This window comes from Micromonospora sp. NPDC023888 (genome assembly GCF_040639415.1).
GTDB lineage: Bacteria > Actinomycetota > Actinomycetes > Mycobacteriales > Micromonosporaceae > Micromonospora.
The window spans coordinates 1-55,112 of record NZ_JBEZZW010000028.1; the positions used below are offsets into that span (position 1 = coordinate 1).

Consider the following 55,112-nt stretch of genomic DNA (forward strand, 5'->3'; position numbering starts at 1 on the left):
GCGCCCCCGCCCCAGGGCGCGGGGTGGCACAGGAGGCAGTCGCAGTGACGTCCGCTCCGCTCCCCCGGATCCTCCGCCGCCGGGGCGAGCCGGCACCCGGACGGTCACCGCCGATTCGCATGTCCAGGCGGCCTGCGGCACCTGGATCAGCTGCCTCTGACTAACCCACGGTCAGCCTGCGCGACGCCCAGCGAGCTACCGCGAAGAGCGGCGCGCTGTTCCCCGGACCGCTCAAGCACATCACCCCAGGTCAAAGCCATCGTCCCTCTGGCTAGGGATTCGGCATCAGGCCGGCCACCAGGTCGTGCAAGGTGCGGATGAGGCGGTTTCCGTCGCCACGCTCGAGTGCGTTGAGGATGGGTTCGCTGTGCACGGTGGCGAGGAGGACGTGGGCGAGCATGTCGGCGTCGAGGTCCTGCCGTTGCTGGTGAACCAGGTGGCTGATGTGGCCGTGCCAGGACCGGTAGACCGGATGCGCCTCGCGCGGTTCCTCTTCCGGCACGGCGGTGACGGGCGCCGCAGGGCCGAGGGCGGCGAGCAGGCCCTTGTTGCGGGCGACCATCTCGACCACGGCAGTGAGGAACGCCAGGAGTCGTGCGCGCGGCGGGGCGCCCTGTCCAAGCGGCGGCGGGCCGGTGGTGATCGCGATTTCCAGGTCTTGCGCGCGTTCCTGCATGAGCGCGCGCATGAGCCCGTGCCGGCTGCCGAAGCGGTGGAACACGGTGCCCTTGCCGACGCCGGCTGCAGCGGCCACCTTCTCCATCGAGATCTGCTGCGGGTGGTATCGGGTCAGCAGTTCCTCAGTGGCGCGCAGGATGGCCGTGCGGTTGCGCACCGCGTCGGCGCGGAGTCGTTCGGGTTCGGTCATGACACCACCTCGACAACTGGACCGTCGGTCCAGTAGCGTCCTGAACCGAAGTTGACTGTCGGTCCATTTTAGTTCAGGGGTGGCCATGCGACGCGTCCGGTACTACGAGTACGGCGGGCCGGAGGTGCTGACCGTCGAAGATGCGGACCAGCCGGCCCCGCAGGCGGGACAGGTGCTGCTGCGAACCGAGGCGATCGGCGTCAACTTCGTCGACACCAAGTTTCGCCGGGGATCCGGCAGCGGCAGCATCTTCCAGCGCCCGCTGCCTGGCCGACCGACCGGTGACGTCGTCGGCACGGTCACCCGGGTGGGCCCCGGCGTCGACCGGCGGCTTGTAGGCCGGCGGGTGGCCGCGCTCGCCGAGGACGCGTACGCGGACTACGTCGTCGCTGAAACGTCCTGGCTCGCCGCCGTCCCTGACCATCTCGATTCCGGTGACGCCAGCATGCTCGCCATGAGCGCCCCCGTCGCCCTGCGGATCCTTCGCGCCGCGCGGCTGAGCCCCGGCGACACCGTGCTGATCCACGCCGCCGCTGGAGGTATCGGACACCTCGCCGTGCAACTCGCCAAGGTCCTCGGCGCCGGCACCGTCATCGGCACTGCCCGATCCTCACGCAAACTCGACTTCGTGCGAAAGGTCGGCGCTGACGTCGCCATCGACTACGCGCTACCGGACTGGCCCGACCAGGTCCGCGCCGCCGCCCCGGGCGGTGTCGATGTCGTACTCGACGCGGTCGGTGGACCGGTCCTGCAATCCAGCCTCGACCTGCTTGCGCCCTTCGGCCGCATCGTGGTCTACGGCGCCGCGACCGGAGAACTGGAACAGGTCCCCGTCGTCAAGCTTTTCGCGCTGCGCTCCGTCACCGGCTTCAACCTCACCGCTTGGCGCCATGCGGACCCGGAACAAGCACGCCAGGAGATGGGGGAACTCGCCGACCTGTTCGCGCGGTCAACTGCGCACCACCGTGCATGCCAGCCTCTCACTCGCCGAGGCCGCGACCGCCCACGAGCTCATCGAGGCCCGCTCTCACACCGGCCGCATCCTGTTACTTCCAACGACGCCCCCAGCCGCATAGGCATCCGTACATCGGCAGATCCGCGCACCTGACTCTGTTCAGGTCGGGCTTCCAGGTCGGCCTACCTCCAGAGCTTCGGCGGGGCAGCCGCCTCGATGCCCTTGAGGCCGGCGTAGCGTCCTTGTCATGGCAGGTCGCTGGCATCCGGAACACGGCCCCGAAGGCTTCCTGGGAGTAACGGCGAACCAGGCACGGCTCGTGCTGGATGCCGATGAGGGCTCGCCCACCTACGACGCGGGTTTCGAGTTTCAGGGGCTGGCCCTGAGCGCCATGTCCGAGACCCCGAAAGGCGAATACCTGCCTGACACGCCGACCGCGCTCAACCTCATCTGGGGGGCACTGACAGATGAGATGGACGCTCCTGGAAGGGGATCGCCGGAACAGGACGCCGCTGCGGTCCGACACATGAAGCAGGCGGCAGCCGAATGGCTTGCGGTCGTTGATTCGCGAGTTGACAGGGCGGCCTACCTTGATCGTTGGCTACACGATGAGTGCGGCTACCCGCGGATGTCACCTGAATCGTCGTTGCCTCCGCAGCCCGGCGAGGATGTAGCCAGGTGAGGTGTTCCGCTGCACCAGCCACCTACGGCGGCACGTGAAGCTCGGTCGGCGGCATGACCGGATGGTCCCCTGCCGGGGTCTGGCGATCGCATGGTGGCGCACCGGCTATCGGCGGGAGGGGCCGGATCCTGCCAGTGCCGGGCTCGCACCCGCGATGACACGGTCAAGATCGGCATGCGCAGGCTGATCCGCTGGAGATGATGAAGTGGTAACCGCTACCGGTAGCCGCCGTGCACGAAAGGCTGCACAGCCCAGTAGTGGGCGGCGGCCGCCGGTACCGAGCCGATGGCGAGAACCCACTCGTCGCCGAGTGTGCCGATGACGAGGTCGCCGTTCTCGAACCGCAGCACGAGACCAGCGCACACCGAATCAACGTCGTGGCCGACGATCACGGCGCCGTCGGTGAGCCGGGCGCCGATGAACCGGGACAGCACGTCCGGACGCCGCGCCGGGCCAACCCTGGTCTCTCCGTACTCGTCCATGTCGTAGGAACGGTAGGGATTCTCCTTCGCGAGCAGGAGTTCGTCGCCGCGACCGTGCAGACCGACCGGTATCGCGTTTTCGAAGAACAGCCACGCGTGCAACAGGCTCTCAGCGTCCGGTGCACGCCGTTCCTCGCACCAGTGTCGGGCCTCCGTTACGGCGTCGAGCCGTCGACCCACCATGCTCGCCAGCCACGAGGCGACCACCTCGGGATCGCTGAAACCCACGTACGGCACCGGGTCTTCGACGCGCAAGGCCTGCCACACGGCGCGGGCAGCGGCCTCGTAGACGTCGCCCACACTGGTGTCGACCTCGGTGACGACCAGGCCGGTCACGATTACCCTCGCCGCCCGGGGGAGTCCACGCAAAGCCCACCGAGCGCCCAGCTCAGCTTCCCGCCGGTGCTCGTCGACCGCGACGGCAGTCACCTCGACGTCGGACCGGACCGCTGCGGCAACCTCGACGGTGACCTTGGCGAATCGCGACGAGCGATTCGTCTGCCGCAGGAGGCGGAAGGTCGTCACGGCTCTGATGGTTCCAGGCAGGTTCCAGCCCCGGCAGGTCGGGGCCGAGCACACCGACCGGGGTGGCGATCGGTGGGCGCAGGTCCCAGCGGACACCAGCCATCCCGGGCAGACGGCCGGGCGCGCCACGAAGAACAACGTTCAGACAGCGGAGCTGGGGTTGTTCCTGCAATTGACGTTTAGCGACTACCGTCAGCGCGTGCTCGATCCCACGATCATCTTCGACACCTCCGGTCCGCTGGAAAGCCCGCTCACCGACGAGGTCCTACGGGAGGTGGAAGCGCAACTCGGGCGCAAACTACCCGCCGCGTACGTCGACCTGGCCCGGCGACACAACGGCGGGGTATTGGCTCGTGACGCCCACCCCTCGCCCGGCCGGACCTCCTGGTCCGCAAACTACGTGGCGGTGTACACACTGGCGGCGATCGGCCGGACTGCTTCCTTCAGCCTGTGCGGTGAGCTCGGGAACGCGTTCTGGATAGCGGAGTGGGGCTACCCCGACATCGGCATCTACATCGCCGACTGCCCCTCGGCGGGCCACGACATGATCGCCCTCGACTACCGATCCCCCGGCGCTCCGGCGGTCGTACACGTCGACCAGGATTGGAACTACCAGATCACCGTCCTCGCCCCCGACTTCGAGACATTCCTGGGCGGCCTCATCGACGAGCCCGACTTTGATGGGGACGACTGATCGACGTCTGCTGCCTTGTCATCACCGCCAGGACGGCTGTCTGAACTGACTACGTTCGGTTACCGCAGGGCGGAGGTACGTGCGCGGATCGCGGCAGATGAGTTTGTTGAAGCGACCGAGATGTCCAGACGTTGTGGCGGATCAGGCGAACCGCCGTCGGCCGGGAGGCTCCATTTCAAGGATGCGGTGCCGGTAGCCTGTTGCGGGCGTTGACTCGCTCGGGGGAGGCGATGCCGTTCGTCCAGCCCCGAACTGTGCCGTCTGCGATCACGCCCGCGGCGTTGCACCACTATCCGGGGCGCAAATCAAGATCATCATTACGTCGTCAGTCCGACATCATCGCCCCCCCCTGACGGACATGGCGTATCTTCCTCCCATGCCGATGCCACGGATCAAGGTGGAGCTCAAGCTGCCGTTTCTGACGATCGGCGTTGATGATGTGCGGACCGTGTTCAAGGGTAGACGCAGGGAGGCCGGCCCCTTTGTCATCTTCGCCCGCGCTTGCGGCAAGGGCCTCGACACCGCATACGCCGCGGAGCCCAACCACGGCGTAATCGTTTGGGCGGCGCACGGACAGCCCCAGCAACTGTGGACCGTGCAGCCAAGCGGTGTCCAAGGTGAAGTGCTCATCGTTTCCGCGTCGAACGGGTTGGCCCTGGACGCCACCGATCAGCGAAGCGAGGATCCTCATCCTGAGATGCGTGAGCCCAATGGTTCGCCTTCACAGCGGTGGCGGTTGAGTGGGACACCGGACGGCGTGGGCTATCGGATTCAATCTGGGAGTAGTCATCTCTTTCTCGCCTTGAACGAGAGCGCCGAAAATGGCTGGCAACCATGGTTCGAGCCGCGCAGGGGAGATATGTCTCAACAATGGATATTTGCCCTTCCTTATGGTGTAAAAGAAGGTTGATCGTAAACTTCAAGAAGTGTCTCGGCGTGTCAACATTGACATGATTACGTACACTCAACTCGGCAGATGAGGAAGCCGAGCGCCGCGCCGTGTTGGGTGGTCGCTCGTTACGCAACGTCACTGACTGGGCCTGTCGGTCAGTCCCGCAGCCGTCGAGGCAGTCGACCATCGGCAAGCCGCCCGCTCCCGATGCAGCTTTGTCGTCAAGCCGTACCTGTCTCTGCACCGGAGCCGGTACGCCGACACCAAATGACGTTGGAGTACTAACCAGCGGCAGATCCGGATGCCCGGTCTCAGAGCGATCCGGTCCAGATTCACCGATAAGGGATCGTAAGGCTCGTCGCAAAGACATCCGACGGCACGGAAGCAACTTGGCACCGTCTGACGGTGGGGCCCGCGCCGAGGCGGGCAGTGACACCGAATGCGTTGCCCAGGTACTCCTTCGTCGCCTTCGCACTGACTCCGCACGAAATTGAACAGTTCGAGGAACTCTGGTTCCCAGAACAGGACGAATTCTACTGCTGGCCGAAGTGACGTTAGACTCGCCGGCCATGGGAGTCCTCACCTTCAGCCTCAACCTCACGCTGGACGGTTGCGTCGACCACGAGGAGGGGATCGCCGACGACGAGACGCACGCCTTCTTCACCCGTCTCATGGACGAATGCGGGGCAATGCTGTGGGGTCGCGTCACCTACGAGATGCTGGAGAGCTACTGGCCGGCCGTCGCCCGCGGCGACGTCGAGGCACCGCCGGCCATGCGCGAGTGGGCGGTCAAGCTGGAGGCCAAACCCAAGTACGTGGTGTCGTCGACGCGCAAGAACTTCCCGTGGACCAACAGCCACCACATCACCGGCGATCTGCGCGAGGGCGTGCAGAAGCTTAAGGACGCGACCCCGGCTGGGGTCCTCCTCGGAAGCGGCAAGCTCGCGACCGAGCTTGACCGGCTGGACCTGATCGACGAGTACAAGCTGCTCGTCCATCCCAGGATCGCCGGCCACGGCCCGACGCTCTACCAGGGCGGGCTGCCCGGCACGCGCCAGCTCGAGCTGCTCTCGGCGGAGCCGCTCCGCAACGGCGTGGTGGCCCTGCACTACCGCCGCACGCGCTGAATCACAGAAGTCCATCGCCGCCGTCAACCAACGGCTGCGCGCCTTCGAAGTCCTCCGTGGCCGCTGCGATGGCCGCGCAACGGTCCGTTTGGCTGGCCGCGGCCCGCCCCACCATTCAAACAGAAGGCGGGGAGTCGCTCGTTCCGGCGAGGAATCGCACACACCATCAGGCGTGTCCGATTGCCGCACATGGAACCTCCCGGTCGACCAGAACATCGCAAGCGTGCCCGACGACAACGAGCCCGACTCGGGCACCGGCTCGAGTCAAAGCACAACGTGGAACAGCTCTGCCGGATCGGTTCGGTGGCGACGGGCGCGGAGCTGAGCCTGGTCGTTGCCATCGTGGTCGGCGAGCCGGCCGTGGGACGGTGGGCTCGGCTGCGCGCGCTGGCCTGAAACCACAAAGGCAAGGAGGAGAACTCCTTGCCACTATTAACATATACCGCACCCCCGGGCTTGCGGCAAGACCCCGGTCGTGGCGCACAATCGTCGGCCGAGCAAAAGAATCGGTACCAGGGGGAATGCATGTTCGATGTGATCATCGCCGGCGGCGGGCCGACCGGCATGATGCTGGCGAGCGAATTGCGTCTGCAGGGCGTCAACGTGCTCGTGCTGGAGAAGGACGCCGAACTGCCGCCGTTCGTGCGGTCGCTCGGGCTGCACGTGCGCAGTATCGAGGTGATGGATCAGCGAGGGCTGTTGGAGCGGTTTCTCGAAAACGGCAAGCAGTACCCGATCCAACCCGGCGGCGTCCGGGGATTCTTCGCGGGCATCGAAAAGCCCGCTCCCACCGGGCTGGACACCGCCCACGGATACGTGCTCGGCATTCCGCAGACGTTCACCGACCGGCTGCTCGCCGAGCACGCGGCCGAGGTCGGAGCCGAGATCCGGCGCGGCTGTGCAGTGGTCGGGCTGGAGCAGGACGACCACGGCGTGACCATCCACCTTGGAAACGGAACTGCAGCGCCGTTGCGGGCGCGGTTTGTCGTCGGCTGTGACGGTGGGCGCAGCACGGTTCGGAAACTGCTCGGTGTCCGATTCCCCGGCGAGCCGTCGAGAATCGACACACTGCTGGGCGAGATGGAGGTGTCGGCGTCCCCGGACGACATCAGCGAAGTGATGACCGAGGTGCGCAAGACCGAGAAGCGGTTCGGAATCGGGCCGTCGGGCAAGCCGGGGGTGTTCCGGGCGGTCGTGCCGGCAGAGGGCGTGGTCGAAGACCGTTCGGTACCGCCGACGTTCGAGGAGTTCAAGCAACAGCTGCGCAAGTATGCCGGCACCGACTTCGGCGTGCACTCCCCCCGCTGGCTGTCGCGCTTCGGCGACGCGACCCGCCAGGCCGAGCGCTACCGGGTCGGACGCGTGTTTCTGGCCGGGGACGCCGCGCACGTCCACCCGCCGATGGGTGGGCAGGGGCTCAATCTCGGGATCCAGGACTCGTTCAACCTGGGTTGGAAGCTGGCGGCGGCAATCAACGGCTGGGCGCCGGACGACCTGCTGGACAGCTACGAGTCCGAGCGGCATCCGGTCGCCGCCGACGTGCTGGACAACACCCGTGCGCAGATGCAGCTGACGACCAACGAGCCCGGGCCGCAGGCGGTTCGGCGGTTGTTGGCGCAGCTGATGGACTTCAACGACGTCAACCGGTTCCTGATCGAGAAGATCACGGCGATCAGCATCCGGTACGACTTCGGTGAGGGCCATGCCCTGCTCGGGCGGCGGCTGCGCGACGTCCAGCTGAAGCATGGGCGCCTGTTCGAGCTGATGCGCACCGGCAGCGGGGTGCTGCTTGACCAGACGGGGCGGCTTTCGGTGGACGGCTGGGCCGACCGGGTGGACCACGTCGCCGACATCAGCGAAGAGCTGGACGTGCCGGCGGTACTGCTTCGGCCGGACGGGCACGTCGCGTGGGTCGGCCAGGATCAGCAGACGCTCGAGGTCGCGCTGGCCAAGTGGTTCGGCGCCGCAGGAGCTCCTACGGCCGGGTGAGGGACGCTTCGAGGACTGCGATGCCCTCCGGGTGCCAGTGGGAACATCGGAACGCAGCGCTACGGCTGGCTCGGCGCCAAGCAGCGGACACACCGTCAGGCATCGTCCTCATGGTCGTCCGACTCTACAATCCGACCACCGGCCGTTCCTCCAAGTCGACCCCGTCTACGGCGGCAGCGCCAACCCCTACGAATACTGCGGAGCCGATCCGGTCAATTGCGTCGACCTCGACCTCGACCTCGACGGAAAGCGGGCAGAACTGCGGCTGCAGGAGCGACAGCGGCTGGAAGGGGCCGGTGAAGAGTTGGCTCCAACGTGGAGTCGATGACGCCAAGCGTCTCAATAACAAATTCTCCAGCTGGCAGGTGCGTAAGGCCACTGGCGCCGCTGCTCGCGTGCTCGCGAAGGGCGCGCGGTTCAAGGCCCGATTCAAGTGCACCGGCTGGAAGAACAAGCGCCTCCAGTACAAAGGCAACAAGGCAGGCTGGCGAATCGGTTACGACCGTGAGTCATATCCGTTCGGGCGCGTGGGCAATCGAAGCACTTTCAAGTCGACTGGCGGCGGCCGGTGCAGAGGGAAGCCATCGAACCTATCGCATCCCAGTGTTCTGGTAGCCGAACGGCCCGCAGAGGCGGCAACAGGGAGGTGCAAAGCAGTGACGTTCAACATCAACGTGGCAGAGAAGATCGCCGAGCGAGCTCTGGCAGAGTTGCGTGAGCTGCCCTTCGCTCAACTAGAGCCGTTGCTCGACGAGAACAAGAAGACAGTCGTTGTCGGTAGCGACGGGGTGCGGTACAACGTGGTGACATATGCGTTGCCGGACCTAGGTGATGCGGTACGCGTGGTCGCCGCCGTCGACGACGGCGGCGGATCCGCCTTCAAGCCGTTGGTGCGCGACTTCATCGTCGCCCCGTGACAGGGACGGGGGGACGGGTGTGCTCGATCGGGCACGCCCGTCGCCCGTACGCTTACCACCGACGCCCAGAGCATGCACATCCGTCACGGGTAAACACCACAACCGACCATGAACCTGCCCGAGGGCCCGGCCATCTGCCCTATGCGGCGCGCTCCCCGCTATACAACGCCTGGTCAACCAAACCCAGCCCCGGCCACTGACCAGAGACCCAGCGGCTCTCCACCCAGTCCTCTGAGCATGTGATCCGTCACCAGTCGCAGACGCGACCGATGGTGGCTACCTCCTACAGCACCATCGGACGGAACAAACAAAGCACACCTACTCGACCCGGGAACGGTGAGTGCAGTTGAGCGCCGTTGGACGCAGTTCAAGGCCGTTCAGGGCACCCCCGCTGCTCCCAACCTGCTCCCCCCAAAACGGGCTCGCACCGGACCGCGGACTGATCGTGAACTGCCGGTCAGTACCTTGGTGGTGCCCGTACTGGCTCCCGCAGCCGCATCGGTCGATCGGGAAGCACCTGATCAGGCGGAGCCACGCTCGCTGACCGGCCGGCGGCGCAGGTTTGGGTTCAGCAGGGCCGGGGGCAGGTAGGCCTGGTCGAGCCGGGTGACATCGGTGCCGGGCGCGACCATCTCGTCGACCCGGTCGAGGATCTCGTCGGTGAGCGTGACGTCGACGCCCGCGAGCAGGTTGTCGAGGTGCTCCATCGTGCGCGGGCACTCTCGTCTCTGTCCGGCGTCGGTCGCACCAACATGCGGGCCATAGGATCCACTTCTATGGTCCGCACCACACCTCCGCGTCCCCTAGACATCACCAAGCTCTTCCCCGAACTGCGTGAACATTCCATCACCGCGACCCGCCTGCATCCCCGACCCGGCGCTCCGACCGTTACGGACAGTTCGGTAGGCGGACCGCTGCTATGGCCGGCCGACGAGGTATGGCCGGTCTGCGACGACGCCGGGGCGCACGAGCCATGGAACCTGACGACCCCGGCCGCCCTGCGCCGCCGTCGGGAGATCCTCGCGACCGCAGAATCCCGGGAGCCGCTGCCGGCCGGGGACTTCCTGACTACGGAGGAGCGGGCCGAGCTCGATGCGGCCGACGCTCTGGACCTGGACGACCTGATCGAGGATCCCATCCCGTTGGTCCCGGTCGCGCAGCTGTACCGACAAGATATCCCGGACTACGCCGGTCCGGATGGCACCGACCTGCTCCAGGTGCTGTGGTGCCCGGTGGACCACTCGGACCGGCACTACAGCCCTCGCGTCTTCCTCTACTGGCGCAACAGTTCCGCCGTCGGCCCGCTACTCGAAGCGCCTCCCGAACCGCCGGTGATCAGCGACATGTACCTGCCGGTCCCGTGCGTGGTGCACCCCGAGCAGGTCCGCGAGTACCAATACGCCGACCTGCTCCCCAATGACCTACGCGAACGGATCAACGAGTGGGATGACGACGAAGACGACGGCCGTCCCCACTATCAGACCGACTTGTCGCTTGCGCCGGGATGGAAGGTCGGCGGGTACGCGAACTGGTCACTGACAGATCCGTACCCGATGGACTGTGCTGCCTGCGGCACCACGATGACCTTGATTCTCACCGTCGACTCAGGCGACTGGAACGGCATGCATTGCAGCTGGCGCCCGTCCGAGGAAGACCCGACCGCGTCTCCAGACATCGTCGGCGTGCAGATCGGGCGCGGCTACTCGCTCTACACCTTCCGCTGCCCCACGTCATTCGATCATCCCCCGGCCACCGCTATGCAATGACCCGGCCTCCCTCCATGCCTGTCGGCCTCCGAAACGCACTCAACTCGACATGAGTGGACGCCGCCCGACTGACGACCGGGAGCACCATGGCTGACATCTTCGGGGGCACCAAAGAGGTCTCCAGCCTGAAGGGCCTGCTCAGGACATTGCCCGTGGGATCGGTGTCTCGGGTCCTGCTCACCCCGGCCAGGCCAGCGACGACCCGCCGGCCGTGGCCGGTTCGTCGCGTCGTTCTCGATCATCTGGCTTCCATGATCGGGCTGGATCCCTAGTTGCCGAACCGCGCGGTGAAGTTGTGGATGAATGTCTCGGTCATACCACCCGCGAACACCGGGCGAACCGTACCGAACTTCGCCAGCATGGCATGAGCCCCCGGCATGTCGCCCAATACCGCCAGGCAGACAGCCAGAGATCCGTACTCGACCTGCGATTTCGGCCGTTCGAGCAGGGTGTCGACCACCTTTGGCAACGTTTGATTGCCGACCAGGAACGGCTCACCATAGGCCGTCAGGTCGGCGACCACCTGGGTGACAGCGTCCACCTGTTCCGGCAATACGACCCACCAGCGAGACAGCCATACCTTGGATGTCTCCGCGTCGTTGACCAGATCCATCATGCTTGCACCCACCTGACACACGGTGCCCGCGCGACCAAAGAGTTGCCTCTGCACCTCGGCGGCGGCGACATGCTCGACGGCGACGCTAGGGCTGAGCAAGACACCGTCGCGTCCGGCGAGGTTGACGCCGAGGTGGAAGACGACCCCGTGGACGGGTTCGCGCACGAAGGCAACCTCATCGTCGGGCACGAAACGATGCCGCCGCCATCCACGGGGCCCCAACTGCTCGGTCAATCGATCGGCCACCCGCTCTGCGATCTGCGCGACTTGTCCCGGTCCTGACGTCACTGAGGAATCGTGACACGCGGGTGAAGGCTCGGCGCACCCGGCGCCGAAAGCCGGTTCGACCCCTCGACGTCGACAGGTCTGGCACCGTTGCTCGACCGGCACCAAGCGCAGATCACGGCTGCCGAGATCCGCAAGGGCGGTCGGTTGACTCTGACCTTCGCCGACGACGGAGTCCTCGTCGTCGAGCCGGACGATCAGTACGAGGCGTTCACAGTCACGAGTATGCCGCCACCGGGACTCCGGGGATTCCGCTTCGTCGCTGTCCCCGGCCGCGGTCTCGCCCACTGGTAGCCGAACACCGACAGTGATGCACACGCCTTCACGACCAGCGGCAGATCCGTGCGCCCGATCGTGACGGCGTTCCGTTGGTCCGACAACCCAACGCCGCAGTTGGACTGGACTACGCGCCGTTGGCGGGACGGGCTCCTCCGTAGCATGTTCCGCCATGCACCGCATCGTCATCAGGCCACGCATCCAGATTCCGGTCCTAGTCGTGATCTTCGCTGTATGGATCCTGCTGGGCGTCACGTACTTCACCTCCGGGGACGTACTGGCCGAGCGCGACTCGTTCGGCATCGTGCTGGGATTCCTACTCGTCACGAGCGGCATGGCCGGGATCTGGCGTGCTCTCCGACTCGGCGTGGTAATCGGCGGCGAGGGTGTCCGTGTCCGCGGCTTCGACAGCCGTGACCAGGTCACAGCGTGGAGCGCGATCCAGTCGGTCGACTGCGTGCAGGTCGACGTACGGGGAGGCTTGCCGCTCTACGCTCCCGTCCTCCGTCTCGGCGACGACGTCATGCCGCTGTCGGCGCTCGGCTCGTACTCACGGCTGGACGCCGAGCGCACGGTCGAACAGCTGCGGAGCCTCAAGGCCAGCGCCGCGCGTTCCTGACCGGGATGCAAAGGCGGGCGCCCCACCAGCGGTAGATCACCCCGGGGCACCGCGACCTGGTGGCCCGTGCTCGGGTGATGTTCGACCAGGTCATCGTTCTGGAGGCGGTGAACGCCGACAAGCGACCAACCGCCCAGGCCACGACCAGGGCCGTACGCGTGCGCGACGCCATGCCGGCAGCCTGGGGCAATGTCGAGGTAGATACCTGGACCGGCCTGACCATTGCCTACTGCCTGCGCCGAGGTGCCACGGTCATCGTCCGTGGGGTGCGCACGGCCGCGGACCTTCGCTACGAGTACCAGATCGCTGCAATGAACGAGCTGCTCGGCATTCAAACCGTCTGGTTGCCCGCCCGTCCGCAGATGGCCGCCACGTCGTCAACGGTCGCGCGGGCCTACCGATCGGCACAGTCGGCCCGTCCGTCGCACAACGCTGAGGAGTGACGCCCGGCCGGCGGCAGATGTGCGCATCTGATCGTGGGAGAAACCCGTGGCTACATGGCACGACCATGGTGCTCCGTCGAGCTTCTCGACCAGCTCGACACCGCGGGAAGTGTGCCCTGGATAAGGCCCGGGTGGTGCCGTGTGGGGCGGGAGGCTCAGGACAGGAAGTGGTGCAGGGCTGCGGTCAAGTCGTCGGGGTTCTCCTCGGCGACGTGGTGGCCGGACTCGATCGAGTGCCCGCGTAGATCGGGGGCCCACGTGCGCCAGATGGCTAGCGGGTCGCCGTACAGGTCTTCCATGTCGTCCCGGGTCGACCACAGCACGAGAGTTGGGCAGCGGACGGTGCGGCCGTCACGCCGGTCGGCTTCCTCGTGCGCTCGGTCAACGCCGAGGCCGGCCCGGTAGTCCTCCAGCATGGCCCGGACGGTGGCCGCGTCGTGGATGGCCTGCCGAAACTCCTGGTAGTTCTCCGCCCCCATGCTCTCGGACTGGGCCTTACTGGCGTACCAGGCATCGGGGTCGGCGGCGATGGCTCGCTCTGGCTTGTCGGGTTGGGCGAAGAAGAACCAGTGGTACCAGTCATGGGCGAACTTCGCATCGCACCGGGCAAGGGCCTCACTGATGGGTACACCGTCGATGACCACCAACTGACTGACCGTGTCGGGGTGGTCCAGCGCCAGGCGCAACGCCACGTACGACCCACGGTCATGTCCGACCGTCGCGAACGTCGGGTGGCCCAGTTTCTCCATCAGCTGGACCAGGTCTGCGGCAACCACCCGCTTGGACTGCTGGGAGTGATCCGCGAGGATCTGCGCCTTGCCGGACTGCCCGTAGCCGCGCATGTCGGGACAGACGACGGTGAACCCGCGATCAACCAGCTGCGGCGCGACGCGATGCCACGTCGACCCCGTACGCGGATGTCCGTGGATGAGGAGGACCGGAGGCCCGTGCCCCGCATAGCGGACCCGGAGCTCCACCTCCCCGACATCGACCCGCTCGTCCTCGAAACCGTCAAACATGCGCGGAAAGTATCCAGGCCCCCGCCAGGAAAAACATCTGCTCATCGGCATGTGCGGGCGTCGCACTACTGCCTCCGCCGGGGCGCCAACGCTGACGCCTTCGGATTCGCCGAAGAGGTCTCCCAGCAAGAAGCCCTGGACAGAGGGTTGCTGGTGGGATTTGAGTCTCAGCTTCCAGGATCCGAACAGGCAGCCCTCGGGCGACCCAGAGGGGTACGTCGATGCGGCGCTCCTTTCGATGGAACCCAGAGGGGGCTCGGCGGGCGGGTGAGCCGGCTGCCGCCCGCCGAGCGGTTGCTTAGCGGTGGCTCTCCGTCGTGGACCTGAGCGCATCGAAGGTGGATTGGTGCGGCTGGTCGAGGACGGCCTTCGACTCGTCGACGAGGCCGGTCAGGCGGGCCACCTCGGCGTCGGTCAGGTTCTTGGCGACTTCGGTTGCGGCGATGTTGGCGCGCAGGTGGCCGGGGTTGCTCGTACCGGGAATGACGACGATGGCGGGGGAACGGCGCAGTAGCCAGGCCAGCGCGACCTGGGCTGGCGTGGCGCCGAGGCGCTCCGCTGGGCTGGTCAGCTCGCCGTAGCCGATGAGTCGTCCGGATGCGAGGGGGTAGTAGGGCACGAACATGATGCCCTGCGCCTCGCAGTCGGCGAGGATCTGGACGCCGCTGCGGTCGAGCAGGTTGAAGCGGTTCTGTACGGCTGCGATCGGTGTCATCTTCTGCGCGCGGGCCAGCATCTCTGGCCACGCGCCGGACAGCCCGATGCGGCGGATAAGCCCCTGGTCACGTAGCTCGACGAGCACAGCGAGTGAGTCCTCCAGCGGCACCTCGCTCCGCGATGCCGCATAGTCGCCGGCGAGCCGCAGGTACGTCAGCTCGCTCGTCTCCGCGCCCAGGTCTTCCAGGGCCTCGTGGACCTGCTGGCGGATTGTGTCCGGGTGGTCGGTGATGATCCATGACCCGGCCAATCCCGGCAGGAAGGCACGGGGGCAGTCGTCACACAGCGCCGGGAGAATCCGCACCGGCGGCTGTCGGCGCTGCTGCCGCCGACCCGCGGGATTGACGTGCCCCGCCAACCGGTCGGGTTGGGTAAGGTCCGTCGAATGATCTTCAGGATCGCCCGCGGGCTGGCAGGGCTTGCCGTGAGGATGGCATCGCGGTGGACCCTGCTGGCGCCGACGGTCGCGGTTGGCCTTGTGGTACTCGGCTTGGCGCTCATCGGAGCAACGGCCATCTACGACCTCACCTCCGCGGACGTGGCCGACTACGTGACCCCTGCCGAGGCAGCCAACAGAAATGGTCTCGCGGACCTCGGCCGCGACGTGGTTGACCAATTGACCACGGCGGTGACCGGCCTGGCCGCAGCAGGTCTGCTCCTCTCGATGACGGGGCTCATGCGCGGCAAGACGTGGGCACATGCAACGACGTGCATCGTGACCGCACCTTTTGCTTTATGCGGCGGCCTGGCGTTCATCAACAGCCAAGGACCTCCCGCCGGAAACCCCGGCGAACTGGGCAACCTCACGCTCGGACATACCTCCGCGCCGACCTGGGTCCTCGTCGGCGACACACTGGGACCGGCTCTCCTAGTCGGTGGGGCGGTCATCGCCTTGATCCTGCTACAGCTCCCCGCCGTCTACCGACGCTTCCACCCCTCCCGTTAGCTGCGCGACTTGCACGGGCTCGCGTCATGACCGGCGTCGAGGTCTAGCGGACTACCAGCGACGGCCGTTCGGGCCAGACGCGCGAGGCCGGATGAGGCCCCTCAGGCAGCGGGTTGCCGGCACTTTCCATCAGCCGCCTGTCGGTACCGCCCAACCGACGTTTCCGGCGAACCGGCCGGGCCTTGAACGGCATCAGCGGTACGTCAACATCGAGGAAGATCAAGGGCAGTTGACGACGCCGAGCGTCACCCTCGAACCGAGGCGTAAGGCTGTTGATCCCTGAGCACCTCACGCACCTGCATGAGCGCGAATCCGAGCAGGTTGAGGCCTCGCCAAGAGCCGGGGTCGGTAGCAGCGGGATCGTCGCGGTTCAGGCCGATACCCCAGATCCGGTCGACTGGGCTGGCCTCCACGAGAACCCGCTGCCCCGTGTCCAGCAGGAATGCCCGTAGCGCGGGATGCTGGTCGAACTTGGCAAGGTTCCCGGCCACCACGATCGCGCAGCGGTGTTCGCTCCAGGTCTGCTGATCAAAACCTGCGACACGTCCTCCCAGCGTCTTGGCGGCGTGAGGATGCGGCGCGGCAAGAATCTCTTCGGCCATCGCACGGTCGCCGAACAACATGGCCTTGCGCCACATCATGTAGTGCTCCGCAGTGGCGAACCGTAGGCCGTCGGCGGTGAACGCCGCCGGCCACCACTGGCTCAAACAGCCCGCGCCGACACCCCCGTCCCGCTCGGGCTGGTGCCCCCAGAAGAACAGGAACTTGACCCGATGACCCTGCGCCTGCGCAGCGGCCAGATCGGCGACGCTACGAACCGATGCCAGCATGGTCATGAGTGTGCGTTACTGGCGCTCTGCGCACCCCCGCATTTCGGCTGCCGCGACGCTCCCAAGAGCGGACGGTGAGTCACACACTCCACCCGAGCAACCCAGCACGATCATCATGACCTGCACCCATTGTGAAGACCGCTTGATGGTTAGGGGAAATCCTCTCGTCGCAGCTGAGGACGCCCGCCGGGACAACGAGAGCGGGCCAGGGTGCTGACGCCTTCGGGCTCGCCGAAAGCGTCACCACAGAGGATGCGCTGGCCATGGTGCCGCTAGTGGGATCGACGTCTCAGCTAACGGGACCAGCTACTGGTCTGGCACGACTGGACTGTTCGTTCGGACATCGATAAATAGCAGACCTGTCAGGGTGACGATCAGCCACCCGCGATCGGGCGACGCGAGCAATACGGGAGCACCGGGCCCTGACCACTTTGGTATCCACTGGGCGATCACGGCGCACCAATCGACCGCATCACCACACGTCAAAGCCCTCGTCTCTGTCCGGCGTCGGTGAGCACTTCGGCACGGAGACCCCTTCGCCAACCTGCACCCAATCTGCTCCCAGTTGCAAGGCCGGGCCAACCAACGGCTCCTTACCGCCTTGACCTGCGCACACTCCCCCACCAGGCGACATAGAGCGCCGTCGACTGCTGCGCAAAACCGCAGAGCACTCCGGAGTGAAACAGGACGCTGCACCCACTCTGACCTGCAGAAACGAGAAGCCGCGGGTGGGGGCAGGTGCAGTTGAGTGGCGCCTCAGCGGGCAAGTGCGCGACGTCAGGTGGCCCCAAGCAGGTCCCACCGGTTGCCGGCGATGTCGAGGAAGACCGCGACCCGGCCGTAGGGCTCGGTTCGTGGCGCTCGGACAAAGGTGACATCGGCCTCGACCATCCGCCGGTATGCGGCGTCGAAGTCGTCGACGCGCAGGAAGAACCCGACTCGGCCGGCTAGCTGGTTACCGCTTGCGGCGCGTTGGCGTTCTCCGTAGGCGCGAGCGAGCAGGATCCCGGTCTGGGCACCCGGCGGCCGGACGACGACCCACCGCTTGGGTCGACCGTCATTGGTCAGCGATGGAGAGTCCTCGACGAGATCGAAGCCGAGTACGTCGGTGAAGAACGCGATCGCGGGGTCGTACTCGTCGACAATTAGGGCAACCAAGTCGATCTGCACCACGGCAGCGTACGCGGGACAGTGTCCTTCTGGTCGCCCCGTGCGCCGACAATGGGCACAAGAGGACTCTGATCCTGCGGTGTCCACACGACCTGACGGCGCTGCCCCAATGAGCTCCCTGGCAGTCCCGAAACTTTCGCATGGCTGTAGTGGCGCACGAGACACCGAGTCGATGCGAAAGATCGAGCGACGGCACAGCGCCAGGCTCCAACATGCCTCCCAGGAGGGTGTGGCCGCCTACCTTGCGAACGAGGACGCCGAGGTCTACAACGTCACCGACGCCGCAGTCAAGAAGGATGCGCTGGCGGCAGCGTTGAACCTCACGGCCCTCGCGGCAGACGCGGTCACCGCCCTGGCTGCCGAGGTCAGTTGGCCGCCGTCGCTACCCTCGCGATGTGACCAATAGGAGGCAGGCTTCTCCGTCTCGTCGAGCGAAGCGCGAAAAGTCGGTACAGGGCCAGGGTCCCAAGAAACGAGATCGTCTGCCCATGCCGACGGAGGACACAGGGCCACCCGCAGCTCCGCCGACGGACCCGCCAGCCGACCGGTCGTCCGGCTTTCCCGACATCCCCGGTCGACCGGTACTGATCGGACTGGCGGTGCTCGTCGTCCTCGGCGGCAACCTCGGCGCCCATTATCTGTCCGATCCCGCATCGATTCCCCGGCCCTGGCGGGGCGTGGCGGGATGGACCGCGGGCTTCGTCGTCTTCTTCGCCGCGTCCACGCTGACCCAGATCGTGGCTGTCTTCGCGACCCCGGTGCGGCTGCCCTCGACCAGGCGTTTCCTGGAGTTCGTGGGTACATACTCCGCGATCGGCGCAATCGCGGGTGCCGCCCTGGGCGTCCGGGGGGCCATGCACCTGTTCGTGGGCGAGGGTCGTGATTCTGGCCGGTACGGGCTTCCGGACTTCCTGTCCACGATGAGCGACGACATCACCCTCGTCACCCTCATCATGCTAGCGCTGTGCTGGCCGTTCGCCATCAAGCTGTTCCGCGAGATGGCCAGCGCGATACGGGAGAGGAGCACGCACCAAGGAGTACGGATACCGGGCGCGACCTCCCACCTGGTCTCCTTCGTCATTCTGGCCTACGGCAACTGGACCGGGCTTAACGCCGCCTTCTTCGCATACGAGCTGTTGAACCGATACCCATAGGGTCCCGCAACGGCCTCCGCAGAGTGGGTGTGGACTCCGCAACGTTCGCGTGGACGAGACACCAACCATCGCGTATTCGCATCTGATCGAACAGGCGGCGGTCAGAGCGAGATATACCAAATCCGCAGAGATCGAGGCCGCGAATCACTCAGGACGCCGCAGCGCGGCCAGCCCGGCGACCATGTCTGCTACTGACTGTGAGTCGTCCGGTGAGGGCGGGCAGGCGCCCGGATCGCGGCAGATGCGGATGCTGGGCGCGGGCGCGGGCGCGACATACTTGCCCCATGGATAGAGCATGGAGGCTTCGTCCGGCGCTGTCTGCGGATGCGGAATGGCTTGCTGACCTCAAGGCGCGCGCCATGCGCCCAGACCTGGAACGCCTGGGACTGTGGGATAAGGAGTGGGCTCGCCGCCGGTTCCTGGACACCTACGTTCCTGCCAACACCGACATCATTGAGGTCGACGAGAAGCCGGTGGGTGTCATCGCCGTGCGGCCCGAGGTCGATGCGCAGTGGATAGAGCACTTCTATCTTGATCCTGCGATTCAGGGTCAGGGCATAGGCAGTCAGGTACTCCGGCACGTCATGGACGCCCACCGTGATGCGAGGCCTTTCCGGCTTGCCATCGACCGGGGTAGCACGGCGCGCTGGCTCTACGAGCGAGTTGGCTTCGTTCACCTCTACGACGACAGCAACGGCGTGGATCAGATTTTCGGCGCTCCGGGAACCGCTGCCGCGCGAACTTGACGGTCAGATCCACCCCCTGTCACGTCGGAGGGTCGCCTTCCTCCCCAAGCAGTAGGCGGCACAGCATCGGGCCATCGAGGACAAGCCAGCACTGGATGACCCCGGCTTGCTAAGCCGACGCGAGCGCACTGACATCGGCAGATCCGGACGCCGCCGAGCGGCCGATAGACGGTCCCGCCCGCCGGTGCTGTCTCACTGAGGCTGCCCGCGTCGTCGCCGACCAGGCCCGCCGCCTCGCGGGCAACGCCACCGCCGGCACTCCTCAAGGCTCAAACTACCGGCAGCCGACCGTTGCCCCTTGGCCGCGTACAGGTCTCGGTCGACATCCCGAAGCGGCTCGCCGGTCCGGGTCTGCACATCCAGACAGGCACGCAGATAGGGAAGCCAGGTCCGCCGATCCTGGGAGTCTGGCGGCACCTCGGCGTAGCCAATGGCGTTGATCGACTTCACTGCACGCTCGTCAAGGACGGTCCATCGCTGTGGATCCATCGTCATAAGCAGGGCGCTACCGAGGGCAGGGCCGACTCCCTGCCGTACGCGTATCGCGCGCATCGCAGCACCGTCATCCTGACAGCCGCCGGCTGCAGCGGTGATATCCCGGACGATGTGATCGGATTCTCGGGCCAAACCCCTCCCGGCGTTTAGCCCGACGGTGAGCCATGGCATTGAACTTCCAGCCGACAACCGTTAGCACAGCGGAGCGATCGAGGGCCTTAGCTCCAAGCAGCGGAGCCAGGACCTGGTCGTGCTCGACGGGGTAGCGCCGCGCCCACGTCTGCACCCGACGAGCTAACTCACTGTCGTCAATCACGGCGGGAAGCCCAACTACCGGCGCCTGCAGCACGACGAGGTGGTTGATCGCGTCGTGAGCACCAACGCCGCATGAGCGCCCGTCGGCTCAGCCGGCTGAGGAGCCTCATCGTTCGGTCAGGGCGACAATGCGAATTAAATGCCAAACGGCGGCCCGCTGAACCAGTCGGGCCGCCGCTCACAGAATGTGGATCAAAGCGGGCGGATGTTCTCCGCCTGCGGGCCCTTCTGGCCCTGGGTGACGTCGAACTCCACCTTCTGATTCTCGTCGAGGCTGCGGAAGCCGCTCGCCGAGATCGCGGAGAAGTGGGCGAAGACGTCGGCGCCGCCGTCGTCCGGGCTGATGAAGCCGAAGCCCTTGTCGGCGTTGAACCACTTCACGGTACCTGTAGTCATGTCTGCTCCTCGCAGGCTGTCAGAGACCGCATTGTGCGGACCCTTACGCCGCTGCGTTGATCACCCGCGTCGAAACGACACGAAAAACGAAAAACGCCTCGATGGGTTTCAGATACCCCATGAGGCGCCGGATAACGTCTACGGAAATCAAAACTGCAACTCGGTTACCGTAGCACATGATCCTTCGCCGATGCCATGGCAGTGCGTGGGCCGGGCCACTCATCTGCTTGCCCACCCCGGTCGGACGGCACGTTGACCGGGTTCACGATCGGCTGGCCGAAGGTCGCCTCACCTCACCCCGACCAATTCGTGCACCACCTGTACGAAGTCCTTGAGCCCGTGGCCCACCAGATCCGCCGAACGGGCTGCCGCGGCGACCGCGTGACGCAGCACGGTCACCCGCGGCTGGGTACACGACCTCGCATTGTGGACAGGCGAATGGGCCAACCATCGGGCCACGGCCACCAGTCAACCCATGAGCCATAACCCGGGGGCACCCTCTCGCCACGCGGCACCGGCAGCCGTCGGCCCTACTCCTCAACCAGCCAGCAGGCCCGCTCGGCACCGCACATCAGCTCACTCAGCCGGGCCGCCCGAATCGAGGACCAGCGCCGCTGCTCCCAATGTAAGCCGCACATACAGCAAAGCCCGTTACCGATGACTCCGGCAACGGGCTTCTGACCTGCACAAACTGAGAGTGGGCGATGCTGGTATCGAACCAGCGACCTCTTCGGTGTGAACGAAGCGCTCTCCCACTGAGCTAATCGCCCTCAGCGCCACTGACTCTACCCGATCGTGGATCCCGACCGGAAATCCGGGGTCAGTGCGTCGCGAGGTACTGCATCGCCTTGGCGACCAGGTCGATGCCGAGGCTGAACTTGAGCGACAGCCAGACCACGGTGGCCACGAAGACCAGGCCGACGGATCCGAGGACGATTCGCACCGGCAGCGACTGTCGCGTCACCCACTGCGTCCAGCCGTAGACGTGTCGGCGGGTGAAGCCGAGCAGCCGGCGCGCCCAGTGGTATTCGACAGCCCAGATGCCCAACCCGGCGATCACCAGCAGCCAGCCGGGACCGGGCAGCGGGATGAGAGCGATGCCGACGGTCACCACGATCGCGCCGGCGATCGCGATGAAGATCTTGAGGGCGATCCGGCCGGTGGGGTTGGCCCGGATGAGGTCGAGGGTCAGCGAGATGCGCTCCCGCCAGCCGGGGCGGCGCGGCGGGTCCCCGACGACGAGGACGCCGCTGGGACGATCGGCGTCGGGAGTTGGCCGATCGGCGCGTTCGGGCTGCTCCATCGGTTTTCCGTACCCCCGCTTTTCGGCTGCTCGGACCGCGACCTTCGGTGGGCCGGACGCCGCGGGCCGATCCACTGAGGATTTCTTCGCCACCATTTCACCCCCCAGTGTCGCTCAGGCCCGTCACTGCAACGGCCGACTGGACGTTACCGGAGTAAGTCGACGACTGAACCACCCGATGCCGGGCGGGATCACGCACTGGGCAGAACCGGAAATCCTACATGAATGTTCACATTCACGCGGCCTTTCCGTCCCCCTTCCCACCACTGGGTGAAGTCAGCGTATGGCGGAGCGTAGCCAGGAGTAGCACCTGAGTATGGGAAAAGCGGGACACGCGCGTTCCGCAGCGGTGCCGGGGGGAGAACGTCCATGAGTGTCATCCGACCGACGACCGTAGAGGTCGAGACGTCGCTAAGGCTCGTCGCACCTGACGCCACCGCCTTGCCGGTGCGTGCCAGTCTGCGTTACGACCCTGCTGACCCGTATGCGGTCCATGTCCTGTTCCATGCCGAATCTGCCGGCGGCGAGGCGGTGAGCTGGTCCTTCGCCCGCGAACTGCTGGTCACCGGCCTGGACGAGCCAGCCGGCATCGGTGATGTGCGGGTCTGGCCCTGGGCCACACCGCGCGGCGACTTCGTCGCGCTGGCCCTCTCGTCACCGGACGGCAACGCCCTCTTCGAGGTGCCGCGCAGCGTTCTGGTGCGTTTCCTTCGACGGACGTACGTCGTCGTCCCGCGCGGCCGTGAAGCCGAGCACCTGGACGTCGACACGGCGGTGAACCGGCTGCTCGCCGGTCGCTGAGCACCGCCCGAACGGGCAACACCGGCCATACCGGGGCCGCGCGGATCTGCCGAGTCCGCGCGGCCCCGGCACACCCGGGGGTACGCGGGCAGCCCGACCCGGGATGGTCGGTGCTCAGCCGTGCGTGGTGATGCCGCCGTCGACGGGGATGACCGCCCCGGTGAGGTAGGCACCCGCCCGCGAGGAGAGGTAGATGGCGGTGCCGGCCATGTCCTCCGGGCGCCCGATGCGCCCCAGCGGCACCTGCTGCTCGATGGCGGCCCGACTGTCCGGGTCGTCCAGTGCGAAGGCCATCATCTTGCTCTCGAACGGGCCGGGCGCGATCGCGTTGACGGTGATCTGTTCGGCGGCGAGTTGGTGGGCCAGGCTGCGGGTGAGCATGTGCACGGCCGCCTTGGTGGCCGAGTACGCGTACACCTCCATCCACGGCACCCGGATGCCGTCGATCGACCCGATGTTGATCACGCGAGCCGGGTCGTCCGCGCTGGCGGCGGCGCGCAGCGCCGGCAGCAGCGCGGTGGTGAGCCGGAAGACGGCCTTGACGTTGACGGCCCAGAGCTTGTCGAACGCGGCATCCGGGTAGGTTTCCAGCGGTGCGCCCCAGGTCGCGCCGGCGTTGTTGACAAGCACGTCGAGGCGGTCGACGCGCTCGCGTACGGCGGCGGCCAGCGCCTCGGCGCCGGCATCGTCGCCCAGGTCGGCGGGGATGGCCTCGCACCGGCCCTCGGCGGAGAGTTCCTTGGCGACCGCCTCGCAGACGTCGGCCTTCCGAGACGAGATGAGCACGTGTGCGCCGGCCCGCACGAAGCCCTGGGCGATCATCAGACCGATCCCCCGGGAACCACCGGTGACCAGGACCGTCTTACCTTCGACCGAGAACAGCTCCGTCATGCCCATCCCATCGCGAGTCGGCGGGGGCCGCCGACCGGTCGGACGGACGGCGAGGCGCCGGGCGGACCACGGACCGGACGGCGCTACCGCCGGGTAACGTAGCCCGACCGCCGGGATCGCGACAAGCCCCGGAGGCGGCGCCGGTTCCGCGACAGACGTCGATTGGGATGCGATGACCTGCGGTTCGGGCTACCGTCGCAGGCGATGGTCTCCACCGGTCCCTCCCCCGCGCCACCGATCAACTCGGCTTCACCGGCACCCGACGAGATCGCCACGTTCGCGCTTGCCGATCTTGCCGGCGACCCCGGCTGGCGTCGGCCGGTGATCGTCGAGCAGGAGCTGCTGATCCTCACCACCCGTGGGCACGGCGACGCGGAACTCGACTTCCACCTGCTGCCGTGCCGGCCCGGCACGCTGCTGCGGGTCCGCGCCGGTCAGGCGCTGCGCTGCGCCGGCCCGCAGTTCGACGCCACGGTCGTGTCCTGGGACCCTGAGGCGCTGCGCGGTTTCGACGTCGACCTGGCCGCGCCCGTCACCTGGCGGCAACTGGCCGGCGAGGACGAGGACGCGGTGATCACCGAGGTGAGCCAGTTGGCGGTGGACTGCCAGCGGCACCCCGACGGCCGCACCGCCCGCGCGCTGCTCCGCCACCAACTGGCCGTGTTGCTGCTGCGGCTCACCCTGGACGGCGACGACCGCTCGGCCTCCCGGCCCGAGGACGAGACGTTCCACCGGTTCTGCCAGGAGGTGGAGCACGGCTACCGGCGCACCCGACGGGTGGAGGATTATGCCGCCGCGCTGCGTTGCTCGGTGCGTACCCTGACCCGGGCGTGCCTGGCCGTCACCGGCCGCAGCGCCAAGCAGGTCATCGACGAGCGGGTCGCGTTGCAGGCCGGCCGGCAGCTCGCCGCGACCGACCAGCCGATCGCCCAGATCGGCCGGCAGCTCGGCTTCTCCGAGCCAACGAACTTCGGCCGCTTCTTCACCCGCGAGGTAGGGGTCAGCCCCGGCGCGTTCCGGGCCGCCCGCGACCAGCCGGTGACCGGCCGGGTGGTCCGGCCTCGACCGCCAGTCGATTCGACGGGTGCCGACGGTGGCAGGTTGCGCCCCGGCGCGTTCGGCGAACGGGCCAACGGCGGCCACGTCGGGCGGTCCGGGTTGCCCACCGGACCGGCCCGCGGCACCGGCCGGGCATGATGACAGGGTGCAGATCTCCGCGCGCGGCGACTACGCGGTACGGGCGGCACTGAGCCTCGCCACCGCGTACCCCTCGCTGCTGTCCACCCAGGCCATCGCCGGGGAGCAGGACATGCCCCGCAAGTTCCTGGAGGCGGTCCTGGCGGATCTGCGCCGGGCCGGCATCGTCCGCGCCCAGCGCGGCGCCGAGGGTGGTTACACCCTGGCCCGTCCGCCGCGCGAGGTGACCGTCGGCGCGGTGCTGCGGGCGGTGGACGGCCCACTGGCCGGGGTGCGCGGCCTGCGCCCCGAGGAGACCCGGTACGAGGGCGCCGCGGAGAACCTGCCCGGCCTGTGGGTGGCGGTGCGGGCGGCGGTGCGGCGCGTGGTCGACGAGGTGAGCCTCGCCGAGATCGTCAGCGGTCGGCTGCCCGCCCACGTCCGCAAGCTCACCGCGCTGCCCGACGCGTGGGAGCCGCGCTGATCCACCTCGCGCGTCAGAGTGTCCGGACCACGTCCTCGGTGCTCAACCGGGGCAGCCGCTCCGCCCAGGAACCCGGGCCGGGACGGCCCACGTTCATGACCAGCAGCGCCTCGTGCCGCCCGTCGGGAAAGAACTCCCGGGTCACGCCCGCCGCGTCGAACCCGGCCATCGGGCCGGCGGCGAGCCCCGCCGCGCGGACGCCCACCAGCAGGTAGCCGATCTGCAGGGTCGCACTGAACCGGGCCTGTTCGACTCGCGTCGCCCGATCGGTGAGCCAGTCGCGGGCCTGCGGGCGGTGCGGGTACAGCTCGGGCAGCCGCTCGTGGAAGTCCACGTCGGCGGCGAGCACCGCCACCAGCGGCGCGCTTGCGGTCTTCGCCCGGTTGTTCGACGAGAGGTACGGCAGCAGTCGTGCCCGGGACGCCGCGCTGCGCAACAGCAGCACCCGTAGCGGCTGGCCGTTGTACGCGGTGGGCCCGTACCGGATCAGGTCGTGGATCGCCGCGACCTCGGCGTCGGTGACCGGCTCGTCGGTGAACGTGTTGGCCGTGCGGGCCGCCCGGAACAGCAGGTCCTGGGCGGCCCGGTCCAACGCGAGCAGGTCCGGTGTGGTCGCTGCCGTCACCGGGGCACCGGTGCGCCAGCTGTGGTGTAGCCGCCCCGGTGGTGCACCAGCGGCGCGCCGTCGCCGCCGTCGCCGAGCGCCAGGGGCTCGGCGATGACAAGCGTGTGGTCGCCGGCGGGCACCCGGTGCACCACCCGGCAGAACAGCCGGGCCAGCACGCCGGTCAGCAGCGGCACCCCGAACGGCCCGGGCGTCCAGTCCGGGTACGCGGCGAACCTGTCGATGCCGCTGGTGGCGAAGATCGTGGCGGCGTCCCGCTGCCCCGCGGTCAGCAGGTGCACCGCTACGTGCTCGGCACGAGCCAGCACCGGCCAGCTCGACGACGCCGTCCCGAGGCAGAACGAGACGAGCGGTGGGTCCAGCGACACCGACGTGAACGAGGTGGCGGTGAAACCCGCCCGGATCGGCGCGCCGATCCCACCCAGGCAGGCGGGGTCGGTGGCGCGGGCGACCGCGGTGACCACTGTGACGCTTGTGGCCTGTCGGCGCAGCAGGGCACGGAACAGGTCCGAACTCACCGGCCGCAGTTCGGCCGCGTCCGCCGCGGGACGCTCCACGGTGGTCACCGTGACACCAGGGCCGGCGACTGGTGAATCGGTCGGAGCGGGCCGGAGCAGCGGGCCACGGCGGTGATCGGGGCGGTGGCGAAACGGGGTGGGGACATGCGGAGTCTCCTGATCTGTCCACGGTGGGAGCGGGGACGCTCGGAGGGGCGGGAGGCACGCTGCTCCGCGTTGAGCGGGCCGGCGGTGTGAGCGCGGCGCTGGAACCGAGCCGGACGGACCGGCCAGCTCAACAGAGCGCGCTCGCGTGCCGGACCAGGTCGACGTGCACACGAGCGGTGAGGTGAAGCTCAACCCGCTGCGACATGACCTCATGTTGCCGGGGCGGGATCGACCGGTCAACGGTCTTCCAGAAGGTGAGAATTGCACAACTGCCGATGCGACAAAGCGCTCCTAGCAGTGTCTATCGTGGCGCAACACCTATCTGTTGAGTAGAGATTCGGGATGCGTGGCCGGCACTGTCCAGGGCGGACGGCGAGAGGGTTTCAAAAGTTGCCGGTTCGGGCATGTTCGATCTCGACACGGCAGGGAACGGTGACGAGGGGAGTCCTCCGATGGGCCTCATGTTTCGCAAGCGCAAGAAGTACGGTCCGATCATCCTGAACTTCACCGAGAACGGTTTCTCCTCCTGGAGCATCAAGATCGGGCGCTGGTCCTGGAACTCCAAGGCTCGGGCGCACCGGGTCGACCTGCCGGGTCCGCTGTCCTGGAAGCAGGACAAGTCCCGGTCGTAGCCTCCCGGGAGTCGAGCGGGGTGCCGGTGATTCACCGGCACCCCGCTCGGCGTCTGCGGGCTCTCAGCGCGGCGCTCGGCGCTCGGCGCTCGGAATGATCAGCGCGTCGGCGTGATGACCTCGTCGCCGGCCAGCTTGCCGGCCTCGCGGTCGCGTCGCACGTCGCCCGCGTCGAGCAGGTCGGCGAGCGCCCGGTTGGCGTCGGCGGCACGGTAGACGGTCGCGGTGAGGGTGTGCCGACGCAGCTCGGTGACCGGCCGGGGCCCTCCCCGACGCAGTTCCGCAAGCAGCTCGCGGGCCAGCGGTTCGAGGTCGGGATCGCCGGCCACGTCGACCGTCGCGCCGGTCGCGTCGCGGTAGCGCACGCCGAGGTCCGCGCCGACCGACCAGAGCGCGTCGCGGACCGCCTCCAGACTCCGGTCCGAACGACTGCCGAACGCGATCACGCCGGCAGCCTCGTCGTCCGCCAGCACCGGTGCCAGCTCGGCGACCAGGGGAAAGCCGACCGCGACGAGCGCGTCCCGGGCACTGCTGCCCGCGTGCAGCAGCACCTCCCCGGTGCGGCCGTTGGCGGCCGCGGTGAGCAGCTCCCGGCTCACCGCGCCGGGCACGTCCACGAAGGAGAACAGCGGCGAGCCGGCCGCGCCGGCCGCCTTGGCGGCGACCGGCAGTCGGTCCGGCGCGCCGGGCAGCAGGTGCACGGTGACCTCGGCGGGCAGGTGCGCCTCGACCGGGCCGAGGCGGGCCGGGAGGTCGGGCGCGCCGTCGGCCAGCACCAGCACTGTGACCTGCCGGCCGCGCATCTGGTCGGCGTGCGCGGCGACGAGTTGCAGCGCGGCCACCGCGCCGCCCGCGTCGGTGCCGGCGAGCGCCACGGTGGCCCGCCGCGAACGGTGCAGGGCGGTGGGCAGCCAGGTGGTCAGCTGGCGGACCAGCAGCGCGCGGAGGAACTCGGTGGTCCGGTCGGTCGGCATCGGTCCGTTCTACCGTACGACCTGCTCAGGCCGGCACGGAGATCCCCACTCCGCCCCGCGTCTGCCCGCCGTAGCGCCGCCGCTCGGCGTCCAGGTCGAGCCGACCGATCTGCTTGCGGGCGGTAAGCGCGGCGTCGTCGAGCAGGTCGGCGGGGACCAGCCAGACGATCTCGAACTCCAGACCGTCCGGGTCCTGCCCGTAGAGGCTCTTGGTGGTGCCGTGGTCGGAGGTGCCGACCAGAGCCCCGGCGGCGGCGAGCCGCTCGGCGGTGACGGCCAGTTCGTCGAGGGTGTCCACCTCCCAGGCGAGGTGGTAGAGGCCGACGGTGGTCCGGCCGGCGGTCGACCGCCCAGCGCCGGCGCCGATCTCGAACAGGCCGAGGTCGTGGTCGTTCGTGGAGTCGGGGGCCTGGAGGAAGGTGGCGCCCCGGAAGCCGTCCGGGGTCATCGCCACCGCGCGGAAGCCCAGCACGTCCCGGTAGAACGCGACGCTGCGGGCGAGGTCAGTGACGTAGAGGACCGCGTGGTTGAGCCGGTGGATACCCATGACCCGAGGCTAGCGCAGTTTCGTTGAACGTTCAACTAAATGGGTTATGATGGCGGTCATGACCCGCTGGTTGGACTCCGACGAACAACGCACGTGGCGCGCGTACCTCACCGCCTCCCGGGCGCTGATGGACACGCTCGACCGCGAGCTGCAACGCGATGCGGGCATGCCGCACGCGTACTACGAGATCCTGGTCCGGCTCTCCGAGTCCCCCGGTCGCCGCCTGCGGATGAGCGACCTGGCCGAGGCCGCGGGGTCGTCACGCAGCCGGCTCTCGCACGCGGTCGCCCGGCTGGAGGCGGCCGGATGGGTGCGCCGCGAGGACTGCCCCACCGACCGGCGCGGACAGGTCGCGCTGCTCACCGACGAGGGTTTCGCCACCCTCGCGGCCGCCGCGCCCGGCCACGTCGAGGGGGTACGCCGGCACCTGTTCGACGCGTTGAGCCCCGCCCAGGTCGACCAGTTGCGCCGAATCAGCGAAACCCTGACCGACCACCTGAGGAGATCCTGACCAATCGACACCGGCGCGGGTCTTGTACTTACCGTCGTCAAATGAGCACGATGGGGCGTGTCTTCCGGCTTCGGTGAACTGACTGACCAGGCGCACCACCTCGTGTCGGCCGGCGACCTGGCCGGCGCGCAGCAACTGCTCGCCGACGCGCTCACCGACGCCGACCCCCGCCCGGCCAACGCCACCGCAGAACTGGCCGAGGCGGCCAGCCTCCAGGCGCGGGTGCTGGTCGCCCTCGGTGAGCCGCACTCGGCCCGCGGATGGGCCGCCTTCGCGTACGCGGCCACCACCCGACTGCACGGCCGTTCCGACCCGCGCACGGTGGCCGCCGCGGCGACCCTGGCCGCGGTGCTGCACCGGGTCGGCAGCCACTCCCGGGCCGCTCGGCTCTACCAGGAAGTCATCATCGAGCTGACCGCGCAGGACGGCCCGGAGTCGCTGCGGGTGCTCGCCGCCCACGCCGACCTGGCCACCGTCGAGTACGCCCGCGGCCAGTGCACCGTCGCCCGGGACCGGCTCCAGGACGCCTGGGAGCTGCACCGTGAGATCTACGGCGACGGGCACCCCAGCGGCATCAAGATGCTGGCGCGGCTCGGGGCGATGCAGCGTGACTGCGGGCAGTTCACCGAGGCACACGACAACCTGGCGCTGGCCCGCGAGCTGTGCCGGCAGCACCTGCCCGCCGACGATCCGCTGGCCGCGCAGGTGGCGGCCCTGGCCCGGGCGGCGGCCAACCCCGACCACGCCTGCGCCGACGACCCGCCCACGGCCCGGGACACGCCTGTGGTGCCGGCCGCCCGCGTCCCACCGCACGACGACGAGCCGACCGAGGCCGGCCACCAGTCGCCCACCCCTGCCGCACACCACGCCGGGCCGGCGGCCGGCGGCCCGGTTCCGAATCCCCGGACCCCGGCCGACGAACCGGTCGGGTCGACGGGCACCAGGTGGCCACCCGAGACGGAAGAGGAGCCTCCGTCCCACCACACCGACACGCCGGTGCCGCCGTCGGTGATCGGGTTGGCGGGCGGCGCCGAGGAGCAACCCGGGGTGTACCGGCTGCGCCGCCCCGCCACGCCGCCCGACCCGTACCCGCCGTCCGACCCGTACTCGCCGTCCGAGCCGTACCCGGCGTCCGACCCGTACTCGGCGTCCGACCCGTACCGGCCGCCCGACCCGTACGCGCCGGTTGAGCCCTACACGCCGTCCCGCCTGCTGCCGGTCCCCGTGCACCGGGCACCGGCGGCTCGGCGCAACCGGCTGGTGCCGGTGCTGCTGGCCGGCGTGGTCGTGGTGCTGCTCGGCGCGGCCGCGGTGATCGCCGGGGTGGCCCGGGTCGACGGCGACGACGAGCCGACCCCGCCGCCAGCCAGCGGCTCCCCCACCGCCAGCCCGCCGGCCGCCACCGCGCCCAGCCCGGGCAGTACCGCGCCCACGCCGGCTGGCACCGGGGCGCCGCCCGGCGGCCCACCCGGCGCGGTGACCCTGCGCGACACCCGGGACAGCATCGCGCTGAACTGGACCTACCCGGCCGGCAGTGAGGGCCCCGTGGTGATCGCGGGTGGTCGTACCGGTCAGGACCGCAACGTCTTCGCGACCCTGCCGGCCGGCACCACCAGCTACGTCATCTACGCGCTCAACCGCACGAACGACTACTGCTTCACCGTTGCCGTCGTCTGGTCCACCGACACGGTCGCCAGCTCCGAGCAGGTCTGCACCCGCCGCCGCTGAGCCGACAGACGGCTACCGGCCGAGGACGGCACCTCGCACGCCGCCAGCCTGACCTAATCCCCGGCCGGCGCGGCCGGCAGCAGCAGGCACACCCGGAGCCCGTGCCGCTCCGGCGCGTCGGTCAGGGTGATGCTGCCGCCGGCGCGCCGCACCAGTTCCCGGACGATGGCCAGCCCCAGGCCGGCGCCGCCGTCGTCGCGGGCCCGGCCGTCGTCCAGCCGGGTGAACCTGCCGAACACCCGCTCCCGGTCGGCCGCCGGGATCCCCGGGCCGTCGTCGGTCACCGTCACCAGGTGGTACGTCCCGACGCCAGGCCCGACCGTCCGCCGCGGCGCCGACGTCGCCTCTGCGGCGAGCACCACACTGCCGAACGCGTGCCGTACCGCGTTGTCGACCAGGTTGGACAGCACGCGTCGCAGCTCGTCGGCGTTGCCAGTCGTCCAGAGCGGGCCGGGCGGCATCGCCACCCGCACCGGCGGTGCCGGGTAGCGCGCGGCAACCTCGGTCAGCAGCGCGCCCAGCTCCACGGGGCCGGTCCCCCGGGCCGGTGGAGCCTCGTCCAGGCGAGCCAGCAGCAGGAGGTCGTCGACCAGTCGGCTCAGCCGGTCGGTGTCGGCCAGCAGGTTGGCGGTCACCGCCGTCCAGTCCGTCCGGTCCGCGAGGCGTTGGGCCACCTCCAGCTCGGTCCGGATGTTGGTCAAGGGGCTGCGCAGCTCGTGTGCGGCGTCGGAGACGAACGCCCGTTGGCGTACCCGGCCGGATTCCAGCCGGTCCAGCATGCCGTTGAGGGTGACCGCCAACCGGTGGATCTCGTCGGCCGAGGCGGGCACCGGCAGCCGGCCGGTGCCGGCCGGCTGCCGGGTGATCTCCTCGGCGCCCCGACGTAACGCCTCGACCGGCCGCAGCGTCGCGCCCACCACCCGCCACGCCACCCCGGCCAGCACGGTCACCAGCAGGGGGAAGGCCACCAGCAGGATGACCCGGACCACGTGGGTGCTCTGCCGCACGTCGGCCATCGACCGGGCCACCAGCACGGTGAGCGGGTCGTTCGCCGTGCCGGCGGGCACGGTGACGACCTGGACCGGGCCGGCGAGTCCGACCCGCTCCGCCGGCACGTCCAGCCGCTGCCGACGATCGTGCCGCAGCCGCTCCGGGCGGACCATCGGGACGAGCCGGTCGGCGTCGATCGAGGCAGCCCGGATCCGCCCCTGCCCGTCGACGACCTGGACGCGGACCTGCCCGCCGGCCACCGGCAACGGGTCCGGCAGCACGTCCTCGGCGGCGAGGAGGGCGACCGCGTCGGCGGTCCGGAAGGCCTCGGTGTCGACGTTTCGCTGGAGCACGAAGCGGAGCGCGCCGAGCAGCACCACCCCACCCAGGGCCAGCCCGATGGTGAGGCCGAACACTCCGAGCGCCATGAGCCGCCCCCGCAGCCCCAGCACCGGCAGCCAGCCGTTTAACGCGCGACCGGCCGGCACCGGGCCGCCGGTGGTCACGTCGCCAGCCGGTAACCGGCGCCCCGGACCGTCTCCAGCCGGTCCCGGCCGAGCTTGCGGCGCAGGTATCCGACGTACACCTCGACGATGTTCGGCGCGGTCTCCACGCTCGCGTTCCAGACGTGGTCCAACAGCTCGATCTTGGAGATCACCTGGCCGGGCCGGCGCATCAGATAGCTCAGCAGCGCGAACTCCCGTGCGGTGAGCGTCACCTCGGCGTCGGCCCGGGTCACCCGCCGGCGGGCCGGGTCCAGTCGCAGGTCACCGACCGCCAGCACCGCCGGGCGTTCCGGCGCGCCCCGGCGCAGCAGCGCCCGCAGCCGGGCCAGCAACACCACGTACGAGAAGGGTTTGGTCAGGTAGTCGTCCGCGCCACAGTCGAGGCCGTCAGCCTGGTCGTACTCGCCGTCCTTGGCGGAGAGCATCAGCACCGGCAACCAGTGCTGCTCCGCTCGCAGTGTGCGGACCAGCTCGTAGCCGGAGAGGCCGGGCAGCATCACGTCGAGGATCATCGCGTCGTACCCGCCGTGCCGGGCCGCGTCCAGGCCGGCCGGACCGGTCCGGGCCACGTCGACCACGAATCCCTCGGCCTGCAGGCCGCGTTGTAGGGCAGCCGCCAACCGGGCCTCGTCCTCCACCACCAACAACCGCACAGCTCAAGGGTGCCACCCGGGTCAACCGGTGACGGCTCGGCGTCCTCAGCACGTTCTCAGGGCCGAGGGGGGAGGATGGCGGTAGGAGGTGCCACCATGTCCGTCCTGAGAAGCCGTCCCGTCCTTCGTTGGCTGGTCCCGGCGACCGCCGCCGTCGCCGTCATCGGCGGCGGCGCGGCCATCGGTACGTTCGCCGCCGAGGCCGAACCGAGCCTGCCGCCGCGTACCGCCGCCCAGCTCCTGGTCGACCTGCAGACCTCCCGACTGGAGGGGGTCTCCGGGACCGTCGTGCAGCGTGCCGACCTCGGCCTGCCGCCGCTCGTCGGGCTGGTCCCCGGCAACGACCTGACCACCATGTTGACCGGCACGCACACCCTGCGGGTCTGGTATTCCGGCCCGGAACGGCAGCGGGTCGCGCTGCTGGACACCCTCGGCGAGCAGGACGTGATCCGCGACGGCCGGGACGTGTGGACCTGGGACAGTCGGACCAACACCGCCCGCCACCGCACTCTGGGCGACACCGAGACCGGACGGCCGGCGCCCGAGGCGCGGCCGAGCCTGCCGGCCACTCCGCAGCAGGCCGCCGACCTGGCGTTGGCCGCGATCGACCCGAGCACCGAGGTGAGCGTCGGCCGCTCGGCGACCGTCGCCGGCCAGGACGCGTACGAACTGGTGCTCCAGCCGCGCGACCAGGGCTCCCTGGTGCACCAGCTACGGATCGCCATCGACGCCAAGCAGCACGTGCCGCTGCGCTTCGAGGTGCTCGCGAAGGGCAGTGACCAGCCGGCGTTCGAGATGGCCTTCACCCAGATCGACTACCGCCGGCCGGAAGCGGACCAGTTCACCTTCAACCCACCGCCCGGCGTGACAGTCACCGAGGAGAAGGCCGAGCGACCGGCCGCGGGCAAGCCCGGTCACGTCGAGCCGACCGGTGATCCGCAGGTGCGCGCCGTGGGCACCGGCTGGACGACAGTGCTCGTCGCCCGCCTCGACGGGGCCGTCGGCGGTAAGCCGGCCGACGCGAAGCCGGCCGTGCCGCCGGCCGGCGCCGCACCCGACATGGACCTGTCGAAACTGCTCGGCGGGCTCGCGGCGGTCAAGGGCGACTGGGGTAGCGGTCGTCTGCTCACTGGCAAGCTGTTCAGTGTGCTGCTCACCGACGACGGCCGAGTGCTCGCCGGCGCTGTCACTCCCGAGCGGCTCTACCAGGTCGCTCGCGGCTGATCCTGCGGTGTCCGCGCCGGGTCGACCTCGCGGTTGGCCCGGCGCGTCATCGTGTCCGACCCTGTCGTACGCGGGCGGCAGCCACCGGTGTCGTCGCGGGCCGAGTCAGCGGCCGGTCGCGCCGGGGGTGCTGGGTCAGCGGGCGCCGAGGGCGGTGAGGTACGCGTCGGCGAGGACCGCGTGACCGGGCAGGTACGGGTGCACGCGGTCGTCGGCCCAGCGGCTCGACGGGCTGACCGCGAGCACCCGGTCGAACGCCGCCTGGTTGGGCACGTGCACCGCGTCGAACTCGGCGGCCAGCCCCGCCACCACCGCCGCGTACCGGTCGGTGTCGGCGCGTTGCGGGACGCTGCGGTCCGCCTCGATGAGGAACGGGTCGCCGAGGATCAGCCGGCAGCCCGTGCTGGCGACCGCCCGGCGCAGCAGGTCGCGAAGGGTGCGCTCGTACTCCTCGATGCCGACGGCCTCCTCCGGCCGGTCGCCGTAGTGCCGCCAGATGTCGTTGATGCCGATCAGCACCGCCAGCCAGTCGGGGCGCTCGGCGATGGCGTCGCCGTCCCACCGCGCGGCCAGGTCCCGCACCGTGTCGCCGCCCACACCCCGGTTGACCCAGGTCAGCTCCAACTCGGGGTGCCGCGCCTCGACGAGCGCGCGGACGAGGCTGACGTAACCGGAGCCGTAGGGCGCTGCGACGTCGCGTCGACCACAATCGGTGATGCTGTCGCCGATGAAGACCACCCGTTGCCCGGCCCGCAGGATCATCCGACGCCACCTCGCGATCACCGGCACCGACCCGCCGGGCTTGGTGAGAACCGGCGGAAGGCGCTATCTTCAACAGTTCGAGGACACAAAAAAGAACGGCTAAAAGCCGTTCCTGCAAGCGATTCTAATCTTTAGGGAGACGGCTTGTCAAGGCACTCCGGCGGTTCCGGCGAATTGCCGCTCGACGACGAGATCGGTCGCGAGCAGGAGTACGTCTCGATGCTCTACGACCGGCTGGACGCGCTGCGTGACCAGGCCGCCCACCGGCTCACCGCCGAGCTGCGCAACACCGGCGGCACCCTCCAGGACCGTTCGCAGCGTGACAGCTCGGTAGCGATGTACGCCGATCAGGTCGAGCAGTTCTCCGCCGTGGAGAACGGGCTCTGCTTTGGCCGTCTCGACGGTGACGACGACTCCCGCCGCTACATCGGCAGGATCGGCATCTTCGACACCACAGGTGACTACGACCCGCTGCTGATGGACTGGCGGGCCCCCGCCGCCCGCGCCTTCTATCTCGCCACCGCCGCCAACCCGCAGGGCGTACGCCGCCGCCGGCACCTGCGTACCCGCCAGCGCAAGGTGACCGGGCTCAACGACGAGGTGCTCGACATCGACGCCGCCGCCCCCGGCGGCCACGAGGAGCTGACCGGTGAGGCGTCACTGCTCGCGGCGCTCAACGCGGGCCGGACCGGCCGGATGCGCGACATCGTCGAGACCATCCAGGCCGAACAGGACGAGGTCATCCGCGCCGAACTGCCGGGCGTCATGGTGGTCCAGGGCGGCCCCGGCACCGGCAAGACCGCCGTCGCGCTGCACCGGGCGGCGTACCTGCTCTACACGCACCGCCGCGAACTCTCCAGCCGGGGCGTGCTGCTGGTCGGCCCGAACGCGACCTTCCTGCGCTACATCTCCCAGGTGCTGCCGACGCTTGCCGAGACCGGCGTGCTGCTGCGTACCCAGGGTGATCTTTTTCCCGGGGTGAGCGCCCAACGGAGCGAACCGGCCGAGACGGCGGCGCTCAAGGGCCGGGCGGTGCTGGCCGAGGTCCTGGCGCTGGCCGTGCGGGACCGGCAGTGGGTGCCGGACGAGCCGCTGGAGATCGAGGTCGAACGGGAGGCGCTGAGCCTCGACCCGGAGACCGTGCGCACCGCCCGGGACCGGGTCCGCCGCGTCGACCGGCCGCACAACCTGGCCCGCACGCTGTTCGCGACGGAGATCGTGCACGCGCTCGCCGACCAGGTGGCCGAACGGATCGGCGCCGACCCGCTGGGCGGGGACAACCTGCTCGACGAGGCCGACCGGGCCGAGATCCGCCGCGAGCTGCGCGAGGAACCGGAGGTCCAGGCCGCCCTCGACCGGCTGTGGCCGGTGCTCACCCCGCAACGCCTGCTCGCCGACCTGTACGCCGACCCGGACCGGATCGCCGCCGCCGCGCCGATGCTCACCGACGACGAGCGGGCGCTGCTGCACCGCGAGCCGGGTGGCTGGACGCCTGCCGACGTGCCGCTGCTGGACGAGGCCGCCGAGCTGCTCGGCGAGGACGAGCGGGCCGCCGCCGCCCGCCGGGACCGCATCCGGATGATGGAACGGGAGTACGCCGAGGGCGTGCTGGAGATCGCCAGGGGTTCCCGCTCGATCGACGTCGAGGACGAGGCCGAGGGCGGTGAGATCCTCGGCGTGACCGACCTGATCGACGCGGACCGGCTGCTGGAACGGCAGGAGGAAGCCGACCGGCTGACCACCGCGCAGCGGGCCGCCGCCGACCGCACCTGGGCGTTCGGCCACGTGATCGTGGACGAGGCGCAGGAACTCTCGCCGATGGCGTGGCGGCTGCTGATGCGCCGCTGCCCGAGCCGGTCGATGACCATCGTCGGGGACGTCGCGCAGACCGGCGCGCTCAGCGGCACGCCCTCCTGGGCCGACGCCCTCGCCCCGTACGTGGCGCGGCGGTGGCGGCTTACCGAGTTGACTGTCAGCTACCGCACCCCGGCCGAGATCATGGCGGTCGCCGCCGACGTCCTCGCGGAGATCGACCCGGCGCTGCGTCCACCGCGCTCGGTGCGGGAGAGCGGCGTACCCCCGTGGGACCGGACGGTGCCCGACGAGCGGTTGGCGGCGGAACTCGTCGCGGAGGCCACCCGGGAGGCGACCGCGTTGACCGAGGGTCGGCTCGGCGTGCTCGTGCCGGCCGGCCGGGTGGGCGAGTTGGGCTCCGCGGTGACGGCCGCGCTGCCGGAGGCCGCCGTGGGCGAGCATCCGGAGCTGGAGAGCCGGGTGGTGGTGTTGACAGTCGCGCAGGCCAAGGGGTTGGAGTTCGACTCGGTGCTTGTCGTCGACCCGGACCGGATGGTGGCCGAGTCCCCCCGCGGACGCAGCGACCTGTACGTAGCCCTGACCCGCGCCACCCAACGCCTGGGCATCCTCCGCCCCACCCCCACCCCCACCCCCACCCCCTGAGTCGATCATGAGGTTGGCGTGGACTGTGATCTCCGACAGCCCACGCCAACCTCATGATCACGCCACCAAGGGGGGCAGCGGGTGGGTGGGTTAGTCGTTGGATTTGTCCCTGATGGACTTGGCCGGTCCGGTCGCGGACGTGGACTGGTCGCTGGTGCCACCACTCATCGGCGTGCTCAGGCCGCCGGTGGTGGCGTCGCCGGTCGTGGTCGGGGCGACCTTGCCCGGGTGCCGCTCCGGCTGCCGGGCCACCCGGCGCACGCTCGCCGGACCGGCGGTGCCACCGGTGGTGGTCACCGCGCCCTGCCCACCGACCGGGCCGCCGTCGCGCAGCACCTGGGGATCGATCCGTTCGTGCGCCGGATCGAGCGGGTCGTCGCGCTGGATCTGACTCAGCACATCGGTGCGGGGCACCGTCACCTCTTCGACGGCACCCTTGCCGTACACGCCTCCGGCGATCCGATCCTCGGCCTGGCGGGCGGCGTCCTGCCGCATGTCGTCCTCACGCACGATCATCACCTCGCAGAAGCTGTGGAACTGACTGCGTGCCCGGCCACCCGCCACCCAAACCCAGGGTGGCCGGGAGGTCGTCCACGGTGGTTAACCGTCGCGCCGCCCACTGGCCGCCTGCCCGCCGCCCGAGATGTCCATGCTGTCCGGCGACCGGTGGGAGATGCCCACCGGCAGAGGGGATGACAGCGTGCGCACAGTACGCCGTACCGCCGTCGCGGCCCTGGTGGCCGCGACGGTGACGACCGGACTCGCGGTGCCCGCCCAGGCGAAACCGCGACCGGACCGGACATTCGACGTGCAGGCCCACCGCGGCGGCCTCGGGTTGCGGGTGGAGAACACCCTCGCGTCCTTCGGCAACGCCCTCCAGCTCGGGGTGACCACCCTCGAACTGGACGTGCAGATCACCGAGGACGGTCAGGCCGTCGTCACCCACGACCGGAAGATCAGTGGCGCCAAGTGCGTCGACACCGCCCCGGTGACGCCCGGCGACCCGGAGTTCCCGTACGTCGGGAAGTACGTGAACACGCTCACCGTGGCCCAGGTGCGCTCGCTCGACTGCGGCTCGAAGACGCTGCCGGACAAGCCCGGTCAGCTCGCCGTCCCGGGCGCCCGGATGCCGCTGCTGCGTGAGGTCTTCGCCCTGGTCAACCGTTACCGGGCCAAGGACGTGACGCTGAACGTCGAGACCAAGGTGGAGGCCGGCGCGCCGACCGAGACCGCGCCCCGCGACCAGTTCGTCCAGGTGACCGCGGCCGAGATCCGCGCCGCCGGGCTGCTCAAGCAGGTCACCATCCAGAGTTTCGACTGGGGCGCGCTGATGCGCATGCGCCAGGTCGAGCCGAAGCTGCCGCTTGTCGCCCTGACCAACTACGACTTCCTGCAGACCGGCCAGCCGGGCGCCTCGCCGTGGCTGGGCGGGTTGGACATCGACGACTTCGGCGGCGACCCGATCAAGGCGATCCGCAGCTTCGGCGCCAGCGCCTTCTCGCCGGTGCACGGCATGCCGCAGAACGGCACGGTCACCGACCCCGGCTACCAGCCGTACGTGACCAAGGACATGGTCGCCCGGGCGCACCGGTACGGGATCAAGGTGATCCCGTGGACGGTCGACGACGTGCCGACCATGTCCAAGCTGATCGACGACGGCGTGGACGGCATGATCACGGACTACCCGGACCGGCTGCGCGGCCTGCTGGCGCAGCGCGGCTACCGGCTGCCGAAGGCGTACGCGGCGCCGTTCGACATCCAGGCGCACCGCGGCGGTCGGGCCACCCGGCCGGAGAACACCCTGCCGGCCTTCTCCAACGCGTTGTCCAACCGGGCCATCTCGACCCTGGAACTGGACACCAACGTGACAGCGGACGGCAAGCTCGTGGTGCTGCACGACCGCACCGTCAACGGGTCGCACTGCGTCGACACCGCCCCGGTGCGCCCCGGCGACCCGAAGTTCCCGTACGTGGGCAAGCCGGTGCACGAGCTGACCCTGGCACAGCTCAAGACCGTCGACTGCGGCACGAAGACGCTGCCCGAACTGCCCGCGCAGGTGCCCGCGCCGGGTGCCCGGATCCCGACCCTGGACGAGGTCTTCGCCCTGGTGAAGGCGAGTGGCCGCAGCGACATCGGGATGAACATCGAGACGAAGATCAGCCCGATGGTGAACGACACCGAGCCGTACCGCAGCTTCACCCGCAAGCTCGTCGACGCCATCCAGCGCGCCGGCTTCACCAACCGGGCCACCATCCAGTCGTTCGACTGGCGGACCATCACGTACGCGCGGCAGCTCGACCGCCGCATCGGCACCGTCGCGCTGGTCTGGCAGTACGGCCCGACCGAGTGCGCGACCCTCGCCGACGAGTGCTCGCTGGAAGCGGTCTACGGCAACCCTGCGGTGCAGAGCCCGTGGACCGGCGGACTGGACTGGTGGAAGTACCAGGATCTCGGCAAGCTGACCCGGGCCGCCGGCGCGGGCACGGTGTCGGCCAACTGGCAGGTGCACGACCCGAAGCAGGGCACTGTCGCCTCGGCGGACTGGTACCTGCGGGAGAACCCGGCATACTTCCACGGGCCGGACGTACGGACTCTCCAGACGCGGGACGGACTGAAGGTGATCCCCTACACCGTCGATGACGCGACGGTGATGCAGCGGGTGATCGACCTCGGTGTCGACGGCCTCATCACCGACGACCCGGACCTGTTGGTGAGCGTGGCCATCCGCAACGGCCTGCGCTGACCGCCGACCCAACCGATCGCCGGCCGGATTTTTCCGGCCGGTGATCGGTGTTACCTGCTCCGGGGCCTCGGGTAGTCGGGGGGTGTCCCCGCCACGAAAGCGAACCGTGCCGTGGCCGAAACGCGGTAGCGGGGCGAGGGAATGCAGGTACGACTCATCGCATCCTGAGGAGGACCAGATGAGCACGCAGGCTGCTTCCACCCGGCCGATGAACCGGCCCATGAACGACCCGCAGAATCCCGCGTCGACGCGGGACATGCACACCCAGCAGATGCCGGTCATGCATGACGGGCGTCGCAACGACATGCAGGCACCCGGTACGGAGACCAAGCAGGCGTTCAAGACCACCGAGTTCTGGATCTACCTGATCGCGGTGGCCGCCGTACTGGGCGCGTCGCAGGTCGTTGGTCGGAACACCGCTGGGGTGGACATCTTCCGGGCTGACAACGCCTGGTTCCTGATCACCCTGCTGACGCTTGGCTACCTCGGTAGCCGCGGCCTGGCCAAGGCTGGCAGCAACTGGCGCAGCAGCGAGGAGCGCAAGGCCCGGCACTGACCGGTTCACAGTGCACGGTGGCCTCCGGGAGATCCTCCCGGAGGCCACCGTCGTCGTGTGTGGACTTGCTACTCGTCGCCGCCGAAGTCACCGAAGTCGCCGCCGAAGTCACCCTCGAACGCGTCCTCGATCATCTCACCGGCGATCATGCCGCCGGCGACGCCGAGCGCCGCCCCCGCCACCATGCCGCCCATCCCGTGCCCGCGGCCATGACCGTGACCGTGGCTCGGGCCGTACTGCGAACGCAGGCTGCCGTAGCGCGACGTGGTCTCCCGCAACCAGCCGTCGACGACCTGCGCCCAGTCCACCCGGTCGAGGTCGGTGTGCGACACCTGGTAGCGACCGAACGCGTCGTGCCCGGCGCTGAGGAAGCCGCCGCGCTTGTCGCACTCCAGGATCACCTCGACGCCGCGCTGGCTGGTCACGAAGGTCAGCTCGACCTCCCGGATCGTGCTCGCGTACTGCGGCGCGGCGAAGAACTCGATCTCCTGGTAGAACGGCAGCGTCTGCTGGACACCCCGGATGTGACCGCGCTCCAGGTCGGCGTGCTTGAACCGGAAGCCGAGCCGCTGGAACGCCTCCAGGATCCGCTCGTGCACCGGCAGCGGGTGCACGGCCACGTGGTCCAGGTCGCTCTTGTCGACCGCGCGGGCGATCGCCAACTCGGTGCGCAGGCCCATCGTCATGCCGTGCAGGCGCTGGCCGTACACGTCGGTGATCGGCGTCTCCCACGGCACCGGGAGCTGGAACGGGATCGAGAGCTGCTGCTTCGGGGCGAGCTGCAACGGGCCGCTGACCGCCATCCGGTGAAACTCAAGGGTGCCGGAGTATTCGGCGTCGTGGCCCTCGACCTCCACCCGGGTCACCAGACCGATCACCACCTGCTCGATGGCCGCCTCAGCGTCGCCGCCGACGAGGTTGACCTGCCCGTCGAGGGTCAGGCCGGGCCGGGTGTTGGGGTTGGTCAGCACAGTGTCCACACTGGGACCGCCCACACCGAACGCGCTCAACATCTTCTTGAAGACCATCGGAACTCCTGTGCGACGCCGACCGCTCCAGGCTGGAGTCGGACGTTGACTCGACCGGCACCCTATCCAGCACCCCTGTGAGGTGGCTGTGAAGCGCGGGGCTTGATCGACTCGGCTTCCCGGAAATCGGGGTCACCCCGTCGCGGTGACACCCCGATTTCCAGGAACTCGAGTCGGTGCCGGTGGAAGGTCGGCCCCGAGCTAGCCGATCACCTCGGCGCGTAGCCGCTCGGCGACCTCGTCGGGCGACGGCATCGCGACGATCTCGGCGCTGAGCCGGCGAGCCGCCTCGGTGAACGTCGGCTCGTCGAGCAGCCGGCGCAGAGCCGCCGCGATGGCGGCCGGGTCGGCCTGCCCGGGCATCAGCGCGAGACCCGCTCCGGACGCGGCGACCCGGTCCGCCTGGATGAACTGGTCGGCGCCCTGGGGTACGACCACCATCGGGATGCCACGGGCCAGCGTGCCGAGGGTGGTGCCGGCGCCGCCGTGGGTGATGACCGCGCTGACGTTCTCCAGCAACTGGGCCAGCGGCACGAAGGGGCTGAACTCCACCCGCTCCGAGTCGAGCTGGTAGTCCTCCGGCTTGCCGTCGAGGCCGAGCGTCGCCAGCACGTCGACGTCGACGTCGGTGAGGGCGCCCAGCAGCGGACCGACCACGGCGGGGTCGGCGAAAACCGTGCCGAAGCTGACCAGCACCCGGGGACGACCGCCGGTCGGCGGCGTGTGCGTGCCCGTCGAGGCGTCGGGCGCCTGGTGCGGTTCCGGCCGCAGCGCGATCCGCTCCACCCCCTGCGGTACGGCGAAGGTCTCGAACTGCAACCCCGGTGGGCAGGTGTCCAGCAGCCAGCGGCCGGCCTGGATGCGCTGCGGCGCGGGCAGCCCGCGCTCCTCGTAGCGGGAGCGGACCACCGCGATCAGCGGGTCGGTGAACTCGGCCGGTACCGCCGGGCCGAAGGCGAGGGTGGCCAGCGGTACGTCCAGGCCGGCGGCGACCAGGGGCCCCACGAAGTCGAGCATCTCGTTGACGATCAGATCCGGCTGCCAGCTCTTCGCCTGCGCGAACGCCTCGCCTGCGGTGAGGTCGACCCGGACCCCGGCGAAGAACTCGGCAACCGCCTCCGGGATCGGCTCCGTTGCGGGGTTGATGCCCAGCTTGCGCCCCACCTCGGCGAAGAGGACATCCGGCATGGGGCCGGCAGGCAGCAGCTCGATCCCCTCGGGCGCGGTGAGCGGGGTCATGCCGGCGGCGGTCACCACGGCAACGTCGTGGCCTTGACGCCGGAATGCGCGGATCAGGGGCAGGAGCGGGAGAAAGTGCCCAAAGGAGGGCACATTTGAGAAGAGGACTCGCATACTCATCAGAATACCCTTCTGACGGTTACGGGCCGGTAGAGTGCCCTGGTGGCTGCCCAACCCCGCGCCAGCCGGCGCCAGGAGAGCGCCGAACAGACCCGGCAGTTGATCTTGGATGCGGCCCTGGACCTCTTCATCGCGCAGGGGTACGCCACCACGACTGTCAACGACATCGCCGCCCGCGCCCGGGTGGCCGTGGCGACCGTCTACACCAGCGTCGGCGGCAAGCCGACGCTGCTGCGGGCGCTCATCGAAGCGGGCGTGAACGACCCCGAGACCGCGCAGAGCGTCGCGGCCATCGCGGTTGCCACCGACCCGGGCGAGGTCGTGCGTCTGATCGGCGCCGGGACACGGTACGGCCACCAGAGCCGCCCCCACACCATCCAGCTGATCAGGGCGGCGCCGAGCATGACGGCGAGCGCGGCGGCAGCGGCGCGTGACGGCGCGGCGGCCTACCGGCAGGCGTTACGGGTCGGCGCGGTACGCCTGGACGAGCTCTCCGCGCTACGTCCGGGCCTCACCGTCGCACAGGCCACCCAGGTGCTCTGGTTCTACTTCGGGCTGCACTCCTGGCCACAACTCGTCGACGAGGGTGGCTGGTCGTACGACGAGGCAGAGCGCTGGCTGGTCGACCGGGCCAGCGAGGCACTTCTCCGGCCCTAGCCGAACTCGCCGTCCTTGATCCCGAGGACGAACGCGGTCCACCCAGCGGCGGGGTAGACGAGGGTTGCCGCCGCGCGGTCCTTGCTGTCCCGTACCGCGACTCGACCGGAACCGTCCAGGACGGGCCCCGCCTCGACGCAGCTACCGCCGTTGCTGTCGCTCTTGCTGCTGATGTGCCAAGCGACCTCGGACATGCTTTCGCTCATGACAACTCCTCCGCGATGCTCGTGATCAACTTTGTTGATTCGCTCTCACTGAGCGCAGAATCCAGCAGGCGACCATAGGTGCGGACGAAACGCTCAGCCTTCGGCGACTCCAGGTAGAGCCGCCCTCCCAATGACTCCACATAGGCAACCGCAGGATACGGCTCTGGCAGACGGAATATCCAGAACGTACCGTCGAGCCCTTGGTGCAGGGCCACGCCGGACGGCATGATTCTGATCGCCACGTTGTCCCGCCGCTGCGCCTGCGCGAGGTGGTGTAGTTGGCGGCGCAACACCTCTGGCCCGCCGACCATCCGACGCAGCGCGGCTTCGTCGATCACGGTAGAGATCGTGAGTGGGCGACGTCGCCTCAGCACCTCTTGACGGGTCATCCGAAGTTCGACCCAGCGGTTGATCGTCGCCTCGGCAACCCCCGGTTCTGCCGCATTACGAATCACGGCCTCGGCGTACTCACGCGTCTGGAGCAGCCCCGGGACCAGGGTGAGATGGAAGCAGCAGACCTGCTCGGCGCGACCCTCCAGCCAGGGATATTCGATGAAGGACGCGTCCACGACGTCGCCGTAGTCCTCGTCCCACCGGTCCGTGCGCCACACCTCCTCGGCAAGCGCCAGCAGACGGGCCCGCTCGGCTGCGTGATGAAAACCGTAGAGATCCAGCAGCGCGACCACATCACCCTTGCGGATCGGCCAATCCGCGCGTTCGTAGCGACCAAGCGCGGACATGTCGCGTTGCAGATGCTCAGCGACCAACTTCAACGTCATTCCCCGCTCCTCGCGCAGGGCCCGCAATTGCTGACCCAGCCATTGCGCGCGGAGTGTCCGGATGAACGGCTTGTGCGGCATGGTCCACCTCTCAATTCGTCGGCGAGGCCCGCGTAGGAACCATTGCTCCAGTTCCGAGCGACTGGAAACGTGGCCTTCGGGTGAGGGTGATCGCCGGTCCCCGGGGAAGCCCGGTGCAAACACGGCAACCGCAGCTGCGCCAACAGCCGAGAAGGTGACGAGAGACGGCCTCGCGAGTGGCAGTCGCATACCGGCTCTCGTCGGGTCTCAACTAGAGCGTCGGGAGGTGCGACTCCCGGCTCCGAACCGACTTGAGGAAATACCTACCACGTGACGGGACACCGTCGCGACCCTGACTCACCCATCGACCGACGACGAGAGGTGACAAATGCCCAGAGGCACGCTCTACGACGGCAGCCGGCTGCATCCTCGGCACGTCCGCGACCGTCAGTTCGCCACCGTCGGCTTCGGCCGGCGGGGCCTCGACCCCAGAGAGGTGCGGCGATTCCTGCACCGGGTCGCGCTCGACCTGACCGTGCTGCACCAGGACCTGGCGCTGCTCAGTGCGGAGAACGCCCGGGTGAAGCGCGCCCTGCGGGCCTGGCACGGCGCCGGGTCCGAGAGGCGTCGGCCATGATCCCGTCGGGCGGGATCTTCGTGTCCCTACCTCGGGCCGCCGTGCTGGCGTTCACCGAGTCGGCCGAACCGCCGCCCCGACACGTGATCCACCTGCCGGTGGCGGTGCCCGATCTGGCCGGGGCGTTGGAGATGGCCCGTGATCTCGCCCGTTCGTTGGCTTCGACGCCCCAACTCGACGTCGCCGGCATCACGGTCTCGGCCGAGGACGCGCAGCACGTACGACATTGGGTTTTCTGCGACCGGATCATGCCCGATCGCCGCCGCTGCGCGCGGAAGGCCGACCACCACGCGCCCTGCCGACCCACCGATGATCCCTAGCCCGGCAGGCGTCGGCCCACGATCTGCGTAACTTCGGTGAAGATGCTGTCTCCGCGACGTCTGAGGGGCCACTTTCCCTGTTCTTGCTCGGATCTTGACCGGGGCGGCGCGCGGAAGTGCCGCTCAGCCGGGCTCGACGATGATCAGCTCGCCGACCTGCTCGCCGATCGTGGTACGCGCCTCGGTCGGCAAACCGACGTCGGTGATCAGCACGTCGGCCGCCTCCAGCGGGGCGATGGTGGCGATGCCGATGGTCTCCCACTTGGTGTGGTCGGCGAGCACCACGAGCCGACGGGCGGCACCGATCAGGCACCTGTTGACGCCCGCCTCCAGCAGGTTGGGTGTGGTGAATCCGGTGCGCGGGCTGAGCCCGTGCACACCGAGGAAGAGCAGGTCGACGTTGAGGGCGCTGATCGCCGCCTCGGCCACCGGCCCGGTCAACGCGTCCGACGGGGTGCGGATGCCGCCGGTCAACACCACCGTCTGGTCGGCGCGCGGGTCCTGGTAGAGCGCGTCGGCCACCGGAATCGAGTTGGTGACCACGGTGAGCCCCCGGACGTCGGAGAGCAGGGTGGCCAACGCGGCGGTGGTGGTGCCGGCGGAGAGCGCGATGGCCATGCCCGGCTCCACCATCGTGGCCGCCCGCTCGGCGATGGCGCGCTTCTCCGCCTGCTGGCGGATCGACTTCGCGGCGAAGCCGGGCTCCTCGGCCGAACCCGGCCCGGCGAGTGTCGCCCCGCCGTGCACCTTGTCCACCAGGCCGCGCTCGGCAAGCACCTCCAGGTCGCGGCGGATCGTCATGTCGGACACGCCGAACCGGCTGACCAGGTGGCTCACCCGCACGCCGCCGCGTTGGCGGATCAGGTCGAGGATGGCGGTCTGCCGCTGTTGGGCGAGCATCTGGCGATTCTCCTTCGCACCGTGGCCGTCGCCGAGGTCAGGCCGGATCGTCGGTCCGATCCTCACGGACGACCGCCACCGCACCAGCTTGCAGGGTCAGCTCACCGGAGCACCGTTCGCCGGTCAACAGATCGGTGCCGCGCACCGGGAGCCGGGTCTCCGCCTCGGTGTGGTTGATGACGAACAGCCAGCTCCGGTCGCCGTCGCGGCGGCGTACCACCTCCACCCCGGCCGGCGCTGGCGCCGCCGGCCGCACGCCGGCCTCGGCGACGAGCCGGGCGACCAGCCGGTCGGTTGCCGCGTCGTCCAACCGGGTGCCGACATACCAGGCGGCGCCGTCGCCGACCCGGTGCCGGGTCAGCGCCGGCACGCCCGGCAAGGGCCCGTCGGTGTACGACGCGAGCACCTCAGCGCCCTCCGGGTGCAGCCACTCGGTCCACACGTCGGCGGTGCTGCCGTCGTCGAGGCGGACCTGCTCGCCCTCGCGCAGCGGAAAGAACTCCTCGGTCCGGACGCCGAGCAACTCCCGGAACGCGCCCGGGTAGCCGCCGAGACGGATGTGGTCGTTCTCGTCGACGATGCCGCTGAAGTAGGTGACCGCCGCCGTCCCGCCGCCCTCGACGTAACGGTGCAGTGCGGCGACGTCGGCGTCCCGGACCAGGTAGAGGGTCGGCACCAGGACCAGCCGGTAGCCGCTGAGGTCAGCCGACGGGTGGATGACGTCGGCGGTCACGCCGGCCCGCCAGAGCGAGCCGTACAGGGCGTTCAGCCGGTCCGCGTACTGCACATCGACGCTGGGGTGCGAATCCAACTCGGCGCCCCACCACGCCTCCCAGTCGAACAGGATCGCCACGTCGGCGTCCACCCGACTGCCGCGTACCTCGGCCAGGGCCTTGAGGTCGGCGCCGAGTTGGCAGACCTCGCGGAACACCTTGGTGTCCGGTCCGGCGTGCGGCACCAGCGCGGAGTGGAACTTCTCGGCGCCGGCCCGGGACGCGCGCCACTGGAAGAACAGCACGCCGTCGGCGCCGCGGGCGACGTGCGCCAGGCTGTTGCGACGCAGTTGACCGGGCAGCTTGGCCACGTTGCGCGGCTGCCATTGGACGGCGCTTGTGGAGTGCTCCATCAGCAGCCACGGGTCACCGCCGGCGACGCCCCGGGTGTGGTCGGCAGCGAGCGCCAACCCGAGGTGCGCCTGCGGGTCGGCGGCGGTCAGGTAGTGGTCGTTGGACACCAGGTCCACGTCGTCGGCCCAGGACTGGTAGTCCATGTGCTTGACGCCCATGCCGATCATGAAGTTGGTGGTGATCGGCTGACGGACCAGCGTCTTCAGGACCTCGCGTTCGGCGCGCAGTTGGGCGCGCAGCTCGTCGGAGGAGAAGCGCAGGAAGTCCAACTGCTGCGTGGGGTTGGCGAAGGCCGTTACCGTGCGCGGCGGGTTGATCTCGGCCCAGTCGCCGTAGTGCTGGCTCCAGAAGGCGGTGCCCCACGCGTCGTTGAGCCGGGCCAGGTCGCCGTAGCGCTCTCGCAGCCAGCCGCGGAACGCCTCGGCGCTGACGTCGCAGTAGCAGTGCGCGTTGTGGCAGCCCAGCTCGTTGGAGACGTGCCACATCACCACTGCGGGGTGCTCGGCGTACCGGCCGGCGACCGCCCGCACCAACTCCAGCGACCGCTCTCGGAAGATGGGCGAGCTGGGGCAGTACGCCTGTCGGCCGCCGGGCCAGAGGATCGTGCCGTCGGCCTGGCGGGGCAACGTCTCCGGGTGCGCCCTGGACAGCCACGGCGGCGGGCTGGCGGTGGCGGTGGCCAGGTCGACCTGGATCCCGCCGCTGTGCAGGAGGTCGAGCACCCGGTCCAGCCAACCGAACTCGAATCGGCCCGGCGTGGGCTCCAGCAGGGCCCAGGAGAAGATGCCGACCGAGACCAGGTTGACCCCGGCTCGGCGCATCAACTCGACGTCCTCGGACCAGGTCTGCTCGGGCCACTGCTCAGGGTTGTAGTCGCCGCCGAAATAGATGCCGTTCCCGTGCCATTGCCGCATGACAGCTGAGGGTGCACCTCACGCGGCGCGGAAGTCAACAGTTTCCAACATCGATTCGTTTTCCAACGTTTACCGCGTAGCAGCCGTATCACAACTGGGTTATCGAAGGTGAACTGCCCTCTTGACAGCGCCTGACCGAAGGGTAACTTGAGCCCCCACTGGCCGTTCGTGTTGACCAATGTGGATTCTCGGTGGATCCCGATGGGCGAACACGTCACCGCACCTCCACCCCACCCCTGACGGCCCTTCTCATCGCACCTCTTCATCCGCAGGAGGCACAGATGTCCCGTCCCCGATCCCAAGCCGAGTACCTGGCTCGGCTCGTACCGCCCTCCGTCGCCGGCATCAACCGACGCTCACTGTTGGCCGGCGCGGCCGGCACGGGCGCGCTGCTCGGCACCGGCCTCCTCGCCGGCTGCGGCGACGACTCCGGCTCCGGCGGATCCAGCAAGGACGTGTCGCTCGGGTCGAACCAGTCCGACCCGAAGCCGAAGGACGTCCTCGTCAAGGTCACCGACGGGTTCAAGACCGCGTCCGGCGTCCAGGTCGCGGTGAACACCGTCGACCACAACACGTTCCAGGAGAACATCAACAACTACCTGCAGGGCAAGCCGGACGACGTGTTCACCTGGTTCGCCGGCTACCGGATGCGCTTCTTCGCCCAGAAGGGCCTGTCCAGCGACATCAGCGACGTGTGGAGCAAGCTCTCCGGCTACTCGGATGCCTTCAAGAAGGCATCCACCGGCGACGACGGCAAACAGTACTTCGTACCGGCGACGTACTACCCGTGGGCGGTCTTCTACCGCAAATCGGTGTGGCAGCAGCACGGCTACCAGGTGCCCACCACCCTTGACCAGTTCACCAACCTCGGCGAGCAGATGAAGAAGGACGGGCTCACCCCCATCGCCTTCGCCGACAAGGACGGCTGGCCCGCGATGGGCACCTTCGACATCCTCAACCTGCGCATCAATGGCTACCAGTTCCACGTCGACCTGATGGCCGGCAAGGAGGCCTGGACCTCCGACAAGGTCAAGAAGGTCTTCGACACCTGGGCCGGCCTGCTCCCCCTGCACCAGCCGGACAGCCTCGGCCGCACCTGGCAGGAGGCCGCGCAGTCGTTGCAGCAGAAGAAGAGCGGCATGTACCTGCTCGGCCTCTTCGTTGGTCAGCAGTTCAGCAACGACGAGCAGGACGACCTCGACTTCTTCACCTTCCCCGAGATCGACCCGTCGATCGGCGCGAAGGCCCTCGACGCGCCCATCGACGGCTACATGATGGCCCGCAAGCCCAAGAACGAGGACAACGCGCGCAAGCTGCTGGAGTACTTCGGTGGCAAGGCCGCCGCGGACATCAACCTCAAGAACGACCCAGCCGTCCTCGTCGCCAACAGTGGCGCGGACGTCGGCGGCTACACCGCACTGCAGAAGAAGGCTGCCGAACTGGTCGGGTCGGCCACCGAGATCGCGCAGTTCCTCGACCGGGACACCCGACCGGACTTCGCCTCCACCGTGATGATCCCGGCGATCCAGCAGTTCATCAAGAACCCCAAGGACATCGACGGGCTCACCTCGTCCATCGAGAACCAGAAAAAGTCGATCTTCACTGACTGACGGCGGAAGGGGAAGGACATCGTGTCCGACCTGCCCCTGATCCAAGCGGATCGCGCCGTGCCGCCGCCGGCCTCGACCACCTCCACTGGTGGTCGACGCCGGCGGCTACGGCTCCTGTCCCGCACCGACCGCGTGGTCATCACGCTGATGGTGCTCGTCCCGCTGCTGCTCGTCACCGGGTTCGTCTGGCTGCCGGCCGCGGCCACCGTGCTGCTGTCCGGCACCAACTGGGACGGCATCGGCCCACTGAACGAGATCGAGTTCGTCGGCGCGCGCAACTACAGCGACGTGGTGAACATCTACCCGCCGTTCGTGCCGGCGATCCAGCACAACCTGCTCTGGCTGGCCGCCCTGTTCGTGATCGCCACCCCGTTCGGCATGTTCCTGGCCGTCCTGTTGGACAAGGAGCTGCGCGGCAGCCGCTTCTACCAGACCGCGCTCTACCTGCCGGTGGTGCTCTCGCTGGCGCTCATCGGCTTCGTCTGGCAGCTCCTCTACTCCCGCGACCAGGGCCTGATCAACGCGGTGTTCGGCAGCAGCATCGACTGGTACGGCGACTCGAACGTCAACATCTGGGCCGTCCTGGTCGCCTCCGGGTGGCGGCACGTCGGGTACATCATGCTGCTCTACCTGGCCGGGCTGAAGGGCGTCGACCCCTCGCTGCGTGAGGCCGCGGCGGTCGACGGCGCCTCGGAGAGCCGGACGTTCTTCCGGGTCGTGTTCCCGGTCATGCGGCCCATCAACATCATCGTGCTGGTGGTGACGGTGATCGAGTCGCTGCGCGCGTTCGACCTGGTCTGGGTGGTCAACAAGGGCCGCAACGGGCTGGAGCTGATCTCCGCGCTGGTCACCCAGAACGTGGTGGGTGAGGCGAGCCGGATCGGCTTCGGCTCGGCACTGGCCACGATCATGCTTGTCGTCTCGCTGGTCTTCATCACCATCTACCTGGCGACCGTGATGAGGGAGAACCGGGAATGACCGTCGACACTCAGCGCCGCCGCCGCACACTGACCCCGGCGCGGCTGCTGCTGCACGGCTTCCTCATCGTCGTCTCGCTGGCCTGGCTCTTCCCGATCGCCTGGGCGGTGCTGACCTCGCTGCGCTCGTACGACTACACCGCCGCCAACGGTTACGTGTCGTTCGGCGGCTGGACCGTCGACAACTACGTCACCGCCTGGCGGACAGCGGAGTTCGGCAAGCACTTCCTCAACTCGGTGTACATCACCGTGCCGGCGGTGCTGCTCACCCTCTTCCTCGCCTCCTGCGTGGCGTTCGTCATCGCCCGGTTCAGCTGGAAGCTCAACGTCGTCCTGCTCGGGATCTTCACCGCGGCCAACCTGCTGCCCCAGCAGGCGCTGCTCATCCCGCTGTTCCGGCTGTTCACCGAGGTGCCGCTGCCGGAGTTCATGAGCGACTCCGAGCTGCTCTACGACAGCTACTGGGGCCTGATCCTGATCAACGTCGCGTTCCAGTGTGGATTCTGCGTCTTCGTGCTCAGCAACTACATGAAGGCGCTGCCCCGCGACCTCTACGAGGCGGCGATGGTCGACGGAGCCAGCATCTGGCGGCAGTACTGGCAGGTCACCATGCCACTGTGCCGGCCGGCCCTGGCGGCGCTGGCGACCCTGGAGGTGACCTGGATCTACAACGAGTTCTTCTGGGCCACCGTCCTGATGCGCACCGGCGACAAGTTCCCCGTCACCAGCTCGCTCAACAACCTGCGCGGCGAGTTCTTCACCGACAACAACCTGGTCTCGGCGGGCAGCGTGCTCGTCGCGATCCCCACCCTGGTGATCTTCTTTATGCTCCAGCGGCACTTCGTTCGGGGCCTGACCTTGGGAGCTTCCAAAGGATGACCATCCTGCACCTGCGCCGCGCGCGGACCAGCCTGGTGCTCGACGCGCGCGGCGCGGGGCTGCCCCGGATCGTGCACTGGGGCGGCGACATCGGCGACCTCGACGACGACGCCCTGCGGCAGCTCGCCGAAGCGACGGTGCCGCCGGTGGTGCCGAGCAGCTTCGACGAACCGCCAGCGCTGTCCCTGCTGCCGGAAGCGAGCGCCGGCTGGAGCGGACGGCCCGGGTTGGCCGGGCACCGCGACGGACGGGACTGGTCCACCTCGTTCCGCCTCGACGGGTGGGACGTGTGCGACATCGGCACCGACCCGGGCCACCTGGCCGCGGGCGGCGAGGTGGTGGGCGTACTCCTGGCCGACGGTGGGCACGGCGGGCCCGGCGCCGCGCGGCTGACCGTGCGGGCGTCGGACCCGGCCGCCGGTCTGGCCCTGACCAGCGAGATCACGCTTGACCCGCACGGCCTGCTGACCGTCCGGCACCGGCTGCGCAACACCGGCGACACGCCGTACGAGCTGCGGGAGCTGACGCCGGTGCTGCCGGTGCCGGCGGTCGCCACCGAGCTGCTCGACCTGACCGGTCGGTGGTGCCGGGAACGGTCCCCGCAGCGGCACCCGTGGCCGCAGGGCGCCTGGGTCCGCGAGGGTCGGCACGGCCGGACCGGGCACGACGCCACGCTGCTGCTGGTGGCGGGCACCGCCGGGTTCGGCTTCGGCCACGGCGAGGTGTGGGCGGTGCACACCGCGTGGAGCGGCGACCACGTCACATTCGCCGAGCGGCGGCCCACCGGCGAGTCGACCCTCGGCGGCGGAGAGCTGCTGGCCCCCGGCGAGATCCGACTCGGCCCCGGCGAGTCGTACGACACTCCCCTGCTCTACGCGGTCTGGTCCGACGTCGGGCTGGACGGGCTCAGCGACGTGCTGCACACGCACCTGCGGGCTCGACCCGGGCACCCGCGCACGCCCCGGCCGGTGACCCTCAACGTCTGGGAGGCCGTCTACTTCGACCACGACCTGGACCGGCTGCGGGCCCTCGCCGACCGGGCCGCGCAGATCGGCGTGGAGCGGTTCGTGCTCGACGACGGATGGTTCCGCGGCCGGCGCGACGACACCGCAGGCCTCGGTGACTGGTACGTCGACGAGGGCGTCTGGCCCGACGGCCTGAAACCGCTCATCGACCACGTCACCGGGCGGGGCCTGGAGTTCGGTCTGTGGGTGGAGCCGGAGATGGTCAACCCCGACTCCGACCTGTTCCGCGCGCACCCGGACTGGCTGCTGGCCGTGCCGGGCCGACTGCCCCCGGCGTGGCGCAACCAGCAGGTGCTCGACCTGGGCCGCCCGGAGACCTACGACTACCTGCTGGAACGCCTCGACACGCTGCTCACCGACCACCCCGGCATCAGCTACCTCAAGTGGGACCAGAACCGGGACCTCACCGAGGCCGGGCACCACGGTCGCCCCGGCGTGCACGGACAGACCCTGGCGGTCTACCGGCTGCTCGACGAGTTGCGCCGCCGGCATCCCGGCGTGGAGATGGAAAGCTGCTCCTCCGGCGGGGCCCGGGTGGACCTCGCCATCCTGGCCCGCACCGACCGGGTCTGGGCCAGCGACTGCAACGACGCCCTGGAACGGCTCAGCATCCAGCGCTGGACCGGGTTGCTGCTGGCACCGGAGCTGGTCGGCACGCACATCGGCCCGCAGCGCTCGCACACCACCAACCGCGTACACGACCTGGGCTTCCGGGCGGCGACCGCGCTCTTCGGCCACCACGGCATCGAGTGGGACATCGCCTCCATCAGCGCCGCCGAGCAGGCCGAGCTGGCCGCCTGGGTGGCACTGCACAAGCGACTGCGCCCGATTCTGCACTCCGGCCGGGTGGTCCGGGTCGACCACCCGGATCCGGCCGTCTGGGCACACGGCGTGGTCGAGCACGACAAGACCCGGGCGGTGTACGCGGTGGCGCGGCTGACCACCTCGGTGGCGCAGACTCCGGGCGCGGTGCGCCTGCCCGGCCTGGACCCCGGGCGGCGTTACCGGGTGCGACAGGTGGCGGACGTACCGGCCCCGGCGACCATCGAGCGGTCCGCCCCTGCCTGGCTGGCGAGCGGTGTCACCCTCAGCGGGGCGGCGCTGGCCCGGGTGGGTGTGCAACTGCCGGCAATGCACCCGGAGCAGAGCCTGGTGCTGGAGGTCGACGCCGTTGTCTGAAAAGATTCTGCGGAATCTTCGGTCGGGGTGTCGAGAACGGCTCCGCCTGTTTCTACCTCAGGGTGAGAGCACCGACGAGGGTGCGCGGGCGTGAGGAGCCAACCATGAAGTACATGCTGCTTATGCAGTTCAGCGCCGCCGGGGCCGACTTCCCGAGCATCGACGCCTGGACCCCGCAGGAGGTCCAGGCGCACATCGCGTTCATGGGCGAGGTCAACGACAAGCTCACCGCCGCCGGGGAGTGGGTCGACGCGCAGGGTCTCGGCGGCCCGCAGCAGGCCCGGATCGTCCGCGCCGGTGAGGGCGGGGCGCCGGTGGTCACCGAGGGGCCGTTCGCCGAGA

General features: G+C 69.2%; 58 protein-coding genes, 1 tRNA gene and 2 pseudogenes (1 of these 61 running past the window's edge). 34 read left to right on the plus strand and 27 right to left on the minus strand.

From position 1 onward, the window contains the following. Positions 1-271: 271 nt before the first annotated feature. On the minus strand, positions 272-868 hold the full coding sequence (locus AB0F61_RS23185) for a TetR/AcrR family transcriptional regulator (protein WP_357813006.1): 597 nt from the start codon (positions 866-868) through the stop codon (positions 272-274). An 85-nt stretch (positions 869-953) separates the two neighbouring features. Here AB0F61_RS23185 and AB0F61_RS23190 point away from each other — a divergent pair. Together AB0F61_RS23190 and AB0F61_RS23195 are read left to right on the plus strand one after the other, a co-directional pair. Further along, positions 954-1,944, plus strand: a pseudogene (locus tag AB0F61_RS23190) (zinc-binding dehydrogenase). A gap of 126 nt (positions 1,945-2,070) precedes the next feature. Next, positions 2,071-2,505 (plus strand): hypothetical protein, encoded by a 435-nt coding sequence (locus AB0F61_RS23195; RefSeq protein WP_357813008.1) that lies wholly within the window; start codon positions 2,071-2,073, stop codon positions 2,503-2,505. A gap of 215 nt (positions 2,506-2,720) precedes the next feature. Here the strand turns inward: AB0F61_RS23195 and AB0F61_RS23200 are convergent, their stop codons facing one another. Next, entirely contained in the window at positions 2,721-3,512 is a 792-nt protein-coding gene (locus tag AB0F61_RS23200) for a hypothetical protein (RefSeq protein ID WP_357813011.1), read from the minus strand. A 199-nt stretch (positions 3,513-3,711) separates the two neighbouring features. Between AB0F61_RS23200 and AB0F61_RS23205 the strand changes: the two genes are divergently transcribed. From AB0F61_RS23205 to AB0F61_RS23225, 5 genes are all read left to right on the plus strand, one after another. After that, on the plus strand, positions 3,712-4,206 hold the full coding sequence (locus tag AB0F61_RS23205) for an SMI1/KNR4 family protein (protein WP_357813014.1): 495 nt from the start codon (positions 3,712-3,714) through the stop codon (positions 4,204-4,206). 376 nt (positions 4,207-4,582) lie between these two features. After that, the gene (locus tag AB0F61_RS23210; protein ID WP_357813017.1) at positions 4,583-5,116 is read left to right on the plus strand and encodes an RICIN domain-containing protein; all 534 of its coding nucleotides are present in this window, start codon (positions 4,583-4,585) and stop codon (positions 5,114-5,116) included. 551 nt (positions 5,117-5,667) lie between these two features. Then, a complete protein-coding gene (locus AB0F61_RS23215) occupies positions 5,668-6,225 on the plus strand; it encodes a dihydrofolate reductase family protein (protein WP_357813019.1) in 558 nt (185 codons plus the stop codon). A 525-nt stretch (positions 6,226-6,750) separates the two neighbouring features. Then, on the plus strand, positions 6,751-8,214 hold the full coding sequence (gene rox / locus AB0F61_RS23220) for a rifampin monooxygenase (protein WP_357813023.1): 1,464 nt from the start codon (positions 6,751-6,753) through the stop codon (positions 8,212-8,214). A gap of 656 nt (positions 8,215-8,870) precedes the next feature. Then, positions 8,871-9,131, plus strand: a complete 261-nt coding sequence (locus tag AB0F61_RS23225) for a hypothetical protein (RefSeq protein WP_357813025.1) — start codon at positions 8,871-8,873, stop codon at positions 9,129-9,131. A 521-nt stretch (positions 9,132-9,652) separates the two neighbouring features. On the opposite strand, the gene AB0F61_RS23230 is transcribed toward AB0F61_RS23225, so the two are convergent. Further along, on the minus strand, positions 9,653-9,838 hold the full coding sequence (locus tag AB0F61_RS23230) for a hypothetical protein (RefSeq protein WP_357813028.1): 186 nt from the start codon (positions 9,836-9,838) through the stop codon (positions 9,653-9,655). Here AB0F61_RS23230 and AB0F61_RS23235 point away from each other — a divergent pair. Continuing rightward, positions 9,830-10,897, plus strand: coding sequence for a hypothetical protein (locus AB0F61_RS23235; RefSeq protein WP_357813030.1), 1,068 nt, complete (start codon positions 9,830-9,832; stop codon positions 10,895-10,897). The two genes, AB0F61_RS23230 and AB0F61_RS23235, sit on opposite strands and share 9 nt — an antisense overlap. A gap of 86 nt (positions 10,898-10,983) precedes the next feature. Beyond that, complete coding sequence (locus AB0F61_RS23240; protein ID WP_357813033.1) at positions 10,984-11,169, plus strand: hypothetical protein; 186 nt, start codon at positions 10,984-10,986, stop codon at positions 11,167-11,169. Here the strand turns inward: AB0F61_RS23240 and AB0F61_RS23245 are convergent. Further along, positions 11,166-11,801 (minus strand): hypothetical protein, encoded by a 636-nt coding sequence (locus AB0F61_RS23245; RefSeq protein WP_357813036.1) that lies wholly within the window; start codon positions 11,799-11,801, stop codon positions 11,166-11,168. The genes AB0F61_RS23240 and AB0F61_RS23245 overlap by 4 nt on opposite strands. Positions 11,802-11,849: 48 nt before the next feature. On the opposite strand from AB0F61_RS23245, the pseudogene AB0F61_RS23250 reads away from it, so the two are divergent. The 3 genes and pseudogenes from AB0F61_RS23250 to AB0F61_RS23260 all read left to right on the plus strand — a co-directional run. Beyond that, positions 11,850-12,092 (plus strand): annotated as a pseudogene (locus AB0F61_RS23250) (DUF6188 family protein); the annotation flags it as partial. A 154-nt stretch (positions 12,093-12,246) separates the two neighbouring features. Further along, the gene (locus AB0F61_RS23255; protein WP_357813039.1) at positions 12,247-12,693 is read left to right on the plus strand and encodes a hypothetical protein; all 447 of its coding nucleotides are present in this window, start codon (positions 12,247-12,249) and stop codon (positions 12,691-12,693) included. A 35-nt stretch (positions 12,694-12,728) separates the two neighbouring features. Further along, entirely contained in the window at positions 12,729-13,136 is a 408-nt protein-coding gene (locus AB0F61_RS23260; protein WP_357813234.1) for a pantetheine-phosphate adenylyltransferase, read from the plus strand. Between the two features lie 155 nt (positions 13,137-13,291). On the opposite strand, the gene AB0F61_RS23265 is transcribed toward AB0F61_RS23260, so the two are convergent. After that, the gene (locus AB0F61_RS23265) at positions 13,292-14,221 is read right to left on the minus strand and encodes an alpha/beta hydrolase (protein WP_357813041.1); all 930 of its coding nucleotides are present in this window, start codon (positions 14,219-14,221) and stop codon (positions 13,292-13,294) included. A gap of 232 nt (positions 14,222-14,453) precedes the next feature. After that, positions 14,454-15,176 (minus strand): aldo/keto reductase, encoded by a 723-nt coding sequence (locus AB0F61_RS23270; RefSeq protein ID WP_357813044.1) that lies wholly within the window; start codon positions 15,174-15,176, stop codon positions 14,454-14,456. An 81-nt stretch (positions 15,177-15,257) separates the two neighbouring features. Between AB0F61_RS23270 and AB0F61_RS23275 the strand changes: the two genes are divergently transcribed. Beyond that, complete coding sequence (locus tag AB0F61_RS23275) at positions 15,258-15,818, plus strand: hypothetical protein (RefSeq protein ID WP_357813046.1); 561 nt, start codon at positions 15,258-15,260, stop codon at positions 15,816-15,818. 245 nt (positions 15,819-16,063) lie between these two features. Here the strand turns inward: AB0F61_RS23275 and AB0F61_RS23280 are convergent, their stop codons facing one another. Further along, positions 16,064-16,654 (minus strand): NADAR family protein, encoded by a 591-nt coding sequence (locus AB0F61_RS23280; protein ID WP_357813048.1) that lies wholly within the window; start codon positions 16,652-16,654, stop codon positions 16,064-16,066. Positions 16,655-17,425: 771 nt separating this feature from the next. Then, the gene (locus tag AB0F61_RS23285) at positions 17,426-17,821 is read right to left on the minus strand and encodes a VOC family protein (RefSeq protein WP_357813051.1); all 396 of its coding nucleotides are present in this window, start codon (positions 17,819-17,821) and stop codon (positions 17,426-17,428) included. Positions 17,822-18,047: 226 nt separating this feature from the next. Between AB0F61_RS23285 and AB0F61_RS23290 the strand changes: the two genes are divergently transcribed. The 3 genes from AB0F61_RS23290 (at position 18,048) to AB0F61_RS23300 (ending at position 19,718) form a co-directional block, all read left to right on the plus strand. Then, positions 18,048-18,224: a hypothetical protein gene (locus AB0F61_RS23290; RefSeq protein ID WP_357813054.1), complete on the plus strand. Its 177-nt coding sequence runs from the start codon at positions 18,048-18,050 to the stop codon at positions 18,222-18,224. Between the two features lie 82 nt (positions 18,225-18,306). Beyond that, complete coding sequence (locus AB0F61_RS23295) at positions 18,307-18,972, plus strand: hypothetical protein (protein WP_357813056.1); 666 nt, start codon at positions 18,307-18,309, stop codon at positions 18,970-18,972. A gap of 284 nt (positions 18,973-19,256) precedes the next feature. Next, on the plus strand, positions 19,257-19,718 hold the full coding sequence (locus AB0F61_RS23300) for a GNAT family N-acetyltransferase (protein WP_357813059.1): 462 nt from the start codon (positions 19,257-19,259) through the stop codon (positions 19,716-19,718). Positions 19,719-20,720: 1,002 nt separating this feature from the next. Here AB0F61_RS23300 and AB0F61_RS23305 read toward each other — a convergent pair. The 3 genes from AB0F61_RS23305 to AB0F61_RS23315 form a co-directional block, all read right to left on the minus strand. Then, on the minus strand, positions 20,721-20,924 hold the full coding sequence (locus AB0F61_RS23305) for a cold-shock protein (RefSeq protein ID WP_043326981.1): 204 nt from the start codon (positions 20,922-20,924) through the stop codon (positions 20,721-20,723). A gap of 698 nt (positions 20,925-21,622) precedes the next feature. Beyond that, positions 21,623-21,694, minus strand: a tRNA-Val gene (locus AB0F61_RS23310). 50 nt (positions 21,695-21,744) lie between these two features. Then, positions 21,745-22,302: a TIGR02611 family protein gene (locus AB0F61_RS23315; RefSeq protein ID WP_357813062.1), complete on the minus strand. Its 558-nt coding sequence runs from the start codon at positions 22,300-22,302 to the stop codon at positions 21,745-21,747. A 294-nt stretch (positions 22,303-22,596) separates the two neighbouring features. On the opposite strand from AB0F61_RS23315, the gene AB0F61_RS23320 reads away from it, so the two are divergent. After that, positions 22,597-23,028, plus strand: coding sequence for an SsgA family sporulation/cell division regulator (locus tag AB0F61_RS23320; protein WP_007457244.1), 432 nt, complete (start codon positions 22,597-22,599; stop codon positions 23,026-23,028). A 114-nt stretch (positions 23,029-23,142) separates the two neighbouring features. On the opposite strand, the gene AB0F61_RS23325 is transcribed toward AB0F61_RS23320, so the two are convergent. Next, positions 23,143-23,919, minus strand: a complete 777-nt coding sequence (locus tag AB0F61_RS23325; RefSeq protein ID WP_357813066.1) for a glucose 1-dehydrogenase — start codon at positions 23,917-23,919, stop codon at positions 23,143-23,145. A gap of 204 nt (positions 23,920-24,123) precedes the next feature. Between AB0F61_RS23325 and AB0F61_RS23330 the strand changes: the two genes are divergently transcribed. Both AB0F61_RS23330 and AB0F61_RS23335 read left to right on the plus strand, forming a co-directional pair. Next, positions 24,124-25,116 (plus strand): AraC family transcriptional regulator, encoded by a 993-nt coding sequence (locus AB0F61_RS23330; RefSeq protein WP_357813069.1) that lies wholly within the window; start codon positions 24,124-24,126, stop codon positions 25,114-25,116. Positions 25,117-25,123: 7 nt separating this feature from the next. Beyond that, positions 25,124-25,579, plus strand: coding sequence for an Rrf2 family transcriptional regulator (locus AB0F61_RS23335; protein WP_355032917.1), 456 nt, complete (start codon positions 25,124-25,126; stop codon positions 25,577-25,579). Positions 25,580-25,592: 13 nt separating this feature from the next. On the opposite strand, the gene AB0F61_RS23340 is transcribed toward AB0F61_RS23335, so the two are convergent. The 3 genes from AB0F61_RS23340 to AB0F61_RS23350 form a co-directional block, all read right to left on the minus strand. Beyond that, positions 25,593-26,204 carry a malonic semialdehyde reductase gene (locus tag AB0F61_RS23340; RefSeq protein ID WP_357813073.1) on the minus strand — a complete coding sequence of 204 codons (612 nt, stop codon included), beginning with the start codon at positions 26,202-26,204 and terminating at the stop codon, positions 25,593-25,595. Next, positions 26,201-26,770, minus strand: coding sequence for a flavin reductase family protein (locus tag AB0F61_RS23345; protein WP_357813076.1), 570 nt, complete (start codon positions 26,768-26,770; stop codon positions 26,201-26,203). The genes AB0F61_RS23340 and AB0F61_RS23345 overlap by 4 nt, the downstream gene beginning before the upstream one ends. Before the next feature lie 226 nt (positions 26,771-26,996). Then, positions 26,997-27,074 (minus strand): putative leader peptide, encoded by a 78-nt coding sequence (locus tag AB0F61_RS23350; protein WP_357813237.1) that lies wholly within the window; start codon positions 27,072-27,074, stop codon positions 26,997-26,999. A gap of 247 nt (positions 27,075-27,321) precedes the next feature. Here AB0F61_RS23350 and AB0F61_RS23355 point away from each other — a divergent pair, with 247 nt between their 5' ends. Further along, entirely contained in the window at positions 27,322-27,501 is a 180-nt protein-coding gene (locus AB0F61_RS23355; protein ID WP_030333600.1) for a DUF4236 domain-containing protein, read from the plus strand. A gap of 98 nt (positions 27,502-27,599) precedes the next feature. On the opposite strand, the gene AB0F61_RS23360 is transcribed toward AB0F61_RS23355, so the two are convergent. Together AB0F61_RS23360 and AB0F61_RS23365 are read right to left on the minus strand one after the other, a co-directional pair. Next, positions 27,600-28,475 (minus strand): hypothetical protein, encoded by an 876-nt coding sequence (locus AB0F61_RS23360; RefSeq protein ID WP_357813079.1) that lies wholly within the window; start codon positions 28,473-28,475, stop codon positions 27,600-27,602. Positions 28,476-28,500: 25 nt separating this feature from the next. Further along, the gene (locus tag AB0F61_RS23365) at positions 28,501-29,022 is read right to left on the minus strand and encodes a VOC family protein (RefSeq protein WP_357813082.1); all 522 of its coding nucleotides are present in this window, start codon (positions 29,020-29,022) and stop codon (positions 28,501-28,503) included. 49 nt (positions 29,023-29,071) lie between these two features. On the opposite strand from AB0F61_RS23365, the gene AB0F61_RS23370 reads away from it, so the two are divergent. Beyond that, complete coding sequence (locus tag AB0F61_RS23370) at positions 29,072-29,533, plus strand: MarR family transcriptional regulator (protein ID WP_357813084.1); 462 nt, start codon at positions 29,072-29,074, stop codon at positions 29,531-29,533. A 57-nt stretch (positions 29,534-29,590) separates the two neighbouring features. Next, positions 29,591-31,261, plus strand: a complete 1,671-nt coding sequence (locus AB0F61_RS23375) for a tetratricopeptide repeat protein (RefSeq protein WP_357813087.1) — start codon at positions 29,591-29,593, stop codon at positions 31,259-31,261. Positions 31,262-31,314: 53 nt separating this feature from the next. On the opposite strand, the gene AB0F61_RS23380 is transcribed toward AB0F61_RS23375, so the two are convergent. Both AB0F61_RS23380 and AB0F61_RS23385 read right to left on the minus strand, forming a co-directional pair. After that, positions 31,315-32,679, minus strand: a complete 1,365-nt coding sequence (locus tag AB0F61_RS23380) for an ATP-binding protein (protein ID WP_357813239.1) — start codon at positions 32,677-32,679, stop codon at positions 31,315-31,317. 74 nt (positions 32,680-32,753) lie between these two features. Further along, positions 32,754-33,410 (minus strand): response regulator transcription factor, encoded by a 657-nt coding sequence (locus AB0F61_RS23385; RefSeq protein ID WP_357813089.1) that lies wholly within the window; start codon positions 33,408-33,410, stop codon positions 32,754-32,756. A gap of 96 nt (positions 33,411-33,506) precedes the next feature. On the opposite strand from AB0F61_RS23385, the gene AB0F61_RS23390 reads away from it, so the two are divergent. Then, complete coding sequence (locus tag AB0F61_RS23390; RefSeq protein ID WP_357813092.1) at positions 33,507-34,634, plus strand: sigma-E factor regulatory protein RseB domain-containing protein; 1,128 nt, start codon at positions 33,507-33,509, stop codon at positions 34,632-34,634. A 135-nt stretch (positions 34,635-34,769) separates the two neighbouring features. Here the strand turns inward: AB0F61_RS23390 and AB0F61_RS23395 are convergent, their stop codons facing one another. Continuing rightward, the gene (locus AB0F61_RS23395; RefSeq protein ID WP_357813095.1) at positions 34,770-35,396 is read right to left on the minus strand and encodes an SGNH/GDSL hydrolase family protein; all 627 of its coding nucleotides are present in this window, start codon (positions 35,394-35,396) and stop codon (positions 34,770-34,772) included. 144 nt (positions 35,397-35,540) lie between these two features. Here AB0F61_RS23395 and AB0F61_RS23400 point away from each other — a divergent pair, with 144 nt between their 5' ends. Then, positions 35,541-37,853 carry an ATP-binding domain-containing protein gene (locus AB0F61_RS23400; RefSeq protein ID WP_357813098.1) on the plus strand — a complete coding sequence of 771 codons (2,313 nt, stop codon included), beginning with the start codon at positions 35,541-35,543 and terminating at the stop codon, positions 37,851-37,853. 90 nt (positions 37,854-37,943) lie between these two features. Here the strand turns inward: AB0F61_RS23400 and AB0F61_RS23405 are convergent, their stop codons facing one another. Beyond that, positions 37,944-38,363: a hypothetical protein gene (locus tag AB0F61_RS23405; protein ID WP_357813101.1), complete on the minus strand. Its 420-nt coding sequence runs from the start codon at positions 38,361-38,363 to the stop codon at positions 37,944-37,946. A gap of 190 nt (positions 38,364-38,553) precedes the next feature. Between AB0F61_RS23405 and AB0F61_RS23410 the strand changes: the two genes are divergently transcribed. After that, positions 38,554-40,596: a glycerophosphodiester phosphodiesterase family protein gene (locus tag AB0F61_RS23410; RefSeq protein ID WP_357813103.1), complete on the plus strand. Its 2,043-nt coding sequence runs from the start codon at positions 38,554-38,556 to the stop codon at positions 40,594-40,596. A 178-nt stretch (positions 40,597-40,774) separates the two neighbouring features. After that, positions 40,775-41,152: a hypothetical protein gene (locus AB0F61_RS23415; RefSeq protein ID WP_357813106.1), complete on the plus strand. Its 378-nt coding sequence runs from the start codon at positions 40,775-40,777 to the stop codon at positions 41,150-41,152. A gap of 68 nt (positions 41,153-41,220) precedes the next feature. Here the strand turns inward: AB0F61_RS23415 and AB0F61_RS23420 are convergent, their stop codons facing one another. Next, a complete protein-coding gene (locus tag AB0F61_RS23420; RefSeq protein WP_357813109.1) occupies positions 41,221-42,180 on the minus strand; it encodes a sporulation protein in 960 nt (319 codons plus the stop codon). 201 nt (positions 42,181-42,381) lie between these two features. After that, a complete protein-coding gene (locus AB0F61_RS23425) occupies positions 42,382-43,539 on the minus strand; it encodes a glycosyltransferase (RefSeq protein ID WP_357813111.1) in 1,158 nt (385 codons plus the stop codon). 42 nt (positions 43,540-43,581) lie between these two features. Here AB0F61_RS23425 and AB0F61_RS23430 point away from each other — a divergent pair, with 42 nt between their 5' ends. After that, positions 43,582-44,196 (plus strand): TetR family transcriptional regulator, encoded by a 615-nt coding sequence (locus tag AB0F61_RS23430; protein ID WP_357813114.1) that lies wholly within the window; start codon positions 43,582-43,584, stop codon positions 44,194-44,196. Here AB0F61_RS23430 and AB0F61_RS23435 read toward each other — a convergent pair. Together AB0F61_RS23435 and AB0F61_RS23440 are read right to left on the minus strand one after the other, a co-directional pair. Then, a complete protein-coding gene (locus AB0F61_RS23435) occupies positions 44,193-44,402 on the minus strand; it encodes a DUF397 domain-containing protein (protein ID WP_357813116.1) in 210 nt (69 codons plus the stop codon). The two genes, AB0F61_RS23430 and AB0F61_RS23435, sit on opposite strands and share 4 nt — an antisense overlap. After that, positions 44,399-45,262: a helix-turn-helix transcriptional regulator gene (locus AB0F61_RS23440; RefSeq protein ID WP_357813118.1), complete on the minus strand. Its 864-nt coding sequence runs from the start codon at positions 45,260-45,262 to the stop codon at positions 44,399-44,401. Before AB0F61_RS23440 ends, AB0F61_RS23435 begins: the two co-directional genes overlap by 4 nt. Positions 45,263-45,590: 328 nt before the next feature. On the opposite strand from AB0F61_RS23440, the gene AB0F61_RS23445 reads away from it, so the two are divergent. Then, complete coding sequence (locus AB0F61_RS23445; RefSeq protein WP_357813120.1) at positions 45,591-45,839, plus strand: DivIVA domain-containing protein; 249 nt, start codon at positions 45,591-45,593, stop codon at positions 45,837-45,839. Between the two features lie 83 nt (positions 45,840-45,922). Beyond that, a complete protein-coding gene (locus AB0F61_RS23450) occupies positions 45,923-46,159 on the plus strand; it encodes a hypothetical protein (protein ID WP_357813242.1) in 237 nt (78 codons plus the stop codon). A 123-nt stretch (positions 46,160-46,282) separates the two neighbouring features. On the opposite strand, the gene AB0F61_RS23455 is transcribed toward AB0F61_RS23450, so the two are convergent. Next, positions 46,283-47,059, minus strand: coding sequence for a DeoR/GlpR family DNA-binding transcription regulator (locus tag AB0F61_RS23455; protein WP_357813123.1), 777 nt, complete (start codon positions 47,057-47,059; stop codon positions 46,283-46,285). A 37-nt stretch (positions 47,060-47,096) separates the two neighbouring features. Further along, positions 47,097-49,100 (minus strand): beta-galactosidase, encoded by a 2,004-nt coding sequence (locus AB0F61_RS23460; protein WP_357813125.1) that lies wholly within the window; start codon positions 49,098-49,100, stop codon positions 47,097-47,099. A 281-nt stretch (positions 49,101-49,381) separates the two neighbouring features. Between AB0F61_RS23460 and AB0F61_RS23465 the strand changes: the two genes are divergently transcribed. The 5 genes from AB0F61_RS23465 to AB0F61_RS23485 all read left to right on the plus strand — a co-directional run. Further along, a complete protein-coding gene (locus AB0F61_RS23465) occupies positions 49,382-50,710 on the plus strand; it encodes an ABC transporter substrate-binding protein (protein WP_357813127.1) in 1,329 nt (442 codons plus the stop codon). A 21-nt stretch (positions 50,711-50,731) separates the two neighbouring features. Beyond that, on the plus strand, positions 50,732-51,688 hold the full coding sequence (locus AB0F61_RS23470) for a sugar ABC transporter permease (RefSeq protein ID WP_357813128.1): 957 nt from the start codon (positions 50,732-50,734) through the stop codon (positions 51,686-51,688). Next, complete coding sequence (locus AB0F61_RS23475; RefSeq protein ID WP_357813131.1) at positions 51,685-52,566, plus strand: carbohydrate ABC transporter permease; 882 nt, start codon at positions 51,685-51,687, stop codon at positions 52,564-52,566. Before AB0F61_RS23470 ends, AB0F61_RS23475 begins: the two co-directional genes overlap by 4 nt. Beyond that, complete coding sequence (locus AB0F61_RS23480) at positions 52,563-54,770, plus strand: alpha-galactosidase (RefSeq protein ID WP_357813133.1); 2,208 nt, start codon at positions 52,563-52,565, stop codon at positions 54,768-54,770. The genes AB0F61_RS23475 and AB0F61_RS23480 overlap by 4 nt, the downstream gene beginning before the upstream one ends. Before the next feature lie 104 nt (positions 54,771-54,874). Continuing rightward, positions 54,875-55,112: the 5' portion of a YciI family protein gene (locus AB0F61_RS23485; protein WP_357813136.1), read on the plus strand. Its footprint extends 170 nt past the window's final position; only the first 238 of its 408 coding nucleotides appear in the window; it begins with the start codon at positions 54,875-54,877; the stop codon falls past the right edge of the window.

Bases quoted from the DNA above. Each gene is read 5' to 3' on its own strand.
- AB0F61_RS23185 (WP_357813006.1), bottom strand. From the start codon at position 868: ATGACCGAACCCGAACGACTCCGCGCCGACGCGGTGCGCAACCGCACG.
- AB0F61_RS23195 (WP_357813008.1), top strand. From the start codon at position 2,071: ATGGCAGGTCGCTGGCATCCGGAACACGGCCCCGAAGGCTTCCTGGGA.
- AB0F61_RS23210 (WP_357813017.1), top strand. From the start codon at position 4,583: ATGCCGATGCCACGGATCAAGGTGGAGCTCAAGCTGCCGTTTCTGACG.
- AB0F61_RS23215 (WP_357813019.1), top strand. From the start codon at position 5,668: ATGGGAGTCCTCACCTTCAGCCTCAACCTCACGCTGGACGGTTGCGTC.
- rox (WP_357813023.1), top strand. From the start codon at position 6,751: ATGTTCGATGTGATCATCGCCGGCGGCGGGCCGACCGGCATGATGCTG.
- AB0F61_RS23230 (WP_357813028.1), bottom strand. From the start codon at position 9,838: ATGGAGCACCTCGACAACCTGCTCGCGGGCGTCGACGTCACGCTCACC.
- AB0F61_RS23240 (WP_357813033.1), top strand. From the start codon at position 10,984: ATGGCTGACATCTTCGGGGGCACCAAAGAGGTCTCCAGCCTGAAGGGC.
- AB0F61_RS23255 (WP_357813039.1), top strand. From the start codon at position 12,247: ATGCACCGCATCGTCATCAGGCCACGCATCCAGATTCCGGTCCTAGTC.
- AB0F61_RS23275 (WP_357813046.1), top strand. From the start codon at position 15,258: ATGATCTTCAGGATCGCCCGCGGGCTGGCAGGGCTTGCCGTGAGGATG.
- AB0F61_RS23280 (WP_357813048.1), bottom strand. From the start codon at position 16,654: ATGACCATGCTGGCATCGGTTCGTAGCGTCGCCGATCTGGCCGCTGCG.
- AB0F61_RS23295 (WP_357813056.1), top strand. From the start codon at position 18,307: ATGCCGACGGAGGACACAGGGCCACCCGCAGCTCCGCCGACGGACCCG.
- AB0F61_RS23300 (WP_357813059.1), top strand. From the start codon at position 19,257: ATGGATAGAGCATGGAGGCTTCGTCCGGCGCTGTCTGCGGATGCGGAA.
- AB0F61_RS23305 (WP_043326981.1), bottom strand. From the start codon at position 20,924: ATGACTACAGGTACCGTGAAGTGGTTCAACGCCGACAAGGGCTTCGGC.
- AB0F61_RS23320 (WP_007457244.1), top strand. From the start codon at position 22,597: ATGAGTGTCATCCGACCGACGACCGTAGAGGTCGAGACGTCGCTAAGG.
- AB0F61_RS23325 (WP_357813066.1), bottom strand. From the start codon at position 23,919: ATGACGGAGCTGTTCTCGGTCGAAGGTAAGACGGTCCTGGTCACCGGT.
- AB0F61_RS23330 (WP_357813069.1), top strand. From the start codon at position 24,124: ATGGTCTCCACCGGTCCCTCCCCCGCGCCACCGATCAACTCGGCTTCA.
- AB0F61_RS23350 (WP_357813237.1), bottom strand. From the start codon at position 27,074: ATGTCGCAGCGGGTTGAGCTTCACCTCACCGCTCGTGTGCACGTCGAC.
- AB0F61_RS23355 (WP_030333600.1), top strand. From the start codon at position 27,322: ATGGGCCTCATGTTTCGCAAGCGCAAGAAGTACGGTCCGATCATCCTG.
- AB0F61_RS23360 (WP_357813079.1), bottom strand. From the start codon at position 28,475: ATGCCGACCGACCGGACCACCGAGTTCCTCCGCGCGCTGCTGGTCCGC.
- AB0F61_RS23365 (WP_357813082.1), bottom strand. From the start codon at position 29,022: ATGGGTATCCACCGGCTCAACCACGCGGTCCTCTACGTCACTGACCTC.
- AB0F61_RS23370 (WP_357813084.1), top strand. From the start codon at position 29,072: ATGGCGGTCATGACCCGCTGGTTGGACTCCGACGAACAACGCACGTGG.
- AB0F61_RS23380 (WP_357813239.1), bottom strand. From the start codon at position 32,679: ATGGCGCTCGGAGTGTTCGGCCTCACCATCGGGCTGGCCCTGGGTGGG.
- AB0F61_RS23390 (WP_357813092.1), top strand. From the start codon at position 33,507: ATGTCCGTCCTGAGAAGCCGTCCCGTCCTTCGTTGGCTGGTCCCGGCG.
- AB0F61_RS23395 (WP_357813095.1), bottom strand. From the start codon at position 35,396: ATGATCCTGCGGGCCGGGCAACGGGTGGTCTTCATCGGCGACAGCATC.
- AB0F61_RS23415 (WP_357813106.1), top strand. From the start codon at position 40,775: ATGAGCACGCAGGCTGCTTCCACCCGGCCGATGAACCGGCCCATGAAC.
- AB0F61_RS23420 (WP_357813109.1), bottom strand. From the start codon at position 42,180: ATGGTCTTCAAGAAGATGTTGAGCGCGTTCGGTGTGGGCGGTCCCAGT.
- AB0F61_RS23425 (WP_357813111.1), bottom strand. From the start codon at position 43,539: ATGAGTATGCGAGTCCTCTTCTCAAATGTGCCCTCCTTTGGGCACTTT.
- AB0F61_RS23435 (WP_357813116.1), bottom strand. From the start codon at position 44,402: ATGAGCGAAAGCATGTCCGAGGTCGCTTGGCACATCAGCAGCAAGAGC.
- AB0F61_RS23440 (WP_357813118.1), bottom strand. From the start codon at position 45,262: ATGCCGCACAAGCCGTTCATCCGGACACTCCGCGCGCAATGGCTGGGT.
- AB0F61_RS23445 (WP_357813120.1), top strand. From the start codon at position 45,591: ATGCCCAGAGGCACGCTCTACGACGGCAGCCGGCTGCATCCTCGGCAC.
- AB0F61_RS23455 (WP_357813123.1), bottom strand. From the start codon at position 47,059: ATGCTCGCCCAACAGCGGCAGACCGCCATCCTCGACCTGATCCGCCAA.
- AB0F61_RS23460 (WP_357813125.1), bottom strand. From the start codon at position 49,100: ATGCGGCAATGGCACGGGAACGGCATCTATTTCGGCGGCGACTACAAC.
- AB0F61_RS23465 (WP_357813127.1), top strand. From the start codon at position 49,382: ATGTCCCGTCCCCGATCCCAAGCCGAGTACCTGGCTCGGCTCGTACCG.
- AB0F61_RS23475 (WP_357813131.1), top strand. From the start codon at position 51,685: ATGACCGTCGACACTCAGCGCCGCCGCCGCACACTGACCCCGGCGCGG.
- AB0F61_RS23480 (WP_357813133.1), top strand. From the start codon at position 52,563: ATGACCATCCTGCACCTGCGCCGCGCGCGGACCAGCCTGGTGCTCGAC.